This window comes from Flavobacterium sp. HBTb2-11-1 (assembly GCF_009826975.1).
Lineage (GTDB): Bacteria > Bacteroidota > Bacteroidia > Flavobacteriales > Flavobacteriaceae > Flavobacterium.
In genome coordinates this window covers 115,343-173,013 of the sequence record NZ_WUMO01000009.1, presented here as the reverse complement: position 1 = coordinate 173,013, position 57,671 = coordinate 115,343, and the positions used below count along the sequence as shown (strand labels likewise).

Genomic DNA, 57,671 nt, shown 5'->3' with positions numbered 1-57,671 from the left:
TTAAACACACAATCTGTTGATGTGATTTTCTTGGATATTCAAATGCCGCAGTTAACGGGATTGCAACTTTCTAGAATCATTTCGAAAAATATAAAAGTCATTTTTACAACCGCTTATCCTGATTTTGCTTTAGAAGGTTTTGAGTTGAATGCAGTCGATTATTTGTTAAAGCCGATTTCGTTTGAACGTTTTTATCAAGCGGTTTCAAAGCTGAATTCAGAACCTAAAATAGAAATCTCAAATCAGAGCAATCTGCCTGATTTTCTTTTTGTTAAAACAGATGGGAAGAATAAATTTCAGAAAGTGTTTTTGAGAGACATTTTATATATAGAAAGTCTCCAGAATTATGTTTGCATTCATACAGAAAAACAACAGATTATAACGCATTCGTCTTTGAAAAATGTAATTGAATCGTTACCGGAAAATGAGTTTATACAGATTTATAAATCATATGTTGTTTCTCTAAAACATATCGAATCAACTGATAATTTTTCTGTTTTTATTAATGGAAAAGAACTGCCGATAGGTGCGACTTTTAAAGATGCTTTTTTTGATAAAATAGAGGAGAATAAAATTTAAAAAAAGATAGCCACGAATTCACGAATTTTTATTTTCAAAGATTATCAAAAATAATTCGTGAATTCGTGGCTATAAAACTTTAAGGTTAAATTATTTGTTATTCTTCCCGTTTTTGTAAACCACTTTTTCTACAACAACCGGTTTTCCATTTCCTTTTGGGAATGATTTCTTCTTAGGCTTTCCAGCAGCAGAACCTGATTTTGATGGACTTTTATCGCCTCTGTATTTTTCAGAATCTTTTGGAGCAGCTTTAAATTCTGGTCTTTCTTTAGAGGTTTCTCTTTTCGGAATTTCAGCTTTATGCTTTGCTAAAACCTCGTTTGGATTTTTAGGGTTTTCTTTCGTTCCTCTTAAATGAATCACCAATCCGTTTAAGAAATTGCGTAAAACCTGATCGCCACATTCCATGTAATTCGGATGATCCTCTGCTCTAAAAAAAGCGCCCAATTCTGATTTCGAAATTCTAAAATCTACTAATTCTAAAATTTCAACTATTTGGTCATCACGGAGCATCAAAGCCACGCGAAGTTTTTTAAGTATATCGTTATTTGTCATAATTTTTGTTTCATGTTTAAAGTTTCAGGTTTTTCCAATCGTTACTTGAACTTAAAAAAACATTATTTACTTTTTGCAAAGGTAGTTTTTTTAAATGATTAAAAACGAGAATTAAAATCATTTAAAACGTTTACAAGTTTGTCTAAATCCTGTTTAAGATGATTGGCAGTAATCACAATTCGGTTTAAAGGCTCAGCTTCTTTTTTATATCTGAAACTGGCAATAATAATATTTTCCTGTTTTAGTTTTTCAACTAATTCATTCGATAAAAGATAAATTAAAGGATAGTTTTTATCAAATAAGATAGTGCTGTTTTTGATTAAAATCGAATCAATATAATTTAGATTATCCAGCAGTTTTTGATGCTGTATTTTATAAATTTCTCTGGCATCAGAAAGTGTCTGTACAAAAGCAGGATTCATTCCTGCGGCACTTGTAAAAGTTTCCAATTCTTTGATTTGATTTATAAATTCAGAATCGGAAGCAATTACACCGCCAGTTAATCCAAAAGCTTTTCCTAATGAAGAAACCATGATTTTTCTTTTAACGGGAAATTCAATTGAAGAATAAATTCCACTACCATTTTTGCCAGTAATTCCTAGCGAATGCGATTCATCAATTACTAAAGTAATTTCTTTGCTTTTTGAAATTTTTTCTAAAAACGATAAATCGGCATGTTTTGTTTCAAAAGATGGAACCCCGTCAGTTAGAATCGTTATTTTCTCAGATTTTGAATCTAATAAATGGTTATTTAAATTTCCGTCTAAGAATATTGGAAAACTATTTTCAGTTTGGATCGCATTATGCGTATCATTCAAATGAAAAAAGCAATCAGTCTGCTTTTTCATTAAATCAATAACCAATTTTCCAGCCAGCATTCCTGAAGAAACCGTAACAGTCTTTTCAGAACCAATATGAGAAGCCAAAAAGCTTTCGCCTGCGTCATAAGCTGACAGCTGAATATTTGCCGTTCTGGAGCTTCCGTATGTAGTTCCCCAATTCAAAATGTTTTGAATCACTAATTCTTGAAACTCTTTGTTTGTTGGAAGTCCCAAATAAGCAGTTCCGCCAAAATACAAATACTGTTCTTGGTCAATTTCAATAACTCGATCTGGAAATTTATCGACTGTCATTTTTATAAAAGTGTAACACCAGTTCCGTTAAGATCTGAATAACTTACAACGCCATCTTTTATGGTTACTCCCGTCGCAATATCTTCTGCTAAAAGAAGTGCGCCGTCCATATCTACATAATCCAATTGCGGAAGCAAATGCGCAATTGCAGAAATTCCGACAGTAGATTCCGTCATACAACCCACCATGGTTCTTAAGCCTAATTTTTTAGCTTCCTCGATCATGCGTTTTCCAGGAGTTAGACCGCCACATTTTACCAGTTTTACATTCACGCCATGAAAATGATTGTGGCATTTTGCTACATCTTCTTCGATAATACAGCTTTCATCAGCAATTACAGGAAGAACAGAATGTTTAAAAACTTCTTTATGTCCTTCCCAATTATCCGCTTTCATGGGCTGTTCTAAGAATTCTACGCCCAGTTTTTTCAATTCAACAGCGTTGTTGATGGTTTCTTCAACTGTCCATCCGCAGTTGGCATCAATTCTGAAAACAGCATTGGTGTGTTTACGCAGTGCTTTTACAATTTCGATATCTTCTTTTGTACCTAATTTAATTTTATAAATCGGCCAAGGAAGTTCCTGCATTTTAGAAACCATTTTATCGATAGAAGCAATTCCAATTGTATAATCCGTCATTGGGTTTCTTTCGGTGGTGTAATTCCACAATTCGTAAAGTTTTTTACCTTTTTTGCGAGCATACAAGTCATTATAAGCCAAATCCAACGCGCACAAGGCAAACATATCCTCTTTTAAATACGGATGGATTTTTGCCCAAAAAACTTCTGGAGTTTCATTCTCAGTATTTTCAATAATAGATCTGATTTTTTCTAAATCCTGCATCATCATTGGAACCGTGATATTGTAATACGGATTTGAAGTGGCTTCTCCAAAACCAGAAAAACCATCGCTTTGCAATTCTACAATTAGCGAAGGCTGAAAATCAATAGACTCTCTTGAAATAGTAAAAGTGTGTTTTAGCTTGAGATTGTATTCTCTTAAAATTAGTTTCATTGGTATGCGATGTTTTTATTTTTTTTTCAATTAATAGCCCAGCCAAAGTATTGCTTCTGCGAAATGATCACGCCAAAGTTTTTCATTGTGTTCTCCGCCTTTTACAATTTTAGTTTTGTCTAGATGAAGGCAATAACAGCGTTTTGTATCTAGTAAACGTTTCATCTTAGTCAAATCGTTTACCATGTCATCACTTTCTTTATCGCCGCACAGAAAATAAATTTTCGTTTTGATTTTAGGTTGTTTTTCTGTAAAAGTATAAATCTCAGGAGAAAACCAGAATGAAGGCGAAAAAACGCCTGCTTTTCCAAAAACTTCGGGATATTTTAATGTGCCGTAATACGAAACCAATCCGCCGAGAGAACTTCCAAAAAGAATGGTGTTTTTGGCTTTTGTTTTGGTTCTGTAGTTTTTATCGATATACGGTTTTAGTGTTTTTACAATAAACTCTAAGTAATTGTCGGCATTTCCACCGCCGTATTTTTCATTTTTAAATGGCGTCAGTTCATCAATGCGCTTTTCATTTCCATGTTCGATTCCCACCACAATTACTTGGGCTTTTAAACTGTCTAATTTTTCATCGACATTCCATTCGCCAGAATAAGAAGTTTTAGCATCAAACAGATTTTGAGCATCGTGCATGTAAATAACGCTGTATTTTTTCTGAATGTTTTTGGAATAATTTTCTGGAAGATAAATCCAGATTTTTTTTGAGGTATCCAGCTGAGGCGCCTCAATCGTAAAAGTCGATACGTTTTTTGAAGCGGTGCTTTGTGCTTTTCCGATAAGAGTAAACAGAAGTAAAATTGCCAAGAAAATCCTCTTCATTATCCGTGTTTTGTATTTTTATTTAAAAGCAATATTTTAGCTAAAAATAATAAATTGATGAATACAGAAGCAGAAAAAAGAAGTTTACTTTTAGAAATGATTACCCTCGCCACTGTAGACGGACATTTGCACAAACGTGAGCTTGAATTTTTAAGGCTTGTGGCTGTAGAATTGAATATTAGCGAAGAAGAATTTCAAGATTTATTTCATCAGGAAACAAAATCACTGCCAATACCGTCTGAGATGCAGCGCATTAATCAGTTTTACAGATTGGCTTTGCTCATGCATTGCGACGGTGTTTTGCATGAAAGAGAATTCAAAGCCATTCAGCAGATTGCTTTACAAATGGGATTGAATCTTTCTGCGGTAAAACGTGTTTTAGAGATGATGAAAAAATCTCCCAATACCGTAATCAATCCAATAGTTTTGCTGGAGATTTTTAAGGAACAGCATAATTAAGCCAGCTGTTCCTGCAGTTTTTTAATTTCGTCACGAAGTTTGGCGGCTTGCAAAAAGTCTAATTCTTTAGCGGCTTTTTCCATTGTTTTACGCTTTTCGCGAATCATTTTCTCCAATTCTGTTTTAGATAAATAAGCTGTTTCTGGTTCAGCTGCAACAGGAATCGGATGTCCTAATTCATATTCAACTAACGGATTTTTGGTAAACGCGCTTTCGATTTTTTTGTTTAGCGCTTGCGGAACGATATTGTTTTCTACGTTGAAATTAATCTGTTTGGTTCTTCTATAATTGGTTTCATCAATTGTTCGCTGCATGCTCGCTGTGATTTTATCAGCATACATAATGGCTTTACCATTCAAGTTTCTGGCTGCGCGACCAATAGTTTGTGTCAAAGATCTGTGATTTCTCAAGAAACCTTCTTTATCGGCATCTAAAATGGCAACAAGTGAAACTTCTGGTAAATCCAAACCTTCACGAAGCAAGTTTACTCCAATTAAAACATCAAAAAGACCTTTTCGTAAATCTTGCATGATTTCGATACGTTCTAAAGTATCAACTTCCGAATGGATGTAACGGCATCTAATATTTACTTTCGTTAAATATTTGGCCAATTCTTCGGCCATTCTTTTGGTTAAAGTGGTGACCAAAACTCTTTCATCCAATTCACATCGAACCTGAATTTCCTCAATTAAATCATCGATCTGATTTAAACTTGGACGAACTTCAATTTCTGGATCTAATAACCCGGTTGGACGAATAATTTGTTCTACATAAATTCCATCAGATTTCTGTAGTTCGTAATCGGCAGGAGTTGCCGAAACGTAAATCACCTGATTTTGCAATGCTTCGAATTCTTCGAATTTCAACGGACGGTTATCCATGGCGGCAGGTAAACGGAAACCATATTCAACCAAGTTTTCTTTACGGCTGCGATCGCCTCCATACATAGCGTGAACCTGCGAAACGGTTACGTGGCTTTCGTCAACCACCATCAAATAATCGCTTGGGAAATAATCTAAAAGGCAGAAAGGTCTTGTTCCAGCTTCACGTCCGTCAAGGTAACGCGAGTAATTTTCAATTCCAGAACAATAGCCCAATTCGCGAATCATTTCTAAATCAAAATTGGTTCTTTCTTCCAAACGTTTGGCTTCGAGATGTTTTCCGATTTCTTTAAAATAATCAACCTGTTTCACTAAATCCTGCTGAATCTGCCAGATCGCACCTTGTAAAACTTCGGGAGAAGTCACAAACATATTGGCTGGATAAATGGTTAATCTCTGAAATTTCTCTATAACTTGAGAAGTCTTGGCATCAAATGATTCGATTTCTTCGATTTCATCCCCAAAGAAATGAATTCGATACGCGTCATCTGCATAACTCGGATAAACTTCAACCGTATCTCCTTTAATTCTGAAAGTTCCAGGGTTAAAATCGGCTTCTGTTCTGGCGTATAAACTCTGTACTAAACTGTGCAATAATTTAGTTCTAGAAATAACTTGATCTCTTTTAATTTCGATTACGTTTTTCTGAAACTCAACAGGGTTTCCAATACCATACAGACAAGAAACTGAAGCCACAACCAAAACATCACGTCTTCCCGAAAGTAGGGAGGAAGTGGTGCTCAAACGCATTTTCTCTAGTTCTTCATTGATAGATAAATCTTTTTCAATGAAAACTCCAGTCACGGGCATAAAAGCTTCTGGCTGATAATAGTCGTAGTACGAAACGAAATATTCAACAGCATTGTTCGGAAAAAACTGCTTGAATTCTGAATATAACTGTGCCGCCAATGTTTTATTGTGCGCCAAAACCAAAGTTGGTCTTTGCACTTCCTGAATTACATTGGCTACGGTAAAAGTTTTTCCGGAACCTGTAACTCCCAATAAAGTTTGGTATTTATCTCCGTCGATTACACCTTGCGCCAGTTTTTGTATGGCTTGAGGCTGATCTCCTTTTGGACTATATTCTGAGGAAACTTGAAATTTCATTTGCGTATACTGAAAATTTGGTTTTGTAAAGATACGAAGTTTGTGTAAGTAAGTAATTTAAAGTCTGTCCCGAATTGTACTAATTTGCACTAATTTCTATTCAAAGCTAATTTATCGAAGTTCATAAAATTCGATCCAGCAAAATCTTATTCTAAAAAATTAATTACAGCGTCATTCACAGTTTTTGGCTGATCGATAGTTAGAAAATGCCCAGCATCTTGTACAACTTTGGTTTTACTGTTTTTTAGATGTTTATGTGCTCTTTCTAAACTTTCTTCCGAATTAATAACGTCTTTATCGCCAATTAAAACTAAAACTGGATTTTGAATAAATTCTAATTCTTTATCTGAAAAGGGCATCATTTTGAGCATGCTGGAATTGGATTTTGCATATTTATTGGCCAAATAAAACTGCCTTTTGTAAATACGGCTTATATTTTCTGGATGAGTTGAAAAAGTATTTAATGTTTTGCTGAATTTCTTTTCACTCGGAAAAAGTTTCAGCATTAATGCCGAAGTTGTTTTTCTGGGTTTATCAAGAAATTTGAAAGTTTGCGCTGGACTTAATAAAACAATTTTATCAATTGAATTTGGTTTTTGAATGGCTAATACTGTCGCAATCCATCCGCCGCGTGAAGCTCCAATAAGATCAAAATTCTTTAATTTATAGTGAGTGAAAACTTCGTTATAAAAAGCAACAATATCGTCTGACGAAAGCGGTTTTGCTGTCAAATTGGATTTGTTGGGTTCCATGATAAAATCAATCGCGTAAATGCGATGATTTTTAGAGAAAGCTTTAATATTGGGATACCACATGGTAGAACTGGCATCCATTCCGTGAAGCAAAACCAGATCTTTTCCGTTTTTTGGGCCAGCCATTACAACATGCGCTGTTCCAAAACTTGTTTTTACATCTTCTTCGGTGTACGGAATGTTCCAAAGTTTTAAAGCTTTATCATAAGCAGTTTGATAATTTACTTCTTCACTTTTGGTTTTAAAAACATAGTCTTCGTATTTTGTTTTTTTTGAAGCGCAGCTTGTCGCTAAAAAAAGTATAATGACTACTCGGGAATATAGTTTCAACATGGTAATAAAATTCAATTTCAGCTTAAAGTTACGGGTAGAGCGGGTGAAAAGAGTATCAGAATTTTATTTTAAAATATCATAATTTTAAGATTTGTCGTTTTTGGAAGTCAGATAATAAATCTGAACAAACGCTAAAATCGCATTCGGAATAATGACAGGCCAAAGCCATTGGTTGAAATCTCTGTAATCGTTTAAAAAGATGCCATAAATGACAAAGCAGATACAGCCAAACATATTAATGAATCGTATGGTTCGAAGATTTTTAAGCAAGAAACCACCAACAATAAATACAGATGCGAGATAACCAATATATTCTGCCATGATCTTGATTTTAAATAGTTTACAATAAATGTAGCAAAAGTAAACTGCAAAATCAAGGTTTTGGCATTGGAAATGAATGTGTTAAAAGAAATGTTTCTGCGAATTTGGGTTTTCAAAAAAACTCCAAGCCACAATTCTGCTGTTTTTTTGTCCTTGAGACATCTCGATTGTTTTTACCGAAGTGGCATTTACTTTTTTCAGGATTTTATAAATCGAAGCAAGATTTTCTTTTTTAGAAACCAAAGTGGTAAACCATAAAACCTGCGAAGGATATTTGGCACTTTCGTAAATCATTTGGGTTATAAATCCGATTTCACCGCCATTGCACCATAATTCTGCATTTTGTCCGCCAAAGTTTAAAACAGGATTTGCACTCTTTTTTTCTTTCGGATTTAAATTAGAAGTTTTCCTCGAAGCGCTTTTATTTGCTTCTTCTGCTGATGCATGAAAAGGCGGATTGCACATTGTGAATGTAAAACGATCTTCGGGCGTGATAATATTTTTAAAGATAAATCGGGGTTCTGTTTGTTGTTGCAAACTGAGAGAATCGATTAATTTTGGATTAGCTTCAATAATTTTGGCACAATTTTCAATTGATTTTTTGTCAATATCGGTTCCGACAAAGCTCCAGTTGTAAATAGAATTCCCTAATATCGGATAGATTAAATTTGAACCCGTTCCGATATCTAATCCTAAAACTGTACTAGTTTCAGGAATTTGATTGTTATTGCTTTCTGCCAATAAATCGGCGATGTAGTGAATATAATCGGCACGTCCTGGAATTGGTGGGCAAAGGTAATTTTTAGGAATATCCCAGTTTTGAATATTGTAATAGGTTTGCAGTAAAGCTTTATTTAAAGTTTTTACAGCCAGTGGATTACTGAAATCAATCGTTTCGATCCCGTGTTTATTGATGAAAATAAAAGCTTTCAATTCGGGACAATTTGAAATCAGTTTTTCGAAATCATATCGGTTTCTATGAAGATTTCTTGGGTGTAAATTGTCTTTTTGCGAATTGTTTTCTGCTTTCATTTTCATTGATTTCGATTGCAAAGATAGGGATTCCTTTTTTGAAGAATGGCTCCGGAGGAGCGTAATGTTTATAGCTAGTTTAATTTATTATTACAACAAAAGCTCCAGCGGAGCGACATAACAGATGTCGCTTCGCTGGAGCTTTAATTAGATTAAAGCATTATAATCTATAAATATTTCGTCCCACTGGGACTTTTTATTTTTTAATTCTCCTAATCAAAACATTCCATTAAAAGCAAATCACCTTCACGATGTGTAATGGTCACGATTCCGTCTTTTTCGACAGAATTACTGCTTCCGGTTCTGTAGCCCATTGTGAGCGTATCGTTTTTTAGTTCATATTTCAAGTTCGTTGAATAAATTCCATTTACAATACCAATCGGAATTAACGAAATTGGCGTATTTTCGGTATACCATTTTTCAAATTTTGTAGGCAGCAGGAATATTTTAGAATGGTCATCAAGAATTACAATTTTTAGTAAATCTCGGTAACGAACAATTTGTGTAAGGTTTGTTATGGTATGATCGGCGCGTCTTCCAGTTGCCCAAACGACATTTACGGCTGGAATTTTTCTTTCTATAAGATAATCAAAAGCTTTTTCTAGATCGGTTTTATCCTGATCTGGCGTATGAACGATTTCTATTGGGAATTGTGATTTGTAAATTTCTGGATCAAATCCGCGATCAAAATCGCCCAAAAGAACATCGACTTTTATGCCCAATTCAATCACTCTTTCGATAGCCGAATCTAAAACAACAACCAAAGGAGACCATTCTAGCAATTGTCCTAATAATTCAGGATCGCAAGCAGCGCCATTGGCAATGATTAAAGCAGGTTCCTGATCGTCTCGGACTATATGATGTGATGACATGTAAGTTTTTTTGAATGAATTACAAATGTACAAAAGATATAGTCTTTGGCAGAAAATGTCTTAAGTTAATTGGCTTTAAAAGCAATTGCATCCACTTCGATGAGCATTCCATCAAGCGCTAATTTTGGAACAGGAATTAATGTGCTGGCAGGAAATGGTTTGCCGTTCCATACCTTGCTAATTTCTTCTTCCCATATTTTTAATTTTTCAGGAGAGTGATCAACAATCAGGATTGTAATTTTCATTACATTTTCTGGTTTTAGCTGATAACTATTTAAAATTATTTTTAGGTTTTCAAGGGCAGTTTTAACTTGTATTCTAAAGTCAGGGTTTAAAAAATGTTCTTTGCCCAAACCGCCGCTTTGCCCTGAAATATAAATAAATTCGCCAGGTGTTTTTACAGAAGATACATGGCTGAAACCATATGGAGCTGGATTAAATAATGAATCAGGATTTTTAAAAGTTTGCGCTTTTGTTTGGAATGTTAAGGCGCATAATAAAAGAGAAATTAAATATTTCATGTTTTAAAAATTAAAATTAAGGTTACAAAGGTTTCGTAATTCTAATTTTTAAAACATTTACATATGTTGAGAAGCTGTTTTTTAATCTAAAAGTCTTCGGTGATAATTAATTTGGCCTAAATGATAGGCTAAATGAGTTGAAAGATGAATTAAGAAAAATCCAGTTTTCATTTCTTTTTCGAAAACAATCTGCGGGTATATCGCTTCTAAATCGGCCTCTGTTAAATTGTCGAGAGCGTTGTTTACAATTGAAATGGTGTCTTCAATTTTTTGAACTAATTCTGATTTCGGAATGTCTTTCAACGAAAACTCTAAAGGACGATTGCGGATATATCCCGTTTTTCCTATTTCTGCACCGATATAAGTATTTAGATTTCCAATTAAATGCAGGCAGAGATTTCCGGCAGAATTGGAGATGTTTTTATCAATCGCCCAAATTGAACTTTCATTTTGATACGATTCCATTTCACTTTTTAGTTTGTTTAAATCTCGATCGAAAAGTGTTTTTAGTGTTTCTAGTATCATACTTAATTTCTGTTTTTTATCGGAATCCAGATTTCTTCTTCAGAAGCTGGATCGTCTTTCTTATATTTTTCATTCATAACGGCAAAATGCGGTCTGTCGTCTACCGTATATTCAGAATTTGGAAGCCATTCCGTAAAAATGTAATGATACGTTTTATGTCCTTCCGAGGCTGGGCCTATATGAAGAAAAACAGCATACAAACCATCAGGAACAATTAGCGTCTCCATTCCTTCGGGAATAGTTGAATAATCTGAAACTTCTACAGCAGCCCACTTTTGGAAACTGTCATTAGGATCAAAATTATCAAAATGATTTTCTGCGTAGACTTCTAAAGAATATAAATTAGCATTAATTGTATTGCTAATTTTTTTTCGATTTGGCATAAAACCATTCCATAATTGAAAAGTTTTATTCTCTATAAAAGACATTTCTAAAAAATGTCCAATGAGTTTTTTCTCGGTTAAGTTTTTGATTATAGGTTGCATAATTACTCTATTTTGTACTTTTTTGTACTGGTTTCGCTTAGGGAGAAATAACCCAACGGATAATTGTTTTTATCTGTTGTATTGATAATGTTTCCTTTTACCGTTGCAGGCGGCGACTGAAAGGGACCTCCAACATTGCTGCCCGCAATGCTGACCAAAATATTCATGTAATTATAATATTGTTTTGAAATTCCGTAATGCGTTATTTCGACTTCATCTCCAGTTTTTAAATCTTCATCAACGGTACTGCTGAAAATTTCATTGCCTTGATAGAATTTATCTTCAGAAACATAATAATTGGAAGTTATCTTATTCGAATAAACATATTTAAATAAATAAAAATTATCCTCGTCTCCAGGATCTGTAAAGTAAGCTTTTATTTCGGTGTCCTTGCCTGTAAAACCGCCATCATTTTTCTGTTCGATTCTTGTAATTGGCGCAACCGATTTTAGAGTTTCTGTCGCTGTGTATGTATTTCCTCTGCTGATAACGGTTAAAGTATATTGTTCATTAAGCTGAGGTATGAAGTCATTGCAGATGTAGCGTCCAGATTTATTGAATTCAACGAAATTAAACGTCTGATTTTTGCTATTTTTTATGGAAATTATAGCATTGGATACGACAGGAATCTGACTCTCAAAATAGCCTGTTGTCGTAGAAAGTTTTATAACCTGCTGTTTTCCAGAAGTGCCTTTTTCCCAATTGATGGCAGCTTCAATTACCAATTTCGGAGGCGCGGTGTCTAAGTCGACATCAACTACTTCTTCGCAGCTAGTAAAGAATAGGGATGTGAAAAATGCGATTAAAAAAACTAATTTTCTCATAAGTATATTTTTAGTTTTTGAACTGATTTTCTAGAATTTGAAATTATAACTTACCGCTGGAACAATTCCGAAAATAGATAATTTCACGGCTTCATTTACACCTGTGTCAACATTTTGCCTAAAGTTGATTGACGCAGCATTCATTCTATTATAAAGATTGTAAATGCTGAAAACCCATTCGCCTTTCCAGTTTCTGTCTTTGTTCTTTCTTGGCGTTAAAGTGGCAGAAATATCCAAATGATTGTAAGAAGGAAGTCGGTTTTCATTTCGTAAGCCATAACTCGGAACCACAATTCCTAAATATTCATACTGACCGTTCGGATATGTTACGGGCTGTCCTGACTGCAATACAAAGTTAGCGCCAAAAGACCATTTTTCGTTTAAATTATAAGCTGATGTAATGGCTAAATTATGGGTTTTGTCATAAGCCGAAGCATACCATTTTCCATTATTGATACCTGTTTCTTCTGGTGTTCTTCCTGGAGTCTGCTGTTCTGATCTTGATATGGTATAGGAAATCCAGCCATTAAATCGGCCTTTGTTTTTCTTTACCATTAATTCTAAACCATATGATCGCATATGACCGTTTAAGATAACCTGCTCGATGGCATTGTTGGCAATTAAATCGGCTCCGTCTATATAATCTAATCGGTTTTGTATTTTCTTGTAATAGGTTTCTACTTCCAAAGAATAGGCGTCATCATAGATATTTCTAAAATAACCCAGAGCTACTTGATCTGCAAGCTGAGGTTTGATGTAATTGTCACTCGGCATCCAGACATCAAGAGGAGTTGGAGAAGAGGTGTTGGAAATCAATTGAAGATATTGTGCCATTCGGTTATAGCTCGCTTTGATCGATTGGTCTTCATTTAATTGATAAGAAAGAGAAAAACGCGGTTCAAGATTATTATAACTCTGAATGACTTTGTTCTTGCCAAAATATTTTGTTGAAGTTGGCGTACCTTTTTCATAAATCTGCATATCATTATTAAAAACCACTGGCTGGTTGTTGTCGTAATAATTAATAGTGGATGCGCCTAATCTGTAAAATAAGCTGGAACGCAATCCGTATGCAACGGTGATTTTTTTAGAAATCTGACTTTCAGCATCTAAATAAACAGAAGGTTCAAAAGCGTATTTTTTGTCTAATTGATCTGGATTGATTCCTGAATCTTCGCCAGTTGGCTTTATGGTTCCGGGATTAAAATCATAGTAAATTCCGTTTACACCATAATTTAGTTTTAGTTTATCTGAAAGATAATGTTTGAAATCGTATTTAATATTATAATTTTTGATTCCAGAGTCCCATTTGAATCCCACAAAATCAAGATCTAAACCATAGTAATAATCGCTGTAAATTAAAGAGAGATTGGAGAATAATTTATTTGAATACAGATGATTCCATCTCAGGTTTAAAGTTGAATTTCCGTAGGTATTAGTAAAACTTTTGTTCAGCCTGAAAACGTCTCGTCCAAAATATCCAGATAAATAAAGACTGTTATTGTCATTGAGTTTATAGCTTAATTTGGTGTTTAAATCATAAAAATAGGCGGCATTATCTTTGTCATCTTCAGAAAATTTGAGAAAAAGATGTGCATAAGAAGCTCGTCCGCCAATCAGGAAAGAACCTTTGTCTTTCACAATCGGACCTTCAGCTAGTAAGCGACTTGAAATTAACCCAATTCCGCCATTCATGTGAAAATCTTTACTGCTTCCATCTTTTTGATAAATTTCTAAAACAGAAGAAGCTCTTCCGCCATAGCGCGCCGGAATTCCACCTTTATATAATTTTAAATCTTTAATAGCATCAGGATTAAAAACAGAAAAGAATCCGAAAACATGAGAAGAATTAAAGATTGTTGCTTCGTCTAAAAGAATCAGGTTCTGGTCTGCACCGCCTCCGCGAACATTAAATCCAGAAGCACCTTCACCTGCATTGGTTACTCCAGGAAGTAATAAAATAGATTTTAAAACATCTACTTCGCCTAAAACTACCGGCATTTTTTTTATGGTAGAAATGGAGAGTTTATTCACACTCATTTCTGGCGATTTGACGTTTATTTTGCCTTTGTTTTCTGTAATGACAACTTCTTGAAGTTCTTCGCCATTTCCTTCACTGATAGAAAAATTGGTTTTTGTATTTTGATTTAAAGAAATGTGCTTTTGAATAGTCTGATAGCCAACATAACTGATTTCGATTTCGTATTCTCCTTTTGGGGCTGAAAGCGAATAAAAACCGTATTCGTTTGTTGTGGTTCCTATTTTTAAAGATGGAATAAAAATGTTTACTCCAATTAAAGTTTCATTGTTTTTGCTGTCGCTGATGGTTCCGCTTAGAGTGAATTTTTCCTGCGCAAATGAGGTGAAAATCGTTAAAATAAAAAGAAAAAATGTGCAGGTATTTTTTGTAATCATTATATTGATTTTGATTTACATAGATAACAATTTCTTATTAAATATTCTTACGGAACTTTTGTTAAACATAAGTTAAGATAAAAAAAGGACAACCTTTCGAGTTGTCCTTTTACTTATTTAGAAATACAAAATGTATTCTGAATTATTTGATTTTAGCAACAATAGCGTTGAAAGTTTCGCTAGGACGCATTGCTTTGCTTACCAATTCTGGAGTTGGCTGGTAGTAACCTCCAATGTTTTGAGGTTTACCTTGTGCACCGATTAATTCAGCATCGATTTTAGCTTCGTTAGCTTCAAATTCAGCAGCAATTGGAGTAAAGATGGCTTTCAATTCAGCATCTTTAGTTTGAGCAGCCAAAGCCTGAGCCCAGTAGAATGCTAAATAGAAGTGAGAACCTCTATTGTCAATCTGACCCACTTTACGTGCTGGAGATTTATCGTTTGCTAAGAATTTATCATTAGCTTGGTCTAAAGTCTCAGATAAAACAATTGCTTTAGAATTGTCTAAAGTTTGCCCTAAATGCTCTAAAGAAGCACCAAGAGCTAAGAACTCTCCTAATGAATCCCAACGTAGGTATCCTTCTTCTGTAAATTGCTCAACGTGTTTAGGAGCAGAACCTCCAGCACCAGTTTCGAACAATCCACCACCATTCATTAATGGAACAATAGAAAGCATTTTTGCAGAAGTTCCTAATTCTAAGATTGGGAATAAATCTGTTAAGTAGTCACGTAAAACGTTTCCAGTTACAGAAATTGTATCTAAACCTTTGATGATTCTATCTAAAGTAAATTCAGTAGCAGCAACTGGGTTTAAAATACGGATATCTAAGTTTGTAGTATCGTAGTCTTTAAGGTATTTTTGAACTTTTACGATCAATTCTCTATCGTGCGCTCTGTTTTCGTCTAACCAGAAAACAGCAGGAGTGCTAGATAAACGTGCTCTGTTTACAGCCAATTTAACCCAGTCCTGAATAGGAGCATCTTTTGCTTGACACATTCTGAAAATATCGTTTGCTTCAACGTTTTGTTCCATTAAAACATTTCCGTTTTGGTCAACCACACGCACAACACCATCACCTTTAATTTGGAAAGTTTTGTCATGAGAACCGTATTCTTCCGCTTTTTGAGCCATTAATCCAACGTTAGGAACACTTCCCATTGTTTTTGGATCGAAAGCACCATGTTTTTTACAGAAATCGATCGTTGCAGTATAAACACCAGCATAAGATCTGTCTGGAATAACTGCAAATGTATCTTGCTGTTTTCCTTCTTTGTTCCACATTTGTCCAGAAGTACGGATCATTGCTGGCATAGAAGCATCAACGATTACATCTGAAGGAACGTGTAAGTTTGTAATTCCTTTTTCAGAATTAACCATTGCCAAAGCTGGTCCGTTTGCGATTGCTTGATCGATAGCGGCTTCAACTTCTGCTTGTTCAGGTCTTCCGGCAATTTTAGCATAGATATCACCTAAACCGTTTCTTGTGTCAACGTTTAATTCAGCAAATAAAGAAGCGTATTTTTTGAAAACATCTGCAAAATATACTTCAACGATAGCGCCAAAGATAATTGGATCAGAAACTTTCATCATGGTAGCCTTTAAGTGTACAGAAAGTAAAACTCCTGCAGCTTTAGCTTCAGCAATTACATCAGCAGCAAAAGCTTTTAATTTGTTTACACTTAAAACAGAGCTGTCAATGATTTCTCCGGCTTTTAATGGAGTACTTGCTTTAAGAACAGTTGTGGTTCCGTCTTTAGCAACAAATTCGATTTTTACATCATTAGCTTCGTTTACAGTCAATGATTTTTCACTTCCGTAGAAGTCACCGCCTGACATAGAAGCTACCTTAGTTTTTGAGTCAGCAGACCAAGCACCCATTGAGTGTGGATTTGCTTTTGCAAAGTTTTTAACTGCTCTTGGAGCTCTACGGTCAGAGTTTCCTTCACGTAAAACTGGGTTTACAGCAGAGCCTAATACTTTTGCATATTTTGCTTTAATTTCCTTTTCAGCATCGTTTTGCGGATCTTCTGGGAAATTTGGTACGTTGTATCCGTGCGATTGTAATTCAGCAATTGCCGCTTTTAATTGCGGTACAGATGCTGAGATATTTGGTAATTTAATAATGTTAGCTTCTGGCTGAGTTGCTAATTGGCCAAGTTCTGCCAATGCATCTCCAGTTTTTTGAGCATCTGTCAAAGAATCTGAGAAGTTTGATAAAATTCTTCCTGCCAGCGAAATATCTCTGGTTTCGATTTCAATTCCAGCTGTTGCTGTAAAAGCTTGAACAATTGGTAAAAGAGAGTAAGTTGCCAATAAAGGCGCCTCATCAGTTAAGGTGTAAAAAATTTTTGATTTTGTCATTTTCTTTTTTTTTTATAATCGTATCGTCAGGAGTTAACGATGTAAAAGATATATTCGGCTCAAAATGAGCGGAGCAAATATAATAAAATCACAACGAAAACGGTTGAGTTTTCCCGAGAAAAGACGAAATTAACAGATTGTTATTTCGAGCTCGTTAAATTGCTAAATCGATGATTTTGGTATTAAAAAATTACAGTTTTGTTAGTGTTGAAAATGGAACATAAAAAAAACTCGTTTCAAAGAGTATGAAACGAGTTTTTTATAACATTTTGATAAATGATTATCTTCTTTTGTCTTTAATCTTAGCTTTTTTACCAGTAAGTTGTCTGAAGTAGAAAATTCTAGCTCTACGTACAGCACCTTTCTTGTTCACTTCGATTTTTTGTAAAGCTGGTAAATTTACTGGGAAGATACGCTCAACACCAACAGATCCAGACATTTTACGGATAGTAAAAGTTTCTGTAACACCAGAACCTCTTCTTTGAATAACAACTCCTTTAAAAAACTGAGTTCTTGTTTTTTCACCCTCTTTAATTTCGTAGAAAACAGTGATTGTGTCTCCAGCTCCGAAATCTGGGAAATCTTTTTTAGCAACGAATTCGTCTTGAACGAATTTTAATAAATCTGCCATGATAATTTAAATTATGGTTTTATATTAGAGCAACATTCACGGATCTCGCCAGAGGTTGGTCAAATTCGGGTGCAAATGTAAAAAATAATTATAAATTATGAATATAAATTGTAAATTATTTTTAGTTTGTTTTGTTTCAAGTTTAAGGTTTCAAGTTGTTGCTCTCTAGAGTTTTAACTTAAAACAAAAGCAGCTTTAAACTTGAAACTAAATTTTAATGTCCTTCCAATAAATCTGGACGTCTATTTTTAGTATGTTCGTAGGCCATGTCTTCACGCCATTTATCTATTTTGGCTGCATGTCCGCTGGTTAGTACTTCTGGAACTTTCCATCCTTTATAGTCTGCAGGTCTTGTATAAATTGGACCTGATAATAAATTGTCTTGAAAACTATCAGTCAATGCTGAGGTCTCGTCACTTAAAACGCCAGGAATTAATCTGATTAGAGCATCGGATAAAACTATGGCACCCAATTCTCCTCCAGATAAAACGTAATCCCCAATAGAAATTTCTTTTGTAATGAAGTGATCTCTAACTCTTTGGTCAACACCTTTATAATGTCCGCATAAAATAATAATGTTTTCATACATCGACATTTTGTTAGCCATTTTTTGATTTAAAGTTTCACCGTCAGGAGACATATAAATTACTTCATCATATTCGCGCTGGCTTTTCAAATGTGTGATGCAATCATCTATCGGCTGAATTGTCATTACCATTCCAGCACCTCCACCAAAAGGATAATCATCCACACTTTTCTGTTTGTTGGTGCTATAGTCACGAAGATTGTGAAAATGCACTTCGACCAAACCTTTGTCAATGGCGCGTTTCATAATAGAAGCCTCAAACGGACTTCTTAATAATTCAGGTAAAAGAGTAATAATGTCAATTCGCATTTCTATTCGATAATTTCTTGCTGGCAAAGATACAAATAATGCTATTGAGTGGTTTGATAATAATTATATAACATACTTAATAAATTGTGTAAAATTTATTGCATTAACTTTAAGTATTATTACAATCCTAATTATCAAGGTTTAATAGCCAAAATCCAAAACATAAATTCAATCCCTTATTATGAAAAAAACAATATTACTGCCTGTAGTACTTGCGCTATTTTTTTCCTGTGCAAGCACTAATTCTGCTACAGTAGCTGTAGGAGAAGCCAAATCGAAAGTGCTTAAAACTTTAGGAAATCCTATAAGGACTTTAGATAATAATCAAAATGGAGAAATTCTAGTTTATGCAGATCAGGTTTTTACTGATGATGGTACGTCATTGGCAGGATCAAATTACTGGCGCTACAATTATGTGTATATAAATAAAGATGGGAAAGTCACATCGACACGACAAGAAAAACAGAATTATCCGCCGCAAGCAATTGATTCTCAAAAACAGGCCGGTTTGTACCAACTGACATCTAAATAATTTTTCCGATTATCATGAAACAATTCGTATTTTTAAAATTAATTTTGAAAATACGAATTGCTTATTTAATGACTTCATCCAAAATAAAAATACTCGCCATATCTGGCGGCATCAGAAAATAACTCCAGTAGCTTCAAAATTTCGCAGAAAACTTTAAAAATCAATTTTTATAATATATTTACTTTCTGAAATTTAAATCATTAAAATGATTAGCAGAAGAAACTTTATCGTAACCACAGGTCTTGCTGCAACTGCAGTTTTGGCTTCACCATCATTTGCACTTACTATGAATAAAAAAGAAATAGGTTTACAGCTGTATACGCTTCGTGATGAACTTCCTAAAGATGTAAAAGGAACTTTAGAAAAAGTTGCCAAAGCAGGTTATACGACTGTTGAGACATACGGTTTTTCAATTAAAGATCAATTTTGGGGATTAACGCCTAAAGAATTAAAAAAGATTTTAGATGATAATGGATTAAAAGCGGTTAGTGGACATTATAATTTGGGAAGTTTTTTGTACGACGGAAATACTGCAGAATTAATCTCAGCAATTGAGGCAGCAAAAGTTCTTAAAAATGAATTTCTGACTGTTCCATGGATAGATGAGCCTTTTAGAAGAAGTATAGAAGATTATAAAAAGATCGCTGCTCGCGTAAATGAAGCTGCAAAAATGTGCAAAAAAGCAGGTTTAAAACTGGCTTATCACAATCATGATTTTGAGTTTAAGAAGTATGATGGCGTTACAGGTTACGAAATTCTATTAAAGGAAACCGATAAAGATTTGGTGTATTTCGAGCTAGATTTATACTGGGTAGTTCATTCTGGCAATGATCCTTTGAAACTATTTAAAGAAAATCCAGGCCGTTTCAAAATGTGGCATGTGAAAGATAAAGACAGAAATAACAATGATTTAAATACTGAAATTGGTGCTGGAACAATTGATTTTAGACCTTTCTTCGCAGCAGCAAAACAATCAGGAATGGTTCATTTTTTTGTAGAACAGGAAAATAATTTTGTTTCCAATTCTTTTGATTCGATAAAAACGAGTTGTGATTTTATTTCGAAAAATTTAATCTAATTCGTCTTTATGAAGAAATTTCTTTTGCTGGTATTTGTGATTGTTTTGTCTTGCAACTCTAAGAAAAGTGATTACTTTGAGGCTATTGCGGAAAATGATATAAAACTTTTTCCTCCAAAACCAGGTGATTGGTTGTATTCTTATAAAGAAAGCGGGCAGAATTTTGAGCAGTTTCTTAATTCAAAACATATAATTCCAACAACAGAAAATAATATTATTTATCTCCAGCCAATAGGAAAATTTGATTCGTTGCAAAGCAAGCAAATAAAATTAGTTGAAGAATATTTGAGAATATTTTTTCAATTGAAGACAAAAACGCTTGATAATGTTTCAAATGATGTTATTCCGAAACATGCTAGAAGAATTGGTCCAGATCAAAATGAACAATTTCTGGCAGGATTTATTTTGGATAGTGTTTTAAAGAAAGAAAAGCCTCAAAATGGGATTGGATTAATGGCTTTGACAGAAGTGGATTTGTATCCAAAACCAGAATGGAGTTTTGTTTTTGGCTTGGCGTCATACAGAGATAGAATTGCAGTAAGTTCAATTTACAGGTTGTATGACAAAAGATTACAGAATAAAGATTTTAATTTGTGTTTAGAAAGATTATTGAAAATTTGTTCCCATGAAATTGGACATATGTTTGGCTTACATCATTGTATTGACGCGAATTGTGTAATGAACGGAACAAATAGCTTATCAGAGACAGATGAACATACATTGAGATTGTGTTCTAATTGCCAAAGAAAATTAAATTCGAGTATAAAATACGATAATAAGAAAAGATTAATAGAGCTGGAAAAGTATTTTAAGAGAAATAATTTGGCTACGGGAGCTGAATTGATGAAAAAAGATTTTGAAAAAATTAAAAATAAATAGAAATGAGTAATAGCAGAGAATTTATAAAAGGAGACGAAATCGAATGGGAAGTAGTCGGTGAAGGAATCAAACGCAAGATTTTGGCTTTTGACGAAAGAGTGATGTTGGTAAATGTACATTTTGAAAAAGACGGAATCGGCACTTTGCACGACCATTATCATTCTCAAGTTACTTATATCGCAAGCGGAAAATTTGATGTAACGATTAGCGGTGTAACACAGACCTTAAAAGAAGGAGATAGTTTTTATATTCCGCCTCACGCTGTTCATGGAGTTGTATGCTTGGAAACAGGTATGTTGACAGATGTTTTTAGTCCTGCAAGAGAAGACTTTTTACAATATTAAAAAAATAAAAAATCAGTTAAAATCTGCGTTTTCGCGATAGCGAATCTGCATTATCCGCGTTCTAAAAACAGACACGGATTAAACGGATTCGCTATCGCGAAGACGCGGATTTACGCGGATTTAATTTAAAAAAAACTTAAATTATAGGTTTAGGTTAAATATAGATGGTATTTTTGCAACATGAATTTATCTAAAACTAATGTACTGTTTATGGCAGTTTGCACTGGTCTTATAGTTGCAAATCTTTATTACTGCCAGCCTTTGATTGTTTTAATTGCCAACGAATTTAAAATTCCTGAAGCCAGCGCCGGAACAATAACCTATCTAACGCAAGCAGGTTATGCAATCGGACTGTTTTTTATGGTGCCTCTTGGCGATAAAATAGAACGTAAAAAGCAAATTTTAATGACCACTTTTGCGACTGTAATTGCCTTATTAATTGCAGCAACAGCCAAAAGTTTTCTTGTTTTGCAGATTGCTTCACTGTTAATCGGAATCACTTCGATTGTACCGCAGCTTATATTGCCTTTGGCCGCTTCTTTGAGCGCGCCTGAACAAAGAGGAAAAGTTGTTGGAACGATCATGAGTGGACTTTTAGTCGGCATTTTGCTTTCACGAACATTAAGTGGATTTATTGGTCAGGTTTTGGGTTGGAGATCGATGTTTTATATCGCAGCCGGAATTTGTCTTTTGATCTTTTTTGTCATTCAAAGTAAATTTCCAATTAATAAACCTCAGTTTAAAGGAACTTACGGGCAATTGATTCAGTCGCTGTTTACGCTTATAAAAACACAGCCTGTTTTGCGTGAAGCAACTGCAATCAACGTTTTCAGTTTTGCTCAGTTTGGAGCTTTCTGGACTACAATGGTTTTGTTGCTTTCGGGAGAGCCGTTTCATTTCAATAGTGCTACAATCGGATTGTTCGGAATTGTTGGAGCTTCTGGAGCTTTGGCTGCGCCTTTGGTTGGAAAACTAGGTGATAAAGGAAACTCAAGAATTGCAGTAGGTTATGGCTGTTTATTGGTTTTAATCAGTTTTATAACTTTTTATTTTGCTATTGAAAGCGTAATCGGAATTGCAATCGGAATTGTGTTTATTGATATCGGAATTCAAGGTGTTCATATTTCAAACCAAACACGAGTATATTCGCTATTGCCAGAAGCAAGAAATAGATTGAATACCGTATTTATGTCACTGACATTTTTAGGAACAGCGGCAGGATCTGCATACGGCTTATTATTATGGAAATTTGGCGGATGGCCAGCTGTAACAATCGGATGTATGGCTTTATCTTTATTATCATTGACGATTTACGGACTTACTTATAAATCAAAAAAAGCGCAAATTGATTAAAAAATTAATTTGTAAATTTGCGTTCAAATTAAAAATAACAACATGGAAAACGGAATATACGCTAAATTCAATACTAGCAAAGGTTCAATTTTAGTAAAATTGACTCATGATTTGACACCAGGAACTGTAGGTAACTTTGTTGCTCTTGCAGAAGGAAATATGGAAAATAAAGTGAAACCTCAAGGACAAAAATTCTATGACGGATTAACTTTCCACAGAGTAATTGCAGATTTCATGATTCAAGGAGGTTGCCCAAAAGGAACTGGAACGGGAGATCCAGGTTACAAATTTGATGACGAATTTCACCCAAGTTTAAAACACGATCGTCCAGGAGTTTTATCTATGGCAAATTCTGGCCCTGGTAGCAATGGTTCTCAATTTTTCATTACTCACGTTCCGACTCCTTGGTTAGATAACAAACATAGTGTTTTCGGACATGTTGTTGAAGGACAAGACGTTGTTGATGCTGTTGCTCAAGGTGACAATTTAGAGTCTGTTGAAATTATCAGAGTAGGTGAAGAAGCTCAAAAATGGAATGCAATTGAAGCTTTCATTGGTTTAAAAGGTGCTCGTATGAAACGTGAGGCAGCTTTAAAAGCAGAATCTGAAGCAAAAATGGAACAATTGGCTGCTGGTTTTGATAAAACAGAAAGCGGTTTACGTTATAAAATGATTCAAAAAGGTGAAGGTAAAAAGGCTGAAGCTGGAAAAACAGTTTCTGTTCACTACGAAGGATCTTTAGAAAACGGAAAAGTATTTGATTCTTCTTACCCACGTAAAAAACCAATCGAATTCAAATTAGGAATTGGACAAGTTATTGAAGGATGGGACGAAGGTATTGCTTTATTGCAAGTGGGTGACAAAGCTCGTTTTGTAATTCCTTCTGATTTAGCTTACGGTCCATCTGGTGCTGGAGGGGTTATCCCGCCAAATGCAGTTTTAATTTTCGACGTTGAATTAATGGACGTAAAATAAGAGTTTACAAGCAATTTAGCATTGTTTTAAATAATAATCCCATATGTTATGCCATATGGGATTTTTTTATATTTACTATATAAAATTAAGACAATGAAAAACTTTTTAATCCTAGCAGGACTTGCGGTATTTGTGGTTTCTTGCGGAACTCAAAAAAAAGCTGCAGTTGCAAAAACTCCTGCTGAAGCTCCAAAAACGGTTGCTTTAACGCCTGAATTAGAAGCAGGCAAAAATTTGTATGATAATAGTTGTGCAAAATGCCACAAATTGTACGAACCTAAAAAATTCACAAAAGAAGAATGGACGCCGATTTTGGTAAGAATGGGTAAAAAAGCAAAATTAGATGAAGCTCAAGTGGCATCAATTACGAATTATGTTGATTCGCAATTGTAATCTGGATTTGAGAAAAGCATAAAAAAACTGTTCAATTGAACAGTTTTTTTATTTTCAGATAGATATAAAAAAAACACCGTCACAGAATGAGGTGTTTTGAAACTTAAGAATGATGTACAGCTGAATTGTCTACAGCAATTACCTTTAAAGTTTTAATTCCGGCAGGCAATTCCCAATCTACTTCATCATTTTCTTTAAAACCAATAATAGCAACACTTAAAGGTGCTAGAATTGAAATTTTAGATTGTTTTACGTCTGCTGCAGAAGGTAAAACGATTTGAATTTTCATTTGTTTTTTGGCTTTTACATCTTCAATTGTTACAATAGAATTAATTCTTATAACTGAGTCTAGTTCGCTTTCTTTGCTAATTACAGCGCGGTCTAATTCTTGCGAAAGCTGATTGGCTTCTTTAGTATTTGTTGAATTTTTACTTTTTAAAATCAATTCTCTTAAAAATTGATAATCTGATTTACAGAATGTGGGTGTTGGTTTCATATCTATATTGAATTTATTGTTATAAAATTTAAATGGTTTATTCTTCTTTCGAATATTTACAAACAAAAAATTTCTAAGTCCTGAAAATGGCAAAGAATCAAAAATGCTTAATCTGGAAAAATAAAAAAATATCTGATCAAAAAATGATTTTTGTCAAATAAGGAAATGTTTAAGCTGATGTAAATCCTCCGTCAAAAGAAGAAAAAAGTGAAGTAGACGGAGGCCTAATTAATAAAGGCCTTATTATGCGAAATAATTACAGCAGGAAGCGGTTTTGCTATGCAAAACGGCTTTATAGAGGCTGTATGTGATATTATATTTCCCACAAGGATTGTTAAATTGAACCGCAAATATACGTAATCTTTTTGAATTTAGTGAGGTTTTACTTCCATTTAATGCCACAACCCAAACTTGGTTTTTGTGGTTCTTTTAAACTTCGATTATAAATTAAGGCATCAATTGCTCCTCTTAAATCACTTCCGCTAAGGGGAATTCCATTGCCTGGTCTCGAATCATCTAATTGCCCGCGATAAAATAATCTGTCTTGATTGTCAAATAAATAGAAATCTGGAGTGCAAGCAGCTTGATACGCTTTTGCGGTTTCTTGGGTTTCATCGTATAGATAAGGAAAATCAATTTTATTTTCCATTGCAAAGTCTGTCATTAATTCTGGAGCGTCTTGAGGATACTTTACTACATCATTGCTAGAAATAGCGATTACTCCAATTCCTTGAACGCGATAATCATTTGCAATCATGACAATTTCGTTAATTACATGATGCACAAACGGGCAATGGTTGCAGATGAACATAACCAAAGTACCTTTTGAACCTTTTAAATCTTCAAAAGAGAAAGTATTGTTCGAGTTGGTATCTTTTAAATAGAAATCAGGTGCAACTGTCCCTAAAGGAAGCATTGTTGATTCAGTTCGTGCCATTTTATCTGAAATTTGATTTCCAAAAATAGCTTTAAAAAACTATAAATAAAAGAGCACAAGAATAAAAAATACCCAAAGAAAGCAGTTAGCCTATAAAGCTTGCTTCTTTGGATACTTTTTTTATTTTTTTATGAATTTAGGAATTCCAATAAATCTTCGTTTAGCTTTTCTCTGTCAGTATAAAATAAACCATGTGGAGCTCCCGCATATTCGATATAAGTGTTGTTTGCAATGGATTTTGCTGCTTTTCTTGAAGTAAGATCAATAGGCACAATTTTATCATCGTCTCCATGAATGATAAGAGTTGGCACTTTAATAAAAAAAAGTTCTTCTCTAAAGTCAGTATACGAAAATGATTCGGCACATTTTAAAGTGGCTCTCGGAGAAGCTACAGCACATAAGTTTCTATAATATTCTAATAATGGAGTGCTAACTGGTTTGTTGATAATGTTCACGCCAAAAAACGTTTTTCCAAAATTATCTACAAATGCGATTCTGTCCTCTTTGATTGCCGCTGCTGTATTTTCACTTTTTTCTTTTGGGTGCCCGTCTGGATTATCATGAGTTTTTAAAAGAAATGGAATAATGGACGAAATTAAAGCTGCTTTAACAACGCTTTTTCCGCCATGACGGCTAAAGTAACGAACCACTTCACCGCCACCCATAGAAAAACCTACAAGAGTTACGTTTTCTAGTTCCAATTGTTCGATAATTTCTTTCAGATCATCTGCCAAAGTATCATAATCGTAACCATCCCAAGGCTGAGAAGATTTTCCAAATCCTCGTCGGTCATAGGCAATTACACGATAATTGTTTTGGACCAAATGATCAATCTGATATTCCCACATTTCGTTAGAGAGAGGCCAGCCATGAATTAGGATTACAGGTTTCCCTTGACCATAATCTTTCACATAAAGCCTTACGTTTTGAGCGGTTTCTATATATTTATCGGTGTGAACCTGTTTTAGATTAGATTCAAAATCTTTAATTGACATGCATGCATTTGGTTCAGTATGTTCCATGTTATATCTTTTTACGTGAGTATTTTCGTTTTTCTTCACGTAAAGTTAGATGTAAGGAAAAGAAACAGGTTATAGAATTAGGTGCATTAATTACAAAATTTATAGGTTTGTAAATAATACAATTTAAAAATGGATTTAACCTGGAACGAATTTGAGCGCAGCGATATGCGCGTAGGAACTATTATAGAAGTAAACGATTTTCCCGAAGCAAGAAAACCAGCCTATCAACTGACAATTGATTTTGGTTCAGAAATCGGAATTAGAAAATCATCGGCACAAATCACAAAACGATATCAAAAAGAAGATTTGTTAAATCGCCAGATTGTTGCAGTTGTAAATTTCCCAAGAAAGCAAATAGGAAAATTTATGAGCGAATGTTTGGTGCTTGGCGCTGTTGGCGAGGAGGGAGATGTGATTTTATTAGCTCCGGATTTTAGAATACCAAATGGATTAAGAATTGGATAGTTTTTTTTAGTTTTCAGTCGCAGTCGCAGTGTTCAGTTTAGGACTGTTTACTGAGACTGCGACTGAACACTTAACCAATTTTTTCAATAAACTGTTTAAGAATCAATTGTCCTTCTTCCCAATATTTCAAATCAGAATCAGAGTTGATATGGCCTTGCTGGCCAATATTTACAAAATCGCTTCCCCATTTTTCAGCGAAGAGTTTTTTTCTTTCAAAAGAAGCATAAGGATCATTTTCGCTTGCAACGACTACAGACGGAAATGGTAATTTATAAAGAGGTATTGGTGAAAAATTTCTTATGGATTCTGGTGTGTGTTGAGGTGAGTCAACATCAGCAGGAGCGACTAAAAAAGCGCCGATAATATTCGGATTATGGTATTTTTCTGCCCAATGCAAAACCAATGAAACAGCCAAGCTGTGTGCCACTAAAATAGTGGGTTTATCAAGATTAGAAATATTTTCGTTTAATCGGTCAAGCCATTCTTCTAGAATTGGTTCATCCCAATTGTCTTGTACAACGCGAATTGAGTTTTCAAATTTTTTATGCCAAAAAGTTTGCCAGTGTTTTTCTCCAGAATCTCCAAGTCCTGGTATAATTAATAGTTGTGTCTCCATTGCCGTGGAATTTTTATTTAGTGATTATTTTTTACGTTCTTTTAAAATTCGGTTTACTTCATTAACCAAAAGCGGAAAACCAGGTTCTGTCATTCCGTGGCCGTAACCATCCAATTCGTATAATTTTGTTTGCGTATGTCCAACCAGTTTCATCATTCTGGCCATGTATGCGTTTTCTTCATAACGCCCAAGCATTTCCAGTTCGCGATCTCCAGTAATTAATAACATTGGCGGAGCGTCAGCACGAACATGATACAACGGAGCAAATTGGTCAATTGTTGGTTGTTTTTCAGGAATTCCGTTTTCTCTTCTAATTTCGAAATGCGTAATGCATTGTCCGCTAAACGGAATAAGTCCAGCAATTTGATTGGCGTCAATGTTTTCTTTTTGAAGATATTTCTTATCTAAGCCAATCATCATTCCTAAATATCCTCCTGCAGAATGTCCAGAAACAAAAATCTGAGATTTATCGCCACCATAATTCGAAATAGTATTAAAAGCCCAAGCAACAGCTGCGGCAGCATCTTCAATAGCTTTTTCGGCTTTTACTTTTGGAGACAATCTATAATTTACTCCAATAATTGCAAAACCTTTGTTTTTTAAAGCTTCTGGGATTTCTTTGTTTCCGCCAGTCAATCCGCCGCCGTGAAACCATACGATTGTGGCAAATCCAGTTTTGTTTTTAGGGTAATAAATATCCAACACACATCTTTCGCTGATATATTTATCGGACTTATTTACAGCTGCACTATAATATTGGATATTATTTTTCGTTTCATATTCTATATTCTGGGCAGATAATGAAATTCCGTAAAGGAAGAAGCTTAGGAGAATAATTAATTTTTTCATTTTTTGTTGGTTAAAAGTAAAATGTAATTTTGAAATGTTAGAAGTGAGATTAAGTTAATGTGCGTCTCACATTTTACAAATCACATCTCACAAATAAATATATAAAAAAAGTCCAAAATGCAGAACAAATTGGACTCCTACTTTATGTAGATGATTTTTGATTAAATATCATCAAAATCGATATCTGTAAAACTAGATCTTTGGCTTTCAGTCTTTTCAGAGCTGTATTCTTTTTTAAAATCTTTTTGGTGTCTTTCAGAAATTACTTCTTCGCCTTTGTGGTTTAAAACATAAGAAGTCATTTCTTCTAATATTTCGGAGAAAGCACTGAAATCTTCTTTGTATAAATAGATTTTGTGTTTTTTGAAGTGAAAAGAACCATCTTCTTCAGTAAATTTTTTGCTTTCTGTAATCGTGATATAATAATCATCGGCTTTGGTAGCTCTCACATCAAAGAAATAAGTTCTTCTTCCTGCGCGTAATACTTTAGAAAAAATCTCTTCTTTTTCTAACATGTCATTTTCTCTCATAATACGTTCTATCATTTTTGGAATTAATAGTACTCAAAAATCATAAAAAATTATCTATTACGCAACAATTAAAGTAATTCTTTTTCCGAAAGTTGTTTTAAATATAACGATGCGTAATATCCCTCTTGATTTATTAATTGATTATGAGAACCTTGTTGAATTATCTTACCATCTTCGAGTATAATAATTTTATCTGCATTCTTGGCCGATGATACTCGATGACTCACAATTATAGTTGTTTTGTCTTTAGAAATTTCGAACAAATTATTCAAAATCATTTCTTCGGTTTCCGTATCCACAGCAGACAAACAGTCGTCAAAAAGTAAAATGGCAGGGTTTTTAATAATCGCTCTTGCAATAGAGACACGCTGTTTTTGTCCTCCCGAAAGTGTGATTCCTCTTTCTCCTAAAACGGTGTCATACTGTTTGTTAAAGGCAATAATATTGTCGTGAACAACTGCATTTTTAGCCGCTTCGATTACTTCTTCATCAGTAGCGTTTTGATTTCCGAATTTGATGTTATTCTTAATCGTATCCGAAAATAAAAAAGCATCTTGAGGCACGATTCCGATATTATTACGAAGATCATTCAGGTTTAAAGTGCTGATTTCATTTCCGTCAATTTTAACTTCTCCTTCGGTTACGTCATACAATCTTGAAATCAAAGAAAGGATAGTCGATTTTCCAGACCCCGTTTTTCCTAAAATGGCTAATGTTTCTCCTTTTTTTACTGTAAAAGAAACGTTTTTCAAAGCTTCGATATTAGTATCCTGATAGGTGAAAGAAACATTTTCAAAAGAGATATTTCCTTGGATTTCTGAAGTGTTTTCATTGTTGTTTTTGATTTCTGGTTCAATTTTCAAGAATTCATTCAAACGTTTCTGAGAAGCTTCTGCCTCTTGAACCATAGAAGAAACCCATCCTAAAGAAGCAACCGGCCAAGTCAGCATATTTACATATAATATAAACTCTGCGATGGTTCCGATGTTTGGAATGCTTCCGTTGATGTACATGACACCTCCAAAATAAATTACAACCAAATTACTGATTCCAATAAGCGCAATCATCAATGGACCAAATAAAGATTGAACTCTGGCAAGACTTAAGCTTTTGCGTTTGCTTTCTTCGGCAAGATCAACCATATTATTTTGATGCTGATTTTCTAATGAATAGGCTTTAATAACTCGAATACCTGAAAATATTTCTTGTGTAAAACTCGAAACTTTAGAAAGATATTGCTGGAACGTGGTGCTTCGTTTGTTGATTTCTGAGCTTAACTTGAAAATACAATACGAAAGAATTGGCAACGGCAATATAGTATATAAGGTAAGCAACGGCGATACATTGTACATATATAATATAACGATGGCAAAACGGATAGCTGTATTTATAGTATACATTACGGCTGGCCCAACATACATACGGACTTTTGAAACGTCTTCGCTGATGCGGTTCATCAAATCTCCTGTTCTATTTTGTTTGTAGAAATTTTGTGAAAGATTCTCGTATTGTCTAAAAACTTCATTTTTTAAGTCAAACTCAATATGGCGCGACATTACGATTAAAGTCTGGCGCATTAAAAAGGTCAAAAAACCTGCAACGATAGTCGTTCCAATGATAAGTAGCACATTATGAATGAGATCCTGACGAAAAGTTGCGATTACTATTTCTGATTTTTGCTCTGCAGCAGAAAGCTTGTCAAAATTTTCAATAGCGTTTAAAGACTTGCTAATAAGCTTTGGAGTAAATAGAGAAAATATTTGTGCGATTATGGTGATTAAAATTCCTAGCGAGAAACTGTATTTATATTTGATGAAATATTTGTTTAAATAGCTTAATTCTTTCATTTTTTTAAGAAATATGATATTGAATTGATTTAGATTTAAGAATTATTATTAAATAAAATTATAATAATTTGCGATTTAATCAAAACAATTATATTGTAAAATTGTTATTTTAAAGACAAAAAATTAGCGCATGTGTATTTTTTAATTATGTTTGGGATGTCTTTTTGACGAATTCATAATTTTAACCTAATTAATACTAGCGCTATGGATGCAACTTTCGCAACTGGAAAGGAACTTCAAAAAATGGATCCTGTTTTTGGTCAATTATCTTTTGACGATCACGAACAAATTGTATTTTGCAATGACAAAGATACAGGTTTAAAAGCAATTATTGGTATTCATAATTCGGTTATGGGGCCAGCTTTGGGAGGAACCAGAATGTGGAATTATAACACAGAATGGGAAGCTTTAAACGATGTTTTACGCCTTTCTAGAGGTATGACGTTTAAATCTGCCATTACTGGACTAAATATTGGTGGAGGTAAAGCCGTTATTATCGGTGATGCTAAAACTCAAAAAACGCCTGAATTAATGCGTAAGTTTGGTGAATTTGTTCATTCACTTAGCGGAAGATATATTACTGCAGAAGATGTCGGAATGGAAACGAAAGACATGGATACTGTAAGAGATGTAACCCCTTATGTTACGGGGATTTCTGAAGAAAGAGGTGGTTCTGGAAACCCTTCTCCTGTAACTGCTTACGGTGTTTATTTAGGTATGAAAGCTGCTGCTAAAAGTCAGTTTGGTACTGATGTTTTAGACGGTAAAAAAGTTTTGGTACAAGGAATTGGACACGTGGGAGAAACTTTGGTTGAGTATTTAACTAAAGAAGGAGCACAGGTAACTATTTCTGATATCAACGAAGAAAAATTATACCAAGTTGCTTCAAAATACAATGCAGCCATTTATACTGGTGAAGATTTGTATACTGCAGATGTTGATATCTACGCGCCATGTGCAATGGGAGCAACAATCAATGATAGTACAGTAGATAAAATTAAAGCTAAAGTTATTGCTGGTGCAGCAAACAACCAATTAGCTGACGAAAATGTTCACGGAGCAAGATTACAGGAAAGAGGAATTTTATACGCTCCAGATTTCTTAATCAATGCTGGTGGAATTATCAATGTTTATGCTGAATTAGCAAACTACGGTAAAGCTGAAATCATGAGCAAAACAGAAAACATCTATAATACAACTTTAGAAATTATAGATTTCGCTGCTAAAAATAATATCACAACTCATAAAGCTGCTCTTACAATTGCTCAAAACAGAATTGATCAAAGAAGAAAAGAGAACGCTTCTAAGTAATTTTTGAGTTTACAGTCTCAGTCTCAGTTTTCAGATCTACTGGAAACTGAGACTTTTTGTTTTCGCTTAATACCGAAAACTGCGACTGAAAACTGCGACTGAAAACTGCATACCAGCAACTACTATTTTAAAGAACACTGAAAACTGCGACTGAAAACTGCGACTTTTTTACGAATTAATTTTAAAATACGCATCAAAAGTTATACTTTTGCAGACTAATTTTTAAATGTTCTTACACGGTGGTAAATAGAAGACACATACGCGTTAAAGTAATGCAATCCATTTATGCAATGCACCAAAGCGGTTCTGATAATATGGAAAAAGAAGAGAAATTCCTTTTTTATAGCATAGATAATATTCAGGACTTATATCTTATAATGCTTTCTTCATTGATAGAAATTTGCAAAAAAGAAGCTATCTATTTGCATCTATCAAGTAAAAAACACCTTGCTACTCCAGCAGAACGTAATCCGAACGAAAAGTTCATCAAAAACAAAATCTTCCAGCTTTTAGCAGAAAGTAATTCTCTTAGTATTGCTTTAGAAAACCGTAAAATCAATAACTGGTCTTTAAACGACGATTATATTATTTTGCTGTTAAATGACATTAAAGCAAGCGATATCTACAAAAAATACATGAGCAATAACGTTAACACGTTTGAAGAGGACAGACAATTCATCATTGATTTATTTGAAAATGTTATTGTTCCGAATGAAAAATTATATGAGTATTTAGAAGATGATAAATTGACTTGGGTTGATGATATTCCGGTTGTAAACACGCACATCATTAAACAACTGAAAGCCATTAAAACAGAAGATCCAGACGATTTTAGAGTGCCGAAATTGTATAAGGATATTGAAGATAAAGATTTTGCAAAAGATCTATTCAGAAGAACAGTTTTAAACGAAAGTGCTTTTGCAAAAGAATACGAAGATAAAACGCCAAACTGGGACAGTGACCGTATTGCCGAAATTGATACAATTATCTTAAAAATGGCAATTTGCGAGTTTATTAAATTCCCTTCAATTCCAGTAAAAGTAACTCTTAACGAATATTTAGAAATTGCGAAAGAGTATTCTACACCAAAAAGTAGTATTTTTATCAACGGAATTTTGGATAATCTAGTTAAAGAACTAACTGCCAATAAAAAGATGGTAAAAGTTGGTAGAGGATTGATGTAATTCAGGAAAATTCCAAATTTTAAATAAGAAATTCCAAGAAAAAAAATAAATATAAATCAAAAATAAATTTAAATTATGGGACAATTATCTCAATTTGCGCCATTCCTTTTAATGTTCGTGGTAATCTATTTCTTCATGATTAGACCACAGCAAAAAAGAGCTAAAAACGAAAAAGAATTTGAAAGCAACCTTAAAGTAGGTGATAAAATAGTTACAAAAAGTGGTTTCCACGGTAAAATTGCTGAATTAGCAGAAACTACTGTTGTAATCGAAACGATGTCTGGAAAATTAAAATTAGAGCGTTCTGCAATTTCTTTAGAATTGAGCGCTGCTTTGAATAAAAAAGCTTAAGCTTTTTTTAAAATTCCAATAAAATTATAAATCCCAAATTCCAAAAATGGAGTTTGGGATTTTTTTATGCGCACAGTTTTGTCATTTCGAATGAGAAATCTTCGCGAGAAATTTTATAATCTATGTTGCCAATCTTTGTAGATTCACGAGTGTGATTTCGCCCTTCGGTCGAAATGACAAAAAAGAAAAAACCTTCGTCAAAGTTTTAAAACTTTGACAAAGGTTTTGTAAAGCTTGGAATTTGGAATTTAGAAAATTTGGAATTTCAAAAAACTACCTGTATTTATCATTCAGCCCCACATTCACCAAAATCATCGGAATCACTTTTTCGATTCTTGAAAGTTTTGTTTTTTCCTGTTTGGCTGTTTCAATATATTCTAAAAATTCATATTGTTTATAAGGAGAAAATTTTTCGAAAGCAAACTTTAAATCTGGGTTTTTAGCCATTTCTGCATTTAAAAGTTCTGAAACGATTGCTTCTTTTTTTGCGGGTTTAATGACTTTCTCTTGTTTTTCGTTTTCAATAGCTTCTTTGATATATTCTAAAATCACTTTTTCGTCAATCTCTTCTTTAGAATAAAATCGCCATTGGCGCAAAGATTTTGTTACTTCCTCTTGAGCATTTATCAATTTCTTTTTCTCGTCTTTTAAGAAAACGCCATTAAAAAACCATATTGCAAAATAATCTTTAAATCCGCCAAGGCCAATTACGTTTTTCTTTTCGTAAACATAAACTGGACCGCCCCATTTTGTGGTTTCAGTCAGTTCTGTTTTGTCAATTATGGCTTTTAGCAGAATCAATTCTTCTTCCCATTGTGCGCCATATTTCCACATGCCTTTATTTTCGGATTTGGATTCCATTATTTTCTTTTCTTAGATTTTTCAGGTGCGTCAAAAATTCCAGGAATTGCGGTTAATTCAGCTATTTTTACAATAACATCAGTCGCTTTCTGAATGCTTTCTGCTGGAACATATTCGTATTTTCCATGAAAATTATGTCCGCCCGCAAAAATGTTCGGACAAGGCAGTCCCATAAATGATAATTGAGAACCGTCAGTTCCGCCGCGAATTGGTTTAATGATCGGTTTAATATTCAATTCTCTCATTGCTTTTTCAGCAATGTCTACAATATATTTTACAGGAAGAACCTTTTCTTTCATGTTGTAATATTGATCTTTTACTTCAGCAGTTACAATATCTTCGCCAAATTTCTTTGCGAATTTTTTATTGAATTGTTTCGCTAATTTGTGAATCAATTCTTTACGTTTTTCGAATTTCTTTCTGTTATGATCGCGAATAATTAGCTCTAAAACTGTTTCTTCAATATTTCCTTTGATGTGATGCACATGGAAAAAACCTTCATAACCTCTAGTTTCTTGAGGAGTTTCTCCTTTTGGAAGTTCGTTGATGAAATCATTTGCCAAAAGCATAGAATTGATCATTTTTCCTTTTGCATAGCCCGGGTGAACGCTTTTTCCTTTGAAAGTTATTTTAGCTCCAGCCGCGTTGAAATTTTCGTATTCCAATTCGCCAATCTGGCTTCCGTCCATAGTGTAAGCCCATTGCGCTCCAAATTTTTCAACATCAAAGTGATGCGCACCACGACCAATTTCTTCATCTGGAGTAAAACCAATTCTGATTTTTCCGTGTTTAATTTCGGGATGTTGGATCAAATACTCCATTGCCGAAACGATTTCAGTAATTCCAGCTTTATCGTCAGCACCCAACAGAGTTGTTCCGTCAGTTGTAATGATTGTTTGACCTTTATATTGCAATAAATCTTTGAAGTAGTCTGGAGATAAAACAATATTTTTTTCGGCATTCAGAACAATATCTTTTCCGTCGTAATTTTCAACGATTTGAGGTTTTACATTTGCTCCGCTAAAATCTGGAGAAGTATCAAAATGAGAAACAAAACCAATTGTTGGCACTTCATGATCAACATTGCTAGGAAGCGTTGCCATGATATAGGCTTTGTCATCAATCGTTACATCTTCTAGGCCAATTGCTTTTAGTTCGTCAACTAGTTTATTGGCAAGATTCCATTGTTTTTGCGTGCTTGGAGTTGTTTGAGAATTTGGATCCGATTCAGTGTCAATTGTTACATAACTGATAAAACGATCTATGATATGTTGCATTTTTTTAGATTTTTAGCAAATATAGAAAAATTTTTCCGCTGCAAAATTTAGCTTCCCAATATCTGGATTAATAAAAAAAGGGATTCTAAATTGAATCCCTTTCTAGTATCTTAAGTTTGTTATTTGCTTTTTACGCATCTAAATCCAACGTGATTGGCCGCCGATCTGATTTCGCCTTTTCCTCTTGTGCCCACCATGTATCGGGTGCAATATTGGTCAGTGCATAAAAATGAACCGCCACGATGCACACGTTTTATTTCAGACGGATCATTAGGATCGTAATAAGCATTTGGTCCTTGTGGATTTTTTGCTGTTTTACCGCTTTCTGCCAACGTTTTGTAGTAGTCGACGCTGTACCAGTCGTTTACCCATTCCCAAACATTTCCTGCCATATCATACAGACCATATCCGTTTGGAGCATATTGTTTTGTTGGGGCGATTCCTTTAAATCCGTCTTCTCCTGTATCGCCATCTTTAATCGGGAAATGTCCTTGATAAATATTGGCTTGAAATTTTCCTTTAGGTTTTAAATCATTTCCCCAAGCGTATAGATTTCCGGTTTTACCGCCACGCGCTGCAAATTCCCATTCTGCTTCTGTTGGAAGTCTTTTGCCAGCCCATTTCGCATAAGCGGCAGCATCTTCGTAGACAACGTGAACTACAGGATATTTTTCTTTTCCTTTAATACTGCTTTGCGGACCTTCTGGATGTCTCCAGTCGGCTCCTGGCTCATAACGCCACCATTGCAGAAAGTTATTCAAATTAACTGCTGAAGGAGTGGGAGTAAAGACCACAGAACCTGTTATTAAATCTTCTTCGTTGGCCGTTGGAAATTCTTCTTTAGTTGGTTTTTGTTCCGCAACAGTTACGTAACCTGTAGCTTTTACAAATTTTTCAAATTCTTCGTTTGTGACTTCAGTTTCATCCATATAATAGCCATTTACATAAACTCTATGGATAGGTGCGGCATCTTTGGTAACGCCTTTGATACTGCATAAACTTTCGTCTTCAACATTGGTGCCCATAGAGAATTCGCCACCTGGAATCCAAACCATGCCTTTTGGCGCTTTTTCTGCTGGTTTGTATTTGTTTTCTATAGTCGGTTTGAATTCAGATTCTGCAGTGCTTGGAGTTTCGTGGCACTCCACAGCTGCCTGTTCTGCTTTATGTGTAAATTTAGTATAACTATACGCAATTGAAATAATGGATAATGTGAGTAATGCAAAAATCCAAAAGGTTTTGTTTTTCATGGTTTATTATTTTGAGCTTATATGGTTATCAATAGCGGGTATAAAATTAGGCAAAATAACTTTTAAGTTATATTAATTTTATAGAATTAATAAAATTAATTATCTTTCTCAACTGACACAACTTCATACTTGTCTTTTCCGTCAATTTTTACGGGCTGGTAATAGGTTTCGCCAAATTTCACATATTTAGCATCGCCTATTGTCACTTCTTCTCCGCCTTCAGGCAATTTCTCCACAATAGTTCCCGCTGTAGGAGCAACTACAGTATATTTCCCGCCATCTTTTTCATAATACGTTCCTCCGTAATAATAATTATTTACCGTTCCCGTATTTACTGTTTCTGCTCCGCTAGGGATATTATTTACAGTTCCGCCAACTGGTGCAGGAACTGCCGTATAGCCACCATTAGTAGAGGTATACCAAACTCCTTGGTCGTAGTGATACTTCTCGTTTTGTACGCTTACAATAATTGCTGTAGTTGCCAATGTCGCTACAAAAAATCCCCAAGGATGCCAAACCGGACCCCAATAAAAAGGCACATAAGGACGAGGATAATATGGATGGTAACAATTATATCTGTAACCGCCATACACATAAGGTGGGCGTGTATATGGTCTATATCCTGGACGAACTACAGTATTTCGGTTATTGCGAACATGAACGCTATTGTTAACATTAATATTAACGTTATTTCTGTTTCTGTTAACCGTATTGCCGCTTATGTTGGTGTTTCTGTTGCCAATATTGTTGCGGTTGACAGTATTGTTTCTATTTACAGCGTTATTCCTGTTGGAATTGTTGGATGGTCTTGTAATTTGAGTCCCAGAATTATTAGCACCAGGTCTGGTTGTTGCAGGCCTCGTCGTTGTTGCGGGGCTTGATACATTGGGTCTAGATTGAGTAGCAGGTCTTGCTTGTCTGGTATGAACTGCTCCTCCGCCACCTCTGTTAAATCCGCCACCGCCACGATGACGTTGCGCTAAACCATCAATTGAGGTAAAGAAAAAAGTTGCGGTCAAACACATTAAAAGTGCCAGTTTTTTTACTGTTTTGGATATGTTTTTCATATTCAGTAATTTATGTGATTTAAAGTTATGAAAAAAAAGGTTCGATTTATGTTAATGAGCTAAAAGTTTGAATCATAATGAAATATCCCACTGTATTCTAAATCGCCATCCCTGCTGTAAGGGAAGTGTTTTGTCTTGAAAGCTAAAATAGCTTACCTCAGAAGTCAATTTGTTTTTATGTCCTTTAAAAAACCAATTAAAAGCCAATGTAGATTCATCCTGTCTATTTTCTCTTATTGAATTATCAGGTCTGTATGCGGCATGACGGCCAGCCATTTCTAAGTGTTTGGGCCACCAGTCAAAAACATTATGAAAAAAATATCCTGCCTGAATGTAATACCCTTTCATTATGGTGGTGTCATTGTTATTTATTTTGTCAATGATTTCCTTGGTGTGCAATTCACTCTGCCAAGAAAAACCACGATACATAAAAGCGGTCTCAAAATTCCATTGATTGACTCTGTACTGTCCTGGCAAACCATTTTCAAATCCGTCCAGAGAACCTCCTCCAGCTTGCGAGAATCTAGTGTATGGACTTCGATTGGTTATCGCAGAAAAAGCAATAATGGGAGTGGGTTTTTCATGAAATTCTAAGTCACAGCCTTCAAAATCAAGAAATCTTCCTAAAAAATTCCATTGCGCCCTTCCAAAATACATTAAATGATTATCATCATTAGAAGTGCTTCCTCGTCCAGTTCCTGTCAATGCTGCGGCCCAATAATTGAAATCGGCAATGCCTTTTCCTTTTAAATGGCCATATACTTCAGCTCCTAATTGTCTGTCTACAGTAAAAGGACGGTTGATTAAGGATCGGTCTACCATTTGTTGTTCGCCACTGCTTATAAATCGTTCGCGCGTAAATTCTGTTTTCCATTGTCCAACTTTAAAACTCAGCCAATCCCATTTTTCGATCATTATTCTGAAGTCAAGTAAATTAGATTGACTCAACTCATATTCCCAATAATATTTAAGCCAAGGTTCAAAAGCATGACCGCCGACTTTTAATCTGGCACGGTTTATTTTAAAAGTGGTTTTAGCATCTTGACTATAATCATCGTAAGTCAAAGGATCTGTATCATTTGGCGTTGAAAAGCGAAACTGCAGACGGCTTGCCAATTGGAAGAGGAATTTCTTGTCTCGGGTTTCCAATTCAATTCCTTTACTGCCATAGCGAACATTCATTAGTTTTGTGGTATCTTTTTCTTGTTGCGAAAATCCTTTAAAACCAATTAATAAAAAGAAAATGAAGAGTAGGCTTTTATAGATGCGATTTGATTTGTTTGAGCTGCACATAAGATCAATAGGTTTGTATAATTTATTTTCCTCCAAAGTTTTTTGCAATTCCTAAACCGATTCCCCAGCTGTCGTATGCGTTCCATTTAAAGTCGTAGCTCACAGTGCCAAAAATTTCCCATCCTTTAGGGAGTTCGTAGCCATATTCTACACCAGCTCTGGTTAAGAAAAAATCTTCTTCTTTGGCAAATTCGCCTCCAAAACCTAAGAGAAAACTCCAATGTTCGTTTGGTTTGTAAATTCCCATAAGGGCAGGGGCAATAGGATAACTTCTTTCTACAGTTTCTTTGCCGTCTCCGCTTGCGTAAACCTTTTCTACTTTAAATTTTTCTACAATAAAATCGGTATGAAGACCAATAGCCCATTTTTCATGAAACTGAAACGTATAATCGATTCCCCAAGCAGGAAGCGTTAAAGTTTCTCGATTTCCCTCGTCATCACGGCCTTCGAAAACATGAACATGATTGATAGAAATGCCAATTTGATGGTGTCGACTAAAAGCTTTTTCTTCGTTTTCTTGAGCTGAAATTTTGTTTTGAATGATTAAGTACAAAAGGGCTGTTAGAAAAAGTGTTTTTTTAAGATGGCTTGTACTAGTCATTGTGATTTAGTTTTTAATCTTTAATAAAAAAGAGGTATTTTATTTACTTTTTTCAGTATATAAATACCTCTTTAATTTTTCTATAGACTACTCGCTTTTCATAATTCTTAAAGCTTCTTTATTAAGATCTTCATAGCTTTGTTCGCTAATATCAACACCAACACCTAAGATTTCTCCACCTTTAAAAGTACCTGGTGATTTATATTGATGACTTACAGCGTCGCCACTATCGAATCCTACACAAAGACCATCACCAGAAAGTGTGAATTTACCTGGTTGTGTTTTCATAGGACCTTTGGCTACTTCTTTGCCGTCAATGTATAAATGACCTGTACCAATTTGCTCTCCGTTTTTACCGGTACTTTCTCTTACAAACTCAAATCCTAAGGCATGTTTACCAGGAGCTAAGGTCGCCGAAGAAACAAAAGTTTGTTCTGGCTGAATTCCTAAGAAATTATAGACATAGTATAATTTATTGTCTTTGATGAATAAAGTGTGTCCTCCAAAGCGAGATCCGTGAGCAAAAACTACTCCTGAAGCTCCCGATTTAATATCTACATCACCTACAATTTTGTATGAACGACCACGTACGTTTACTGCGACACCTTCTGGTACGGCAGCAGTTCCAGGATAGTAAATGTAACGAGTTTTTGGTTTTTCTTGAGAAGGACGTTCTGTGCTTAATAATTCCATAGGAGAACGGTCGTCTAGAGGTAAAACTAAATTTTTATTCGCTTCTTCAAACCAAGCATCTTTAAGTTCTTTTAATTTGTCAGGGTTCTTTTTAGCCAAATTGTTTGACTCAGCTCTGTCCACATCTACATTGTACAATTCCCACTCGTCTTTGTCAAAGTTGCTTTTACCCGTAAGTGGTACGTGTACAGCAACTGCTTTCCAACCGTCTTTCCAAATGGCTCTAGTACCTAACATAGTGTAATACTGAATGTGTTTTTGAGTAGGAGCATCTGGTTTAGCATCAAACGAGTATTTCATTGAAACTCCAGATAATGGATATTGATCTACGCCATTATATTTAGTAGGCATTTCTAAACCACAGATGTCTAAAATTGTAGGTACAATGTCAGTAGAATGGTGGTATTGATTACGGATTTCACCTCTGGCTTTAATTCCTTTTGGCCATGAAATTACTAATGCATCACAAGTTCCTCCTGCATAATTACTGTAACGTTTAAACATTTTGTAAGGAGCAGAGAAAGCCGCAGCCCATCCAGTAGGATAATGCTCGTAAGTATCTGGGCCTCCTAGTTTATCCAAATATTTTAAATTTTCAGATAATTCATCAGGATAACCATTAAAGAATTTGTTTTCGTTTACAGATCCAGAAGGAGAACCTTCGCCAGAAGCACCATTATCGGCTGCGTAAAGAACTACAGTGTTTTCTAACTGACCTGTTTTTTCTAAATACTCAATAACACGTCCTACTTGAGCATCAGTGTATTCGGAGAAACCTGCATACACTTCAGCTAGTTTTGAGAATAATTTTTTCTCATCAGCACTTAGTTTATTCCAAGGTTTTACATAATCACCAGGATTAGCAATATTAGGAGGTAAGAAATTGAAATCGGTGTTTTTAGTTCCTTTAGGCACAATTCCTTTAGCAATCATGCGAGGTAATACCCATTCGCGATAGGCATCGTAACCAGCATCAAATTTTCCTTTGTATTTAGCAATGTACTCTTCTGGTGCATGGTGTGGTGCATGGTTCGCTCCAGGACAATACCACATATACCATGGTTTAGAAGGGTTGGTGGCTTTTTGGTCTTTGATATATTCAATGGCTTTATCGGCTAAATCTTTAGATAAGTGGTACCCTTCTTCAGGAGTGTAAGGCGCCTCAATAAAGTGGTTGTCTTCTATTAAATCAGGATACCATTGGTTGGTTTCGCCTCCTATGAATCCATAATAGCGGTCAAAGCCCATTTGGGTTGGCCATTGTGCTTTGGAACCTCCAGAAGAAACGTCTTGTTCAGGTACGTTGTGGTTTTTTCCAATCCAGAAAGTACTCCATCCTGCTTGTTGTAATACTTGACCAATAGTAGCACACTGAGCTGGGATTTGTCCGTTTGCTCCAGGATAACCATCTGTCGTTTCGGTGATGGATGCCATACCATTTAAGTGGTGGTTACGACCCGTTAATAAAGTAGAACGAGTTGGCGAACATAATGCTGTAGTATGCCATTGGGTATAGGTAATACCATTGTCTGCTAATTTTTGTAGTGTTGGCATGTTGATGGCTCCTCCATAAGGAGACCAGGCAGCCTGTCCTGTGTCGTCGTATAAGATAAACAATACGTTTGGCGCACCTTCTGGAGCTGATTTTTTGGTGTAGGGTTTCCAGTCTGGTTTTGAATTTCTAATGTCAAGTTCGATGACACCATGGAAATTCTCTTTTGTTACTTTCTGCGGATCTGCCTGAGCAGATATTTTTGAAGTTAAGCCAAATGAAAGGCAAAATAGCAGGGTGAAAATACTTTTCAGGATGAATTGTTTACTGACTTTCATGATTAAAGTTATTAATTAATTAATCTTTTTAAGGGTACTCTTTTGAATCTGGATATAAAAACAATCTAAAAAGAATAGAATTTCTATTCTTTTATAAATCAATCTATTTTGATGGTATATATGAGATGAATATCTCAAAAGTAAAGATTATTAACCTCAGAGAGGATTTTAGAAGAGCCAAACTTGTTTCATTTTATAACTTGCAACATAAAAAAAACACGTTTTTGGGCTATTGCATTCTAATTTTTTAAAATTGTTTTATTTATAGATGAAATAATTAAACAAAAATGAAATTATTTGTTTTTTGTAAAAAAGCACCTTTTTAAACTATAATATTTAAATTTGCAGCCAAAATAACAACAACACAACTCTTATGTATAAATTGATAATTCGTCCGATACTTTTTTGTTTTGATCCTGAAAAAGTGCATTACTTTACTTTCTCATTTGTAAAATTCATTTCAAAAATCCCTGGAGTTTCGGCAATTATAAGATCGATTTATGTAGTAAAAGACACTCGATTAGAAAGAGAAGTTTTCGGAATTAAATTCAAAAATCCAGTTGGACTTGCTGCAGGTTTTGATAAAGATGCGAAACTGTATAAAGAACTAGGCGATTTTGGTTTTGGTTTTATCGAAATTGGAACTGTAACGCCAGTTGGACAAGAAGGAAATCCCAAAAAACGTTTATTCCGTCTAAAAGAAGATCAAGCGATTATTAACCGAATGGGGTTTAATAATGGAGGAGTTTTAGAAGCTGTAGAGCGTCTTAAAAAGAATTCAGGTGTTTTAATTGGAGGAAATATCGGAAAAAACAAAGTGACCGATAACGAAGATGCCGTAAAAGATTATATCATTTGTTTTGATGCGCTTTTTAATCATGTAGATTATTTTGTTGTGAATGTAAGTTCGCCAAATACGCCAAATTTAAGAGCTTTACAAGACAAAGAACCTTTGACAGCTTTATTGCAGACTTTGCAGAACAGAAATATCGAAAAGCAAAAAACAAGCACTCAAAAAGTAAAACCAATTCTTTTAAAAATTGCTCCAGACTTAACAGATGAGCAATTATTGGATATTATTGATATTGTAAAAACAACTCAGATTGCAGGTGTAATTGCAACAAATACCACTATTTCTAGAGAAGGTTTACAGTCGGCTAATCAAACAGAAATGGGAGGTTTATCTGGAAAACCATTAACGAAACGTTCTACAGAAGTCATTCGTTTTCTTTCAGAAAAAAGCAATAAAGCATTCCCGATTATTGGAGTGGGAGGAATTCATTCTGCCGATGATGCAATTGAAAAATTAAACGCAGGAGCAAGTTTGGTGCAATTGTACACTGGATTTATTTATGAAGGTCCAGCATTGATAAAAGTAATCAACAAAAAAGTTTTAGAGCAATTGTAAAAATAAGGCTTGAACGGTTAATCCAGCAAGTATTGCAATTCCAAAGCTGATTAAAGTGCCGATTAAAACATATTCGGTCAATTTTCGGTCTTTGGCTTCTTTTAAATCTCCAAATCTGAAAATAGATTTTGCAGCCAATAAAAATCCGATTGCTTCAAAATGTCCGGTTAAAATAAAACCGAAAACAAATAAGCGTTCTAAAATACCAATATAATTTCCAGCAGCAATTAGTGAATTATCCTCATTGCTGTCTTTGCTTTCTGGCGCCCAGATTGAAATGATAGTCTTTATAAAAATAGAGGTTGGTTTTGTGAGCAATAAAAATCCGACAAGTAGAATCCAGAATTGATTGTCATTCCAAAAATCAGGTATTGGCTTATTTTCGTACAGAAGTACGATTCCAATTAAAATTAAAATATGTGCAATTTGGTCCACTACAAACCAAGTGCGTTTGGTTTTAGGTTTCTGGAAATTCAGTTTGATTAAATCTACAATTCCGTGCATAACAGCGATCACAGCTGCATAAGGTATAAAATTGATTTCGCCCGCTAAGACCGCTGCTAAAACTCCATGCAGTAAAATATGAATATATAAGTAAACACTTTTATGTTTTTTGAGTTCTTTGTCGGCAACCCAAGAATTAGGCTGCCAGATAAAATCGCCTAATAAATGAGCGAGAAGAAGTTTTATAAATAAAATCATGGGGCAAGTTGTTTTATCTGTGTTCTAAAATAACGATCTAAATTCATAACCAAATCAAACTGAGCGCGTTTTTGTCTTCTGCTCACAGCAGCTTGGTTTATGCCTAATTTTTGGCCTAACTCTTCTTGCGACAAGGTTGGATTTTCTATTGCCAATGCCACAAATTCTGCCGACTGTACCAGCCAGCTATCCATAAAGGTCAATGCAAGCTGCAGCATTAAATTGAGTTTTTCATCAAAATCAGTATTTCCAATTCGAAGCGCTAATGTGACTTTCTGTTTTTTTAAAGTTTCAAAAAGCTCTCCTGAATGTATAAAAGCAGAACCATTGCTTTCAGATATTCTTTCAGCATTATGCGTTTTATCTCCAAAACCAATACTCATGCGAGCATCAGATTTAATAGTTCTTAAATGCGCCTTTATTAAAATTGCGGTAAGCAAAGCATCTTCAGGATTTGTCACTTCAATCTGAAATTCATCTCCACGGTAAATTTCCCATTGACTTGGCGTATGGCCCAATGGCGCTAAAATTTTCTTTAGGTCATCAACCCAGTGTTCAGATTGCTGTCTCGAACCAATAATGTCTGCTGTAATTACACTAGTCATAACTCAAATATAATTAAAAAATTATAAACTTTGTATTACAAATATAAGTAATAAAATCTATTATTACGCTTTTTGGTAATATATTTAAATATTACGTTTTTAGGTAATGTTGTTGGCTATTACAATATTCAGTAATAATCGGATTGAGCTAAAATTATCTTTTATTTCATTAAAAAAGAAACTAACTTAGCCTTTACAAAAGAATAAGCTTTGAATAAAGAAATCAAAATCATTGAATGTCCTAGAGATGCCATGCAGGGTATCAAAACCTTTATTCCAACAAAAAATAAAGTTACTTACATACAGGCTTTGTTGCGAGTTGGCTTTGACACCATTGATTTTGGAAGTTTTGTTTCTCCCAAAGCTATTCCGCAAATGCAAGATACTGCTGAGGTTTTGGCGCAATTAGACCTTTCGCAGACAACAAGCAAACTACTTTCAATTATTGCCAACACACAAGGTGCGATAACAGCTGCAAACTACGAACCGATTCAATATTTAGGTTTTCCTTTTTCTATTTCGGAGAACTTTCAGATGCGTAATACGCACAAAACTATTGCAGAATCATTGGTTACACTTGAAGAAATTCTTGAAGTGGCAGATAAGAAAAACAAAGAAGTGGTTACGTATCTTTCTATGGGTTTCGGAAATCCGTATGGAGATCCGTGGAATGTTGAAATTGTAGGCGAGTGGACTGAAAAACTGGCTGGAATGGGCGTGAAAATCCTATCGCTTTCTGATACTGTAGGAACTTCTACACCAGAAGTAATTACCTATTTGTTTTCAGATTTGATTCCGAAATATCCTGAAATTGAATTTGGCGCTCATCTTCATACAACTCCTGAAAGCTGGTTCGAAAAAATCGACGCCGCAGCAAAAGCAGGCTGTACACGTTTTGACGGTGCGATTCAAGGTTTTGGAGGCTGTCCAATGGCAACCGATAAACTGACAGGAAACATGCCGACAGAAAAACTGATTTCGTATTTTACAGCCAATAAAAAAGCAACAGGACTTAATTCTCTTAGTTTCGAGAGCGCTTATAACGAAGCTTCAAAATTGTTTGGAAAGTTCCATTAAAAAATAGTTATTTTTCGTATCTTAGATAATGAATGTAAACATAATGCGTTACATTTAGTATTGATATAACTATTATCATGAGGACAAAACCACTAAGTAAAATTTCCAGCTTACTATTTTCAGTCTTTTTATTATTTTCCTGTTCAAGCGATTTAGATTTTGATCAAGTAAATGATTTTAAGCTAGAACCTGTTTTTGTCGCAAACCTTGCTTATTTCGACATTCCAGCAAGTAGACTTGTAGATGATGGAGGAACGAACATTGGCTATGATTCTAGAGATTTTGATGTTTTTAAAGACAAATTTTTTACTGAACGTCTCAAAAGAGCTGATTTTGATTTTGAAGTCGAAAATAATATAGACCGCGCTTTTGTTTTAAACATGCTTTTGCTTAACGACCAAAATCAGGTTTTGCAAACCATCTCTTTTACAGTTCCATCCTATAAAGGAACTCCAAATGTTATAAAATACCCTACAGAAGTTTTTGAAAACGCGCGATTAGATCTTTTAAAACAAACACAAAAAATTGGCTTTGTGGTAATAATTGCTGCGGGACCTCCATTGAATAGCGAGAGTACAGGAAATTTAAAATTAAGATCAAGTGCAACGGCTTATTTAGTAATCGAATGAGAAAGGCACTAATTCTTTGCTTATTTTTTCATCTTTCCTGTTTTGCTCAAAACAGAGAGCTGTTATATAACTTTACTTCAATTCCGCAATCCTCGCTTGTAAATCCTGGAGCAGATATTTCGTATGAATATTATTTCGGATTTCCAGTTTTATCTGGAATTTCAGCAAATGTGGGTTCTAGCAGTTTCTCAGCTTATGATTTATTCGCCAATGATGGTGTCGATTTTAATCAAAAAGTTAGAAACGTCATCAATAAATCTTCCAGCAATGACAAAGTTGTGACCAATCAGCAATTGGAAATATTTTCTGGCGGATTTAGAATAGGAGGAAGAGAAAGTCGTTCCTATATTTCGTTCGGATTGTACCAGGAATTCGATTTTTTTATGTTTGTTCCAAAAGATCTCGCATTATTAGCTTTAGATGGAAATAGAAATTATATCGGAAAATCATTTAATCTAGGCGATTTAAATATGAAAGCCGAAGTGCTTTCTGTTTTTCATGTAGGTTTTCATAAAAAAGTCAATGATAAATTTGTCTACGGAGGACGTGCCAAAATCTATTCGAGTGGAGCAAATGCTACTTCAACCAAAAATTCAGGGTATATATATACAGGACAAGAACCTGGAACTCCAAACCTTTATAACCAGATTATTTCTTCCAATTTAGAATTAAAAACCTCTGGAATTGCTCGGTTTACTAAAGATGAATACGAAGGAAATATAGCGCGCGATATTGCCAATAATACTTTTTTTAACGGAAGCCTAGGTTTTGGCGTTGATGCTGGAATTACCTATTATATAAAAGACAATTTACAGCTAACAGCAAGTATTATAGATTTGGGTTTTGTGAGACAGACCAAAGACATAGAAACGATTACGTATAAAGGAACTTACCAATACAATGGCGCTAATCCCGATTTTTTGGGCTCAGACGATCCAGAAAATGTCTTTAACGAATTTGATAAAGCCATACCAAGAGATACACTTTATAATAAGTACACTACTTGGCGTCCGACAAAATTGTATTCTTCCATTCAATATTCTTTTGGAGAGGCTCGCCCCGATGACGAATGCAATTGTCATGGAAAAGTTAATAAATATTATAAAAATGCGGTTGGAGCACAGCTTTTTGCAATGTCAGCCCCTCGAACACCTCTATTTGCCCTGACAGCTTTTTATCGAAGAAATATCTTTAAGAAATTAGATTTAAAAGCCACTTACACTTTAGATACTTTTTCAAATACAAATATTGGTTTAGGACTTGCAGGAACAATTGGTCCAGTAAATATTTATGCTTTGGTCAATAATGTTTTAGAATATAAAGATATCTCCAAAGCTAGCAGTGCGGCCTTTCAGGTCGGAATCAATTTTGTTTTTCAAGATAAAGAATAGATAAAATCCAATTTTTTTAAATTCCAAATTCCAAATTCCAAATTCCAAATTCCAAACTCCTCAAAAAGCAAAGCTTTTTTTTGATCTGACTTGGAATTTGGAATTTAAAAAAATTGGAATTTAATTTGAAAGACTTTTCCTGTAAATACAAATTTATGAATAAGTTAGTATTCAAGTTAGCAATTTATTCACTATATTTGCACGCAATTCAACTAGAAATTGCACCATGATAGCACACAACTCCAAGATTATCGGCGAAGGTTTAACTTACGACGATGTATTATTAGTACCTAACTACTCGAATGTGCTTCCTCGCGAAGTGAGCATTAAATCAAGATTCTCAAAAAACATTACATTAAACGTTCCAATTGTATCAGCTGCGATGGATACAGTTACAGAAAGCGCAATGGCAATTGCTATGGCGCAAGAAGGCGGAATTGGTGTTTTACATAAAAATATGACTATCGAACAGCAAGCAGGAAAAGTTCGAAAAGTAAAACGTGCAGAAGCAGGTATGATTATCGATCCGGTAACTTTACCAATGAACTCTACAATTGCTGACGCTAAAAACGCTATGAAAGAATTCGGAATCGGTGGTATTCCAATCGTTGACGAAAATAAAATCTTAAAAGGTATCGTTACAAACCGTGATTTACGTTTCGAAAAAAACGGAGCAAGACCAATCGCTGAGGTTATGACAAGCCAAAACTTAGTAACGGTTTCTGAAGGAACTTCACTAGAGCAGGCAGAAGTAGTTTTGCAAGGTCATAAAATCGAAAAATTACCAGTTGTAAACGATAAAAACGAATTAGTTGGTTTAATCACTTTCAGAGATATTACAAAACTGACTCAAAAGCCAATCGCAAACAAAGATTCTTTTGGCCGTTTAAGAGTGGCTGCTGCAATTGGAGTTACTGGAGATGCTGTTCAACGAGCAGAAGCTTTAGTTGCTGCTGGTGTAGACGCCATCATTATCGATACAGCTCACGGACACACAGAAGGTGTAGTAAATGTATTAAAAGAAGTAAAAGCAAAATTCCCTCAAATAGACGTAGTAGTTGGAAACATCGCTACTCCAGAAGCTGCTAAATATTTAGTAGAAAATGGAGCAGACGGAGTAAAAGTTGGAATCGGTCCTGGCTCTATCTGTACAACACGTATCGTTGCAGGTGTTGGTTTCCCTCAATTCTCAGCAGTTTTAGAAGTTGCTGCGGCAATCAAAGGAACTGGAGTTCCTGTAATTGCAGATGGAGGAATTCGTTATACAGGAGATATTCCTAAAGCTATCGCTGCAGGTGCTGACTGTGTAATGTTAGGTTCATTATTAGCAGGAACAAAAGAATCTCCAGGAGAAACAATTATTTTTGAAGGAAGAAAATTCAAATCTTACCGCGGAATGGGATCTGTTGAAGCAATGCAGACAGGTTCTAAAGATCGTTATTTCCAAGATGTTGAAGACGATGTTAAAAAACTAGTTCCAGAAGGAATCGTTGGACGTGTGCCTTACAAAGGAGAATTAAACGAAAGTATGCTTCAGTTTATTGGTGGTCTCCGTGCGGGTATGGGATACTGTGGTTCAAAAGATATTCCTACTTTACAAGAAACAGGTCGTTTCGTAAGAATCACTTCAAGCGGAATCACTGAAAGCCACCCGCATAACGTAACAATTACAAAAGAAGCTCCGAATTATTCTAGATAATTTTAAGTTTTGATATAAAACAAAAGGCGTAAGATTTTTTTCTTACGCCTTTTTTAATTTTATTATCTTACTTTAATTAGAATCTACTATTTAAAATATCTTCAGCCACAATATCAGAATGCAATAAATCTTCCATTTTTTTCGTCATACGTTGCGCTTCTAAAGCATAACCAAACATTTTTTTCTCGTAATCAGCGATTGCTTCATCAATGGTTTCGAATTTTCGGTTGGTTAAATTTTGCGTTAGATGAAAAGCGTCAAACAATCCCATATTTACTCCTTCGCCAGCAAAAGGAGGCATTAGATGTGCGGCATCACCAACAAGAGTAATGTTGGAATGTTCTTTCCAAGGTTCTTCTAACGAAAAGAGTCTCAAAGGCAACCCTGAAAAATCAGTCGATAAGGCAAAGAATTTTTTGTAATCATCGCTCCAGTTTTTAAAAGTTTCATTTAAAAAAGCAATTACAGCTTTATCGTCTTCAAAGTTGATTCCATGGTTTGAAATCCAATCTTCATCAGCTTTAAAAGAAACCCCAAAATGCACAGAACCGTCGCGCATGGTGTGAGTATAAAACATTTTGTGTTCACCCATTGCCATTACATTTCCGTTGCCGTATTTCGGTTTAAATTCAGGATAATCTTGATCGGGATTTGTAATTTCGCCTTGAATAATATAAGCTCCAGAAAGCTGAGGTTCTTGGTCGCTTACAAATTTTCGTGCATTCGATCTTCCGCCATTGGCAACAATAACAAAATCAGCAGTTGTTTTTGTTCCATTTTTAAATTCCAAAATATATTGGTTTTCTGTTTTTTCGATGTTAACCAGTTGACTGTTCCAAACAACTGTTCCTTCTTTAAGGTTATCTAGCATAATTTTTCTAAGATCATTTCGGTCAATTTCTGGACGTGAAAAAGCGTTGGTTTCATCTGGCATTTCGTCAGAAGTTATGTTTCCGTCCATATCGGCCATTTTTTCTCCAGTTGGTCGAGCATATTTGTAGAATTCATCCATTAAACCTGCCTTCTGAATGGCAAACTGGCCAGAATCTGAGTGAATGTCAAGAGTTCCACCCGAAGTTCTAGCTTGAGCATTTATATCTCTTTCGTAAACTGTGACATCAGCACCATTAATTTGAAGAATTCTAGCAGTTGTCAATCCAACTGGACCACCGCCAATAATGGCAATTTTTTTATTTTCTATAATTGAATTTTTCATTTTATTTAAATTAATATTATTGTAATTGCTTTGTCACTTTGCACAGAGTGATAAAGTATTGAGAATTTAGTTTTTGGAATTTAGTTTTTGGAGTTTGCCTTTTGGTTCCAAGATTGGAATTTGGAATTTGGAATTTGAGATTTACTTATGGAGTCAGCGCTTTTAAAACCAGATTAAAAGCTTCATTTTTAATTTCTTCTTTAAGAACAAAAGATTTTCCAGACATTGATTTTCCGTCTCTGTGAAATTCTAGAAGAGAATAAAGCGAACCGTAAGCAATGCTCCAAAAGACTTCATAAGGAACAGAGATAAGTTCTTTTCTCTCAATTGCCGACAGCATAAATTCAGTCATCATTTGTTTGTATTCTCCCGTCACTTCTTGTATGATTGCATCACCATATGTAGAATGCCTTAACAGTTCAAAACAGTTAGCCTGTAGCGTAAAATTTTGGTTGAAATAAATACGATTTTCCCATTGATTTCGTAATCCGTCTCTGAAAGACATATTTGTAGAGAAGCCATCAAACATCTTTTCAAAGAAATTTTGGCCAATTTCGATTCCAATTTTGCGAATCAAATCTTCCTTGTCTGAATAATAAATATAAAGTGTAGCAACAGATATTCCGCATTCTTTTGCCAAACGGTTCATTCCAAAGCCTTCTATGCCTTGGTTAACGATCATTTCTATTGCTTTTTGTTTTACAATTTCTTCTTTATTAATATCTCTTGTTCTCATAATTCTAATTAATTATGGCACAAAGATATAAATAATAAATGAACGATCGCTTATTTATGGATTATTTTTTTAAGTTGCTAAGATTCTAAGCTTCTGAGATTCTAAGTTTTTTTCTTTTTTTAGGTGCAAAGGAGCAAAGAGGCAAAGGTTCAAAGTTCGGAGGTTTGAACTTTATAAATTGCCTCCAGCTTGAGCTGGAGGTTTATAATAGTTAAGTGTTGAGCTTTAGCCAAATATTCAATAAACATAAAAAAAATCAGCTGAAATAAAGTATATCATTTCAGCTGATTTTTATATCGAGAGTATATTTATATTGTTTTTGTAGGCTCGGCTTCTCGTAGATTTTGATTTTCTAAAATCTCTTTTAAAAACGGTTTTACCTGATTTTCAATTTCAGATTCTGGAATATTTAGAGCTTCAGGATCTGATGCTAATTTTAGCCAAGGTTTTGGTCCGTCAAAATCATAACTTCCAAAAACTACAACAGGAGTTCCTTTTACTTTTACATTTTCTTTGTCTTTTAGAATCCATTCGTCAGCAAAAGTGTAAAGATATTTGGCATCTTTTTCTAATAATCTCAAACAAGAATGAGAAGCTGGATATCCTGGCAAATCGTATTGATGAAAGCCAACTCCTAGTTTATTTTCAATATTAAAGTTCCATTTTAGTTCCCACTCATCGTTAAATGTACTGGTTGTTTTTTCTGCTTTCCAATTGGTGAAAAATAATCCGGTAGGAGTAGGATCTTTTTTTCTTCCCATATTGGTTGGACCCGTACGCACCAGTTCACCATTTTCGTAAGCGGCAAAGGTCTGCATCGGATAAGAAAAAAGGATAATTTTTGAAACTTCTTCTAATGCAGAAACGTGTAATGGAAATGGAAGATAATAAACCAAATCTCCGCTAAAATCTGCTGGAATTACAACAGAATCCAGTTTTTTAAAATTGGTTTTATCTGTTCTGTTTAAAGCGTAAACAATATCCATTTTAGAACTGTCAGCTTCATTTAGTTTCAGCCATTCTTTTGTATTTGTGATTTGATAAGAAACTGTTTCTGGCTTTTTATATTCAATTACTTTCTTTTTTTCTTTTTTATTTTCAGTCAATGTTATAGTATCGGTTTTTTTGCAAGAACCTAATAAGACTAACATTAAAATCAGTAGGGCGTTTGCTGTGTAATATAACTTTTTCATAGGTTGGTATTTTTATGAATATAAAGTTATACATCTGATAGCTGAAAAGGGTTACATAATTTTTTGAATTGGTTTCGGGATTTTCATTTAGAAATTTCAAATAGCTCATTTTTCTTCTGAAGTGTTGGTAATATAGCTTTGTTTTTAGAAAAATTAAAAAGTTAAGTGATTTATAATCAGAATTTTGTTTGAGTATTCAGGAATTTTAAATTGTGTTCTGATGAAGAAAATTTCCAAAAATATTCAATTTATTCCTCAATCAATTTCAAAGTATATTCCAATTGCGTATCTCTGTTTTTCATAAAATCTTCAAAAGTCTGCTTCACTTCATAATCTGGAATTATGCCCCTTCCAAAAATCTGATTGGGCTTTTTAGGAACATCTTGTTCTAGATTTACAATCGAAAATTGTGTTTTAATTTTGGTATTGGGCAATTCGTATTCAATAGGAGTGTGGCCATTATGACCGAAATAACCGCCCATAGTTTCTTCGCCAACAACAATTGCATTTGTGTTTCCTGCAACCAAAGAAGCAAATAAGGAGCCTGCAGAAGCAATTCTTGGACTTATTAATAAATAAATCTGACCTTTAAAACTGTTTTTATCAGCCTGTAATAATGGGTTGAATTTTTCGTCTTGAATGTATTTCCCGTTTTCCGACTTTGGAAATTCTTCTTTCAATTCATCTTCAAAATCCTTTTTTTCTTCCTGTTTTTTCTGCGGTTCAGTTTCTTCATAAACTAAATATTCAGAAAAAGGAACTTCTTGAAAATTGACATAAGCAGATGCATTTTCACGAAACGGTTTTTCTGCTAAATAAGAAAAGGTAACAATGTCGTTAGGATCAGTTCCACCGCCATTATTTCTTACATCAACAATTAAATTCTTTATCTGATTGTTTTTTGAAAGATAATTAAAACAACTGTCTAGGTATTTTTTATAAGCCAAATGTTCTTTATGTTTTGCGTTTCGGCCAATTACAAAAGTATGGACAGAAAGTAAAGCTGTATTATTGGAGATAATTTTAAAAGAATATTTATCCTTTGCACGGTTGTATTGTAAACTATCAATGGGAAGTGAATGGCGATTTTTGAAATTCTCTTTTCGAATTTCGTTTGAAACAGCTGAAACTGTTTTTTTTAATCTTTTGGTTTGATTTGGAAGCGAATATTCTACTATAAATCTCTTTTGCGGACCATATTCCATTTCAAAATATTTGGCAAAAGAACTCCCAATTCCAATTGATTTCCCTGTGATGTTATAACCGTCGGTGGTGTAGTATTTGTAGAAAGATGAAAGCAGTTTTGAAGTTTTGATTCCGTTAATGCTACAAATTTGAGATCCCAGCGGAATTTGAGTATTTTCAAAATTAAGGATCAGCCGACTATTAATAAGTTTTACAGGAAAAGGAAAGAAAACATTTCCCGATGAATATTTCTTTTCAAAATCTTCAGGAAGTGTAGTGTCGTTATGCAGACTTCCTTCAAAATCGGTAATCTGCAAAACTATTTTATAAAATTCTATAAGGCTTTTGGGCGTATTGATTTGCGAAAAAGCCCAAGAATAAATACTGTCAATCTGCTGTTTTGTTCTGTATTTATAAAGTCCAGAATTGGCTTTTTCTCTTATTTCTTTAAAAATGGTTAAATCTTGCTTGAGTTTTTCTGCTGGCCATTTTTCGTTTTGAGAAAAAACAAAAAGCGGCAAAAAGAAAACCAGAGCTATTTTGAATTTGAGCATTTTAGATTTTTTGATTCATCTAAAATACTCAAAAAACTTTTAAATCAAGCCTTTAATTTTTGCATGCTGCAAAAGCATAATAGTTTTAGCATCAGTAATTTCTCCAGATTCAATCATAGCGTAAGCTTCATCAAAAGTATATTCTAAAACTTCGATGTTTTCTTGTTCTGCGTCAAGTCCACCACCAGAACTTACTTTCATGCTTTCGTCATATTCGCCAACAAATAAATACAAAATCTCTGTTACGGAACCTGGTGACATATACGTTTCAATAACTTTTTGAACTTTTTTTAATCGATAGCCTGTTTCTTCTTCTGTCTCACGAATTATAGCTTGTTCTGCATTGTCTTTGTCCAAAAGACCGGCGCAAACTTCAATCATCATTCCCGTTTTATTTCCGTTAAGATAAGTTGGCAAACGAAACTGACGCGTTAGAATAACTGTCTTTTTTGCTGAATTATATAGTAAAATTCCAGCACCATTTCCGCGGTCATAAACTTCACGAATATGTGATTCTACTTTTTCATTTTCTTTTTTATAGTTAAAAGTAACTTTGTTTAATATATACCAATTGTCGGATAACAATTTGGTTTCTGTGATCTCAATTTCTGGATTTTTTCTCATGTCGGTAATAGTCAAAAAAAAACGCTCTGATAATCAGAGCGTTTAAATGTATTATTTTGTTATTGTTTGTTTTCTATCTGGTCCAACCGATACGATTTTGATTGGCACTTCGATTTCTTTTTCAATAAACTCAATATATTCTTTTAGCTCAATTGGCAATTGATCGTAAGTTGTCAATCCTGTTAAATCTTGCTTCCATCCTTTAAACTCTTTGTAAATTGGAGTAACGTTTTCTGGTTCAATGTTATAAGGGAAGTGAGAAATGTTTTGTCCTTTGTAGTTGTACTCTGTGCAAACTTTCAAAGTTTCGAAACCAGAAAGAACGTCACCTTTCATCATCATTAACTGAGTAACTCCGTTAACTTGAACTGCATATTTTAAAGCAACAAGATCTAACCATCCGCAACGTCTTTGTCTTCCTGTTACAGAACCAAATTCGTTACCTACTTTTGCCATTGTAGCGCCAACTTCGTCAAAAAGTTCAGTTGGGAAAGGTCCGCTACCAACACGTGTAACGTAAGCCTTGAAAATTCCGTAAACCTCTTTGATTTTGTTAGGAGCAATTCCTAGACCTGTACAAGCTCCAGCAGCAGTAGTGTTTGATGAAGTTACGAAAGGATAAGTTCCGAAATCAACATCTAATAAAGATCCTTGAGCTCCTTCGCAAAGAATAGATTTTCCAGCTTTTTGAGCTTGGTGCATGTATTCTTCACTATCAATGAAATCTAATTTTTTTAATTCTTCGACAGCTTCAAAGAATTCTTTTTCTAATTCAGCTAAGTTGTATTGAATGTTAACGTCATAAAAAGCAATCATAGCTTCGTGTTTGTCAGCTAAAGCTCTGTAACGCTCTTTAAAATCCTCTAATTCAATATCTCCAACACGTAAACCATTTCTACCCGTTTTGTCCATGTAAGTTGGCCCAATTCCTTTAAGAGTAGAACCAATTTTAGCTTTACCTTTAGAAGCTTCAGAAGCAGCATCTAATAAACGGTGAGTTGGTAAAATTAAATGTGCTTTTCTCGAAATGATTAATTTGCTTTTGATATCAAGGTTGAATTTCTCTAAACCTTCAATTTCTTTTTGAAAAACTACAGGATCAATTACAACACCATTTCCGATAACATTTACTGAGTTTTTATGAAAAATTCCAGAAGGGATTGTTCTAAGTACGTGTTTAATTCCGTCAAATTCTAATGTATGTCCTGCATTTGGTCCTCCTTGAAAACGTGCAATAATATCATAATTTGAGGTAAGTACGTCTACAATTTTTCCTTTACCTTCATCTCCCCATTGTAATCCTAGTAATAAATCTACGGTCATTCTGTTTTAATTTGCGTTGGGACAATCAAAGTTGTCCTACTGATTATGTAGTTAATTTTCTTTTTTTTATTTTTTTTTTTGAAAAAGTCTAGTTGAATAGACTATGAATTTGAATTTTGCTTTTTGTTTCCGTAGAAATAAAGCGAATGATTAGTGATTTCAATATCAAAAATTTCTTCAATAGTCTTTTTGATGGTTTGAATTCTTGGATCGCAAAATTCAATTACTTCTCCCGAATCTGTCATAATGATGTGATCATGCTGTTTATCAAAATATGATTTTTCGTAGTAAGCCTGATTTTGTCCAAATTGATGTTTTCTAACCAAAGCGCAGTCCAACAATAACTCAATCGTGTTGTATAAAGTAGCTCTACTCACACGATAGTTTTTGTTTTTCATTTTGATATAGAGGTTTTCAATATCAAAATGCTCTTCGCTATCGTAAATTTCCTGAAGTATAGCATAACGCTCAGGAGTTTTGCGATGCCCTTTTTGTTCAAGATATAGTGTAAAAACATTTTTTACAATTTCTTGATTCTTAGTGTTGTCAGTTGAAATAAGTGTCATATCCGGCAAAGATAATTTTTTATTTTTAATGAATAAAAGTTTCGGGTTTAAAGTTTCGTTACAAAATTCTTATAGTTTCCCTAAAAAGTTAGGTTCTATACTCTCTAGTAACTTTATCTACCCCGTCAATTTTCTTAATGGCATTGATCATTTTCTTTAAAATGGTATTGTTTTTTACAATTACCGCAATCTGACCGTGGAAAATT

The 57,671-nt window shown here is 34.4% G+C and carries 59 protein-coding genes (2 of these 59 running past the window's edge); 18 read left to right on the top strand and 41 right to left on the bottom strand.

Translation table 11 applies throughout. The annotated features are described in order from the left end of the window. A protein-coding gene (locus tag GR162_RS19200; RefSeq protein WP_066032463.1) for a LytTR family DNA-binding domain-containing protein crosses the window boundary here: on the top strand, positions 1-579 show its 3' portion. The gene continues 129 nt to the left of window position 1, outside the view; 579 of the gene's 708 nt are visible here — the last part of the coding sequence; the start codon falls outside the window, past its left edge; the stop codon is at positions 577-579. A gap of 90 nt (positions 580-669) precedes the next feature. Here GR162_RS19200 and GR162_RS19195 read toward each other — a convergent pair whose 3' ends face one another. The 4 genes from GR162_RS19195 to GR162_RS19180 form a co-directional block, all read right to left on the bottom strand. Next, complete coding sequence (locus tag GR162_RS19195) at positions 670-1,134, bottom strand: DUF1456 family protein (protein ID WP_160783434.1); 465 nt, start codon at positions 1,132-1,134, stop codon at positions 670-672. A gap of 98 nt (positions 1,135-1,232) precedes the next feature. Then, the gene (locus tag GR162_RS19190) at positions 1,233-2,267 is read right to left on the bottom strand and encodes an aminotransferase class I/II-fold pyridoxal phosphate-dependent enzyme (RefSeq protein WP_160783433.1); all 1,035 of its coding nucleotides are present in this window, start codon (positions 2,265-2,267) and stop codon (positions 1,233-1,235) included. A 2-nt stretch (positions 2,268-2,269) separates the two neighbouring features. Beyond that, positions 2,270-3,280, bottom strand: a complete 1,011-nt coding sequence (locus GR162_RS19185) for a dipeptide epimerase (RefSeq protein WP_160783432.1) — start codon at positions 3,278-3,280, stop codon at positions 2,270-2,272. A gap of 30 nt (positions 3,281-3,310) precedes the next feature. Then, on the bottom strand, positions 3,311-4,108 hold the full coding sequence (locus GR162_RS19180; RefSeq protein WP_160783431.1) for an alpha/beta hydrolase: 798 nt from the start codon (positions 4,106-4,108) through the stop codon (positions 3,311-3,313). 57 nt (positions 4,109-4,165) lie between these two features. Here GR162_RS19180 and GR162_RS19175 point away from each other — a divergent pair, with 57 nt between their 5' ends. Beyond that, positions 4,166-4,567 (top strand): TerB family tellurite resistance protein, encoded by a 402-nt coding sequence (locus GR162_RS19175; protein WP_160783430.1) that lies wholly within the window; start codon positions 4,166-4,168, stop codon positions 4,565-4,567. Here the strand turns inward: GR162_RS19175 and uvrB are convergent. From uvrB to trmD, 13 genes are all read right to left on the bottom strand, one after another. Beyond that, positions 4,564-6,555: an excinuclease ABC subunit UvrB gene (uvrB, locus tag GR162_RS19170; protein WP_160783429.1), complete on the bottom strand. Its 1,992-nt coding sequence runs from the start codon at positions 6,553-6,555 to the stop codon at positions 4,564-4,566. The two genes, GR162_RS19175 and uvrB, sit on opposite strands and share 4 nt — an antisense overlap. 146 nt (positions 6,556-6,701) lie before the next feature. Next, on the bottom strand, positions 6,702-7,640 hold the full coding sequence (locus GR162_RS19165) for an alpha/beta fold hydrolase (protein ID WP_160783428.1): 939 nt from the start codon (positions 7,638-7,640) through the stop codon (positions 6,702-6,704). An 84-nt stretch (positions 7,641-7,724) separates the two neighbouring features. Continuing rightward, the gene (locus GR162_RS19160; RefSeq protein ID WP_026728847.1) at positions 7,725-7,961 is read right to left on the bottom strand and encodes a hypothetical protein; all 237 of its coding nucleotides are present in this window, start codon (positions 7,959-7,961) and stop codon (positions 7,725-7,727) included. An 81-nt stretch (positions 7,962-8,042) separates the two neighbouring features. Then, positions 8,043-8,993, bottom strand: coding sequence for a 23S rRNA (adenine(1618)-N(6))-methyltransferase RlmF (gene rlmF / locus GR162_RS19155; RefSeq protein WP_202393971.1), 951 nt, complete (start codon positions 8,991-8,993; stop codon positions 8,043-8,045). 212 nt (positions 8,994-9,205) lie between these two features. Further along, positions 9,206-9,865 (bottom strand): thiamine diphosphokinase, encoded by a 660-nt coding sequence (locus tag GR162_RS19150; RefSeq protein ID WP_160783426.1) that lies wholly within the window; start codon positions 9,863-9,865, stop codon positions 9,206-9,208. A 65-nt stretch (positions 9,866-9,930) separates the two neighbouring features. Continuing rightward, a complete protein-coding gene (locus tag GR162_RS19145; RefSeq protein ID WP_160783425.1) occupies positions 9,931-10,386 on the bottom strand; it encodes a RidA family protein in 456 nt (151 codons plus the stop codon). An 81-nt stretch (positions 10,387-10,467) separates the two neighbouring features. Continuing rightward, positions 10,468-10,911 carry a DinB family protein gene (locus GR162_RS19140; protein WP_160783424.1) on the bottom strand — a complete coding sequence of 148 codons (444 nt, stop codon included), beginning with the start codon at positions 10,909-10,911 and terminating at the stop codon, positions 10,468-10,470. Between the two features lie 2 nt (positions 10,912-10,913). After that, positions 10,914-11,396, bottom strand: coding sequence for a GyrI-like domain-containing protein (locus GR162_RS19135; RefSeq protein WP_160783423.1), 483 nt, complete (start codon positions 11,394-11,396; stop codon positions 10,914-10,916). Between the two features lie 2 nt (positions 11,397-11,398). Further along, positions 11,399-12,220, bottom strand: a complete 822-nt coding sequence (locus GR162_RS19130; protein WP_160783422.1) for a DUF4249 domain-containing protein — start codon at positions 12,218-12,220, stop codon at positions 11,399-11,401. A 30-nt stretch (positions 12,221-12,250) separates the two neighbouring features. Further along, positions 12,251-14,635, bottom strand: coding sequence for a TonB-dependent receptor (locus GR162_RS19125; protein WP_160783421.1), 2,385 nt, complete (start codon positions 14,633-14,635; stop codon positions 12,251-12,253). A gap of 142 nt (positions 14,636-14,777) precedes the next feature. Further along, positions 14,778-16,997: an NADP-dependent isocitrate dehydrogenase gene (locus GR162_RS19120; RefSeq protein WP_160783420.1), complete on the bottom strand. Its 2,220-nt coding sequence runs from the start codon at positions 16,995-16,997 to the stop codon at positions 14,778-14,780. Positions 16,998-17,277: 280 nt separating this feature from the next. Beyond that, a complete protein-coding gene (gene rplS, locus GR162_RS19115; RefSeq protein WP_008462155.1) occupies positions 17,278-17,628 on the bottom strand; it encodes a 50S ribosomal protein L19 in 351 nt (116 codons plus the stop codon). Between the two features lie 214 nt (positions 17,629-17,842). Further along, complete coding sequence (trmD, locus tag GR162_RS19110) at positions 17,843-18,523, bottom strand: tRNA (guanosine(37)-N1)-methyltransferase TrmD (RefSeq protein ID WP_008462158.1); 681 nt, start codon at positions 18,521-18,523, stop codon at positions 17,843-17,845. A 181-nt stretch (positions 18,524-18,704) separates the two neighbouring features. On the opposite strand from trmD, the gene GR162_RS19105 reads away from it, so the two are divergent. The 7 genes from GR162_RS19105 (at position 18,705) to GR162_RS19075 (ending at position 24,077) form a co-directional block, all read left to right on the top strand. Next, positions 18,705-19,055: a hypothetical protein gene (locus GR162_RS19105; RefSeq protein WP_008462159.1), complete on the top strand. Its 351-nt coding sequence runs from the start codon at positions 18,705-18,707 to the stop codon at positions 19,053-19,055. A gap of 205 nt (positions 19,056-19,260) precedes the next feature. Then, positions 19,261-20,133: a sugar phosphate isomerase/epimerase gene (locus GR162_RS19100; RefSeq protein WP_160783419.1), complete on the top strand. Its 873-nt coding sequence runs from the start codon at positions 19,261-19,263 to the stop codon at positions 20,131-20,133. Between the two features lie 9 nt (positions 20,134-20,142). Further along, the gene (locus tag GR162_RS19095; RefSeq protein ID WP_160783418.1) at positions 20,143-21,012 is read left to right on the top strand and encodes an archaemetzincin; all 870 of its coding nucleotides are present in this window, start codon (positions 20,143-20,145) and stop codon (positions 21,010-21,012) included. A gap of 2 nt (positions 21,013-21,014) precedes the next feature. After that, complete coding sequence (locus GR162_RS19090; protein WP_160783417.1) at positions 21,015-21,356, top strand: cupin domain-containing protein; 342 nt, start codon at positions 21,015-21,017, stop codon at positions 21,354-21,356. A 210-nt stretch (positions 21,357-21,566) separates the two neighbouring features. Further along, the gene (locus GR162_RS19085) at positions 21,567-22,709 is read left to right on the top strand and encodes an MFS transporter (protein WP_237421398.1); all 1,143 of its coding nucleotides are present in this window, start codon (positions 21,567-21,569) and stop codon (positions 22,707-22,709) included. Between the two features lie 42 nt (positions 22,710-22,751). After that, entirely contained in the window at positions 22,752-23,684 is a 933-nt protein-coding gene (locus tag GR162_RS19080; RefSeq protein WP_008462165.1) for a peptidylprolyl isomerase, read from the top strand. Positions 23,685-23,777: 93 nt separating this feature from the next. Continuing rightward, positions 23,778-24,077, top strand: coding sequence for a cytochrome c (locus GR162_RS19075; protein ID WP_160783415.1), 300 nt, complete (start codon positions 23,778-23,780; stop codon positions 24,075-24,077). A 103-nt stretch (positions 24,078-24,180) separates the two neighbouring features. On the opposite strand, the gene GR162_RS19070 is transcribed toward GR162_RS19075, so the two are convergent. From GR162_RS19070 to GR162_RS19060, 3 genes are all read right to left on the bottom strand, one after another. Continuing rightward, entirely contained in the window at positions 24,181-24,573 is a 393-nt protein-coding gene (locus GR162_RS19070; RefSeq protein WP_008462169.1) for a GreA/GreB family elongation factor, read from the bottom strand. Between the two features lie 382 nt (positions 24,574-24,955). Beyond that, on the bottom strand, positions 24,956-25,510 hold the full coding sequence (locus GR162_RS19065; protein ID WP_160783414.1) for a thioredoxin family protein: 555 nt from the start codon (positions 25,508-25,510) through the stop codon (positions 24,956-24,958). Between the two features lie 128 nt (positions 25,511-25,638). Next, complete coding sequence (locus tag GR162_RS19060) at positions 25,639-26,532, bottom strand: alpha/beta fold hydrolase (protein ID WP_160783413.1); 894 nt, start codon at positions 26,530-26,532, stop codon at positions 25,639-25,641. A 129-nt stretch (positions 26,533-26,661) separates the two neighbouring features. Between GR162_RS19060 and GR162_RS19055 the strand changes: the two genes are divergently transcribed. After that, positions 26,662-26,997 (top strand): tRNA-binding protein, encoded by a 336-nt coding sequence (locus GR162_RS19055; RefSeq protein ID WP_160783412.1) that lies wholly within the window; start codon positions 26,662-26,664, stop codon positions 26,995-26,997. Positions 26,998-27,067: 70 nt separating this feature from the next. On the opposite strand, the gene GR162_RS19050 is transcribed toward GR162_RS19055, so the two are convergent. The 4 genes from GR162_RS19050 to GR162_RS19035 all read right to left on the bottom strand — a co-directional run bounded on the left by GR162_RS19050 (position 27,068) and on the right by GR162_RS19035 (position 30,839). Continuing rightward, complete coding sequence (locus tag GR162_RS19050) at positions 27,068-27,613, bottom strand: alpha/beta hydrolase (protein WP_160783411.1); 546 nt, start codon at positions 27,611-27,613, stop codon at positions 27,068-27,070. 24 nt (positions 27,614-27,637) lie between these two features. Further along, positions 27,638-28,462 carry an alpha/beta hydrolase gene (locus GR162_RS19045; protein ID WP_160783410.1) on the bottom strand — a complete coding sequence of 275 codons (825 nt, stop codon included), beginning with the start codon at positions 28,460-28,462 and terminating at the stop codon, positions 27,638-27,640. Between the two features lie 161 nt (positions 28,463-28,623). Continuing rightward, on the bottom strand, positions 28,624-28,992 hold the full coding sequence (locus GR162_RS19040) for a PUR family DNA/RNA-binding protein (RefSeq protein WP_008462177.1): 369 nt from the start codon (positions 28,990-28,992) through the stop codon (positions 28,624-28,626). Positions 28,993-29,060: 68 nt separating this feature from the next. Further along, positions 29,061-30,839 (bottom strand): ABC transporter ATP-binding protein, encoded by a 1,779-nt coding sequence (locus GR162_RS19035; protein WP_160783409.1) that lies wholly within the window; start codon positions 30,837-30,839, stop codon positions 29,061-29,063. Positions 30,840-31,043: 204 nt separating this feature from the next. Here GR162_RS19035 and GR162_RS19030 point away from each other — a divergent pair, with 204 nt between their 5' ends. The 3 genes from GR162_RS19030 to yajC all read left to right on the top strand — a co-directional run bounded on the left by GR162_RS19030 (position 31,044) and on the right by yajC (position 33,685). Then, the gene (locus GR162_RS19030; RefSeq protein WP_008462182.1) at positions 31,044-32,150 is read left to right on the top strand and encodes a Glu/Leu/Phe/Val dehydrogenase; all 1,107 of its coding nucleotides are present in this window, start codon (positions 31,044-31,046) and stop codon (positions 32,148-32,150) included. Between the two features lie 272 nt (positions 32,151-32,422). Further along, on the top strand, positions 32,423-33,334 hold the full coding sequence (nusB, locus tag GR162_RS19025; protein WP_160783408.1) for a transcription antitermination factor NusB: 912 nt from the start codon (positions 32,423-32,425) through the stop codon (positions 33,332-33,334). Between the two features lie 75 nt (positions 33,335-33,409). Then, complete coding sequence (gene yajC, locus GR162_RS19020; RefSeq protein ID WP_008462186.1) at positions 33,410-33,685, top strand: preprotein translocase subunit YajC; 276 nt, start codon at positions 33,410-33,412, stop codon at positions 33,683-33,685. 273 nt (positions 33,686-33,958) lie between these two features. Here yajC and GR162_RS19015 read toward each other — a convergent pair whose 3' ends face one another. The 7 genes from GR162_RS19015 to GR162_RS18985 form a co-directional block, all read right to left on the bottom strand. Continuing rightward, a complete protein-coding gene (locus tag GR162_RS19015; RefSeq protein WP_160783407.1) occupies positions 33,959-34,546 on the bottom strand; it encodes a YdeI family protein in 588 nt (195 codons plus the stop codon). Continuing rightward, a complete protein-coding gene (gene pepT / locus GR162_RS19010) occupies positions 34,546-35,823 on the bottom strand; it encodes a peptidase T (RefSeq protein ID WP_160783406.1) in 1,278 nt (425 codons plus the stop codon). Before pepT ends, GR162_RS19015 begins: the two co-directional genes overlap by 1 nt. 119 nt (positions 35,824-35,942) lie before the next feature. Next, complete coding sequence (locus GR162_RS19005; protein WP_160783405.1) at positions 35,943-37,073, bottom strand: formylglycine-generating enzyme family protein; 1,131 nt, start codon at positions 37,071-37,073, stop codon at positions 35,943-35,945. A 95-nt stretch (positions 37,074-37,168) separates the two neighbouring features. Further along, entirely contained in the window at positions 37,169-38,140 is a 972-nt protein-coding gene (locus GR162_RS19000) for a DUF6515 family protein (protein ID WP_160783404.1), read from the bottom strand. Between the two features lie 72 nt (positions 38,141-38,212). Beyond that, positions 38,213-39,433 (bottom strand): porin, encoded by a 1,221-nt coding sequence (locus GR162_RS18995; RefSeq protein WP_160783438.1) that lies wholly within the window; start codon positions 39,431-39,433, stop codon positions 38,213-38,215. Between the two features lie 22 nt (positions 39,434-39,455). After that, positions 39,456-40,034, bottom strand: a complete 579-nt coding sequence (locus GR162_RS18990; RefSeq protein WP_160783403.1) for a hypothetical protein — start codon at positions 40,032-40,034, stop codon at positions 39,456-39,458. 87 nt (positions 40,035-40,121) lie between these two features. Then, entirely contained in the window at positions 40,122-42,557 is a 2,436-nt protein-coding gene (locus GR162_RS18985; RefSeq protein WP_160783402.1) for an arylsulfatase, read from the bottom strand. 373 nt (positions 42,558-42,930) lie between these two features. Between GR162_RS18985 and GR162_RS18980 the strand changes: the two genes are divergently transcribed. Then, complete coding sequence (locus GR162_RS18980) at positions 42,931-43,965, top strand: quinone-dependent dihydroorotate dehydrogenase (protein WP_160783401.1); 1,035 nt, start codon at positions 42,931-42,933, stop codon at positions 43,963-43,965. Here GR162_RS18980 and GR162_RS18975 read toward each other — a convergent pair. Both GR162_RS18975 and GR162_RS18970 read right to left on the bottom strand, forming a co-directional pair. Next, entirely contained in the window at positions 43,951-44,667 is a 717-nt protein-coding gene (locus GR162_RS18975; protein WP_160783400.1) for a DUF3307 domain-containing protein, read from the bottom strand. The two genes, GR162_RS18980 and GR162_RS18975, sit on opposite strands and share 15 nt — an antisense overlap. Next, positions 44,664-45,272 (bottom strand): hypothetical protein, encoded by a 609-nt coding sequence (locus tag GR162_RS18970; protein ID WP_160783399.1) that lies wholly within the window; start codon positions 45,270-45,272, stop codon positions 44,664-44,666. The genes GR162_RS18975 and GR162_RS18970 overlap by 4 nt, the downstream gene beginning before the upstream one ends. A gap of 210 nt (positions 45,273-45,482) precedes the next feature. Here GR162_RS18970 and GR162_RS18965 point away from each other — a divergent pair, with 210 nt between their 5' ends. From GR162_RS18965 to guaB, 4 genes are all read left to right on the top strand, one after another. Continuing rightward, positions 45,483-46,349: a hydroxymethylglutaryl-CoA lyase gene (locus GR162_RS18965; protein WP_160783398.1), complete on the top strand. Its 867-nt coding sequence runs from the start codon at positions 45,483-45,485 to the stop codon at positions 46,347-46,349. 77 nt (positions 46,350-46,426) lie between these two features. Next, positions 46,427-46,978 carry a hypothetical protein gene (locus GR162_RS18960; protein ID WP_160783397.1) on the top strand — a complete coding sequence of 184 codons (552 nt, stop codon included), beginning with the start codon at positions 46,427-46,429 and terminating at the stop codon, positions 46,976-46,978. After that, a complete protein-coding gene (locus tag GR162_RS18955) occupies positions 46,975-48,369 on the top strand; it encodes a DUF5723 family protein (RefSeq protein WP_160783396.1) in 1,395 nt (464 codons plus the stop codon). Before GR162_RS18960 ends, GR162_RS18955 begins: the two co-directional genes overlap by 4 nt. Positions 48,370-48,595: 226 nt before the next feature. Next, positions 48,596-50,068, top strand: coding sequence for an IMP dehydrogenase (gene guaB, locus GR162_RS18950; protein WP_008462205.1), 1,473 nt, complete (start codon positions 48,596-48,598; stop codon positions 50,066-50,068). A 76-nt stretch (positions 50,069-50,144) separates the two neighbouring features. Here the strand turns inward: guaB and GR162_RS18945 are convergent, their stop codons facing one another. From GR162_RS18945 to GR162_RS18910, 8 genes are all read right to left on the bottom strand, one after another. Next, entirely contained in the window at positions 50,145-51,284 is a 1,140-nt protein-coding gene (locus tag GR162_RS18945; RefSeq protein WP_160783395.1) for an NAD(P)/FAD-dependent oxidoreductase, read from the bottom strand. Positions 51,285-51,429: 145 nt separating this feature from the next. Next, on the bottom strand, positions 51,430-52,020 hold the full coding sequence (locus GR162_RS18940) for a TetR/AcrR family transcriptional regulator (RefSeq protein WP_008462210.1): 591 nt from the start codon (positions 52,018-52,020) through the stop codon (positions 51,430-51,432). Positions 52,021-52,328: 308 nt separating this feature from the next. After that, complete coding sequence (locus GR162_RS18935) at positions 52,329-53,213, bottom strand: L,D-transpeptidase (RefSeq protein WP_160783394.1); 885 nt, start codon at positions 53,211-53,213, stop codon at positions 52,329-52,331. Between the two features lie 248 nt (positions 53,214-53,461). Further along, positions 53,462-54,952 (bottom strand): S41 family peptidase, encoded by a 1,491-nt coding sequence (locus GR162_RS18930; RefSeq protein ID WP_160783393.1) that lies wholly within the window; start codon positions 54,950-54,952, stop codon positions 53,462-53,464. Between the two features lie 39 nt (positions 54,953-54,991). Further along, a complete protein-coding gene (locus GR162_RS18925) occupies positions 54,992-55,576 on the bottom strand; it encodes an NUDIX domain-containing protein (protein ID WP_008462213.1) in 585 nt (194 codons plus the stop codon). 51 nt (positions 55,577-55,627) lie between these two features. Further along, the gene (locus GR162_RS18920) at positions 55,628-56,899 is read right to left on the bottom strand and encodes an adenylosuccinate synthase (protein WP_160783392.1); all 1,272 of its coding nucleotides are present in this window, start codon (positions 56,897-56,899) and stop codon (positions 55,628-55,630) included. 101 nt (positions 56,900-57,000) lie between these two features. Beyond that, positions 57,001-57,465 (bottom strand): Fur family transcriptional regulator, encoded by a 465-nt coding sequence (locus tag GR162_RS18915; protein WP_008462215.1) that lies wholly within the window; start codon positions 57,463-57,465, stop codon positions 57,001-57,003. An 88-nt stretch (positions 57,466-57,553) separates the two neighbouring features. Beyond that, a protein-coding gene (locus GR162_RS18910; RefSeq protein ID WP_008462217.1) for a bifunctional (p)ppGpp synthetase/guanosine-3',5'-bis(diphosphate) 3'-pyrophosphohydrolase crosses the window boundary here: on the bottom strand, positions 57,554-57,671 show its final stretch. Its footprint extends 2,102 nt past the window's final position; only the last 118 of its 2,220 coding nucleotides appear in the window; the start codon falls outside the window, past its right edge; its stop codon occupies positions 57,554-57,556.

Excerpts from the sequence above, each read along its gene's own strand:
- rplS (WP_008462155.1), bottom strand. The coding sequence starts at position 17,628 with ATGGCAGATTTATTAAAATTCGTTCAAGACGAATTCGTTGCTAAAAAA.
- GR162_RS18985 (WP_160783402.1), bottom strand. The coding sequence starts at position 42,557 with ATGAAAGTCAGTAAACAATTCATCCTGAAAAGTATTTTCACCCTGCTA.
- GR162_RS18970 (WP_160783399.1), bottom strand. The coding sequence starts at position 45,272 with ATGACTAGTGTAATTACAGCAGACATTATTGGTTCGAGACAGCAATCT.
- GR162_RS19105 (WP_008462159.1), top strand. The coding sequence starts at position 18,705 with ATGAAAAAAACAATATTACTGCCTGTAGTACTTGCGCTATTTTTTTCC.
- GR162_RS18930 (WP_160783393.1), bottom strand. The coding sequence starts at position 54,952 with ATGCTCAAATTCAAAATAGCTCTGGTTTTCTTTTTGCCGCTTTTTGTT.
- GR162_RS19055 (WP_160783412.1), top strand. The coding sequence starts at position 26,662 with ATGGATTTAACCTGGAACGAATTTGAGCGCAGCGATATGCGCGTAGGA.
- GR162_RS19135 (WP_160783423.1), bottom strand. The coding sequence starts at position 11,396 with ATGCAACCTATAATCAAAAACTTAACCGAGAAAAAACTCATTGGACAT.
- GR162_RS19120 (WP_160783420.1), bottom strand. The coding sequence starts at position 16,997 with ATGACAAAATCAAAAATTTTTTACACCTTAACTGATGAGGCGCCTTTA.
- GR162_RS19095 (WP_160783418.1), top strand. The coding sequence starts at position 20,143 with ATGAAGAAATTTCTTTTGCTGGTATTTGTGATTGTTTTGTCTTGCAAC.
- GR162_RS19190 (WP_160783433.1), bottom strand. The coding sequence starts at position 2,267 with ATGACAGTCGATAAATTTCCAGATCGAGTTATTGAAATTGACCAAGAA.
- GR162_RS19160 (WP_026728847.1), bottom strand. The coding sequence starts at position 7,961 with ATGGCAGAATATATTGGTTATCTCGCATCTGTATTTATTGTTGGTGGT.
- nusB (WP_160783408.1), top strand. The coding sequence starts at position 32,423 with ATGCAATCCATTTATGCAATGCACCAAAGCGGTTCTGATAATATGGAA.
- pepT (WP_160783406.1), bottom strand. The coding sequence starts at position 35,823 with ATGCAACATATCATAGATCGTTTTATCAGTTATGTAACAATTGACACT.
- GR162_RS19145 (WP_160783425.1), bottom strand. The coding sequence starts at position 10,386 with ATGAAATATTTAATTTCTCTTTTATTATGCGCCTTAACATTCCAAACA.
- yajC (WP_008462186.1), top strand. The coding sequence starts at position 33,410 with ATGGGACAATTATCTCAATTTGCGCCATTCCTTTTAATGTTCGTGGTA.
- GR162_RS19070 (WP_008462169.1), bottom strand. The coding sequence starts at position 24,573 with ATGAAACCAACACCCACATTCTGTAAATCAGATTATCAATTTTTAAGA.
- GR162_RS19060 (WP_160783413.1), bottom strand. The coding sequence starts at position 26,532 with ATGGAACATACTGAACCAAATGCATGCATGTCAATTAAAGATTTTGAA.
- guaB (WP_008462205.1), top strand. The coding sequence starts at position 48,596 with ATGATAGCACACAACTCCAAGATTATCGGCGAAGGTTTAACTTACGAC.
- GR162_RS18955 (WP_160783396.1), top strand. The coding sequence starts at position 46,975 with ATGAGAAAGGCACTAATTCTTTGCTTATTTTTTCATCTTTCCTGTTTT.
- GR162_RS18945 (WP_160783395.1), bottom strand. The coding sequence starts at position 51,284 with ATGAAAAATTCAATTATAGAAAATAAAAAAATTGCCATTATTGGCGGT.
- GR162_RS19180 (WP_160783431.1), bottom strand. The coding sequence starts at position 4,108 with ATGAAGAGGATTTTCTTGGCAATTTTACTTCTGTTTACTCTTATCGGA.
- GR162_RS19040 (WP_008462177.1), bottom strand. The coding sequence starts at position 28,992 with ATGAGAGAAAATGACATGTTAGAAAAAGAAGAGATTTTTTCTAAAGTA.
- GR162_RS19140 (WP_160783424.1), bottom strand. The coding sequence starts at position 10,911 with ATGATACTAGAAACACTAAAAACACTTTTCGATCGAGATTTAAACAAA.
- GR162_RS19005 (WP_160783405.1), bottom strand. The coding sequence starts at position 37,073 with ATGAAAAACAAAACCTTTTGGATTTTTGCATTACTCACATTATCCATT.
- GR162_RS19195 (WP_160783434.1), bottom strand. The coding sequence starts at position 1,134 with ATGACAAATAACGATATACTTAAAAAACTTCGCGTGGCTTTGATGCTC.
- GR162_RS19015 (WP_160783407.1), bottom strand. The coding sequence starts at position 34,546 with ATGGAATCCAAATCCGAAAATAAAGGCATGTGGAAATATGGCGCACAA.
- GR162_RS19130 (WP_160783422.1), bottom strand. The coding sequence starts at position 12,220 with ATGAGAAAATTAGTTTTTTTAATCGCATTTTTCACATCCCTATTCTTT.
- GR162_RS19065 (WP_160783414.1), bottom strand. The coding sequence starts at position 25,510 with ATGGCACGAACTGAATCAACAATGCTTCCTTTAGGGACAGTTGCACCT.
- GR162_RS19030 (WP_008462182.1), top strand. The coding sequence starts at position 31,044 with ATGGATGCAACTTTCGCAACTGGAAAGGAACTTCAAAAAATGGATCCT.
- uvrB (WP_160783429.1), bottom strand. The coding sequence starts at position 6,555 with ATGAAATTTCAAGTTTCCTCAGAATATAGTCCAAAAGGAGATCAGCCT.
- GR162_RS18980 (WP_160783401.1), top strand. The coding sequence starts at position 42,931 with ATGTATAAATTGATAATTCGTCCGATACTTTTTTGTTTTGATCCTGAA.
- GR162_RS18920 (WP_160783392.1), bottom strand. The coding sequence starts at position 56,899 with ATGACCGTAGATTTATTACTAGGATTACAATGGGGAGATGAAGGTAAA.
- GR162_RS19185 (WP_160783432.1), bottom strand. The coding sequence starts at position 3,280 with ATGAAACTAATTTTAAGAGAATACAATCTCAAGCTAAAACACACTTTT.
- GR162_RS19100 (WP_160783419.1), top strand. The coding sequence starts at position 19,261 with ATGATTAGCAGAAGAAACTTTATCGTAACCACAGGTCTTGCTGCAACT.
- GR162_RS18925 (WP_008462213.1), bottom strand. The coding sequence starts at position 55,576 with ATGAGAAAAAATCCAGAAATTGAGATCACAGAAACCAAATTGTTATCC.
- GR162_RS18915 (WP_008462215.1), bottom strand. The coding sequence starts at position 57,465 with ATGACACTTATTTCAACTGACAACACTAAGAATCAAGAAATTGTAAAA.
- GR162_RS19035 (WP_160783409.1), bottom strand. The coding sequence starts at position 30,839 with ATGAAAGAATTAAGCTATTTAAACAAATATTTCATCAAATATAAATAC.
- GR162_RS19090 (WP_160783417.1), top strand. The coding sequence starts at position 21,015 with ATGAGTAATAGCAGAGAATTTATAAAAGGAGACGAAATCGAATGGGAA.
- GR162_RS18940 (WP_008462210.1), bottom strand. The coding sequence starts at position 52,020 with ATGAGAACAAGAGATATTAATAAAGAAGAAATTGTAAAACAAAAAGCA.
- GR162_RS19150 (WP_160783426.1), bottom strand. The coding sequence starts at position 9,865 with ATGTCATCACATCATATAGTCCGAGACGATCAGGAACCTGCTTTAATC.
- GR162_RS18990 (WP_160783403.1), bottom strand. The coding sequence starts at position 40,034 with ATGACTAGTACAAGCCATCTTAAAAAAACACTTTTTCTAACAGCCCTT.
- GR162_RS19175 (WP_160783430.1), top strand. The coding sequence starts at position 4,166 with ATGAATACAGAAGCAGAAAAAAGAAGTTTACTTTTAGAAATGATTACC.
- rlmF (WP_202393971.1), bottom strand. The coding sequence starts at position 8,993 with ATGAAAGCAGAAAACAATTCGCAAAAAGACAATTTACACCCAAGAAAT.
- GR162_RS18995 (WP_160783438.1), bottom strand. The coding sequence starts at position 39,433 with ATGTGCAGCTCAAACAAATCAAATCGCATCTATAAAAGCCTACTCTTC.
- GR162_RS18975 (WP_160783400.1), bottom strand. The coding sequence starts at position 44,667 with ATGATTTTATTTATAAAACTTCTTCTCGCTCATTTATTAGGCGATTTT.
- GR162_RS19085 (WP_237421398.1), top strand. The coding sequence starts at position 21,567 with ATGGCAGTTTGCACTGGTCTTATAGTTGCAAATCTTTATTACTGCCAG.
- GR162_RS18935 (WP_160783394.1), bottom strand. The coding sequence starts at position 53,213 with ATGAAAAAGTTATATTACACAGCAAACGCCCTACTGATTTTAATGTTA.
- GR162_RS19050 (WP_160783411.1), bottom strand. The coding sequence starts at position 27,613 with ATGGAGACACAACTATTAATTATACCAGGACTTGGAGATTCTGGAGAA.
- GR162_RS19080 (WP_008462165.1), top strand. The coding sequence starts at position 22,752 with ATGGAAAACGGAATATACGCTAAATTCAATACTAGCAAAGGTTCAATT.
- GR162_RS19165 (WP_160783428.1), bottom strand. The coding sequence starts at position 7,640 with ATGTTGAAACTATATTCCCGAGTAGTCATTATACTTTTTTTAGCGACA.
- GR162_RS19000 (WP_160783404.1), bottom strand. The coding sequence starts at position 38,140 with ATGAAAAACATATCCAAAACAGTAAAAAAACTGGCACTTTTAATGTGT.
- trmD (WP_008462158.1), bottom strand. The coding sequence starts at position 18,523 with ATGCGAATTGACATTATTACTCTTTTACCTGAATTATTAAGAAGTCCG.
- GR162_RS19045 (WP_160783410.1), bottom strand. The coding sequence starts at position 28,462 with ATGAAAAAATTAATTATTCTCCTAAGCTTCTTCCTTTACGGAATTTCA.
- GR162_RS18960 (WP_160783397.1), top strand. The coding sequence starts at position 46,427 with ATGAGGACAAAACCACTAAGTAAAATTTCCAGCTTACTATTTTCAGTC.
- GR162_RS19075 (WP_160783415.1), top strand. The coding sequence starts at position 23,778 with ATGAAAAACTTTTTAATCCTAGCAGGACTTGCGGTATTTGTGGTTTCT.
- GR162_RS19125 (WP_160783421.1), bottom strand. The coding sequence starts at position 14,635 with ATGATTACAAAAAATACCTGCACATTTTTTCTTTTTATTTTAACGATT.